This window comes from Staphylococcus arlettae, from assembly GCF_025560845.1.
Taxonomy (GTDB): domain Bacteria; phylum Bacillota; class Bacilli; order Staphylococcales; family Staphylococcaceae; genus Staphylococcus; species Staphylococcus arlettae.
This window is the reverse complement of the sequence record NZ_CP094803.1, coordinates 230687-288357: the sequence shown is the minus strand read 5'-3', so window position 1 is coordinate 288357 and position 57671 is coordinate 230687. Positions and strand designations below refer to the sequence as shown.

The following is a 57671-nucleotide window of genomic DNA, read 5'->3' as shown; positions in this document are numbered from 1 at the left end:
TTCCAATTGATGTTGAAGCAGTTGTTGCATTTGCTGTAGCTGCTTCAGGTGCGACTACTGCCGTACCTAGTTGTTGATTAGCAGTTAAATAGCCACTTAACCATACTTGTTGTTCTGGTGTTAATGTACTCAATAATTGATTTATTTGTGTTGCCTGTTCTTCACTAAATGGACTGTTCGTTACACTTAATTGCAAGGGATGTCACCTCATATTTTTATTTTTATTAAACTAATCAGAATAGTCAGGTATATAGTTATAACAAACCACTAAACTACATTCACAACGAGGTGTAATACTCGTGCGTCACTTTGTGGTAAGCAACTATATTGTACCTAACCTATAATTCCAATTAGAATACTATGAATTAGTTGTAAAAAAATAGGCTATCTTTAATAGCGTATAGTTAATTTTTAGGATCTACCGTGTGTAGTCCACATTCTGTCTTACCAAATCCTGACCAACGACCTGCTCTAGAATCTCCATCTGCTGCTACTCTTGAAGTACAAGGTATACAGCCGATACTCGGATATTGAAAATCGTGCAACTCATTGTAAGTTAAATCATGTGTTTCAATATATTCCCACACATCATCCCACGTCCAATGTATTAATGGGCAAACCTTAACCGATTTGAAGCGCTCATCTTTATTAATAAAATTAGTGTGTTGACGACTTGGTGATTGTTCTCGTCTCAAACCAGAAACCCACGCCGTAGCACCTGCAAGCACCTCTTCTAAAGGTTTAATCTTTCTAATATAACAACATTGGTTTGGGTCTTTTTTCCATAATGCTGTGCCATACTGTTCAGATTGTTCATCCAATGTTAAGTCTGGCTTCTTCAGTTCAATTTGCAACTTAGGATAGCGTTCTTTGACACGGTCTATTAAATCGTACGTTTCTTGAAAATGTAAGTCTGTGTCTAAAAAGACAATCTTGGCATCGGCTTTCACTTGTGATATCAAATCTATCAAAATCATTCCTTCTGCACCAAAACTGCATGAATAGACAATTTCATCACCATAGCTGTCATAAGCCCACTTCAAAATATCATAGGCTCCTTTAGTACTATTTGTGATATCTAAATCTTGAAACAGATTGTTCGTAAACGTATCGTAGGTAACCTTTGCTTCTGTCATATATTATATAGGCCCCCTTTTCTTTTTTCTATTTCCTAACAAATTAAAATATTTCTTAATTTAGAATTTTTAGAAAATAATAATTATGCTAATTACCATACCCGATGTATATTTACATGTCAATGCAATATTTAAACCGAAAAACATGTAGAAAACGTTTACTCCTTGTAGAAACGTCATTTTTTAGCATTAATTTTTTTAAAAAATTTATTTTTATTACATGGGAGTGGAACAGAAATATAATGTTACTCAAATTTTTTTCACACTTTGGCAAGGATGACTAGAGTTAAAAAAAGAAAGTTTTGAAGCGCATTTTCAATTCAGTCAGTTATTGTCAATTTTAAACAAAACAAGAACACATCAATGATGTCACACCCTCCGTAATGCAGAAAAATCTTACCTCTTGTCAATTATATTAAGAAATTAATAACCCAAATTACTAATTGTTTTTTTTTAGTCATCATTATATGACTGAAAATACTTAACTAAACTATTTTTTGTAGTCTTGATTATAGGTAAGATATCATTTTTCCCTTTATAACTAACACCTATTGTTCTTCGCGCATGGTAATTTCTTATTGGCAATTGTGTTAAATTTGGCAGCTGAATATTTTTCATATGCGGTAAAATAGATACCCCTAGACCAGAACTAACAAAACTAGCTACAGTTAATGTTTCTTCACCTTCAAAGTTAATCTCTACATCTAAATTAAAATTGTTTAAAATCTCATTCACTTGTTCACGAAGTACAAATCCTTTTTTTAATAATATAAATTTTTCATTACTTATACTAGTAATATCGACCGTCGATTGTTGCGCAAGGGCATGGTTACTATTAACTGTTAAATATAATTCCTCTTCTAATAATGGCACGAAGTTGGTACTTGTTGTTTTATTGGAAATCGTCGTAATAGCAATATCAATATCACCGTTATCTAACATCTTAAATAAATTATATGCATGATTTTGTACGAGTTTCACTTGAATTTCTGGATATTGCTGTCTAAACTGCTTTAAAAACTCAGATAAATACGTCGGACCGACTGAATGTAAAAAGCCAATTATAATTTCACCTGATAATGCATCAGTCGCTTGCTTGACTTTACTCTTAAAAATCTCCATTTCCTGTGTAATATTTTGTGTCGTTTCCAAAAAAGCATTACCGTATTTATTCAATTTGATGCTACGACCAATGCGATTAAATAACGGCACCGTCAACTGCTTTTCTAATTGTTGGATTGCTCTACTCAATGCTGATTGGCTAATATTCATCGCTTTAGCCGTTGCTGTAATATTTTCCGACTTTGCTAAGTGTTTAAAATATTCTAAATGATGCCATTCCATTAGTAACATCCTCTCTTATGTAAATAACGCATAGTTTACATGAAAATAATGCAATATTTAAATTATATAATTCATGCTACCATAAAATTATTAATAAGAAGAGGTGTTTACACATGCAGCCAGTAACGAATAACTATGTAGGAAAAGGATCAAAAGCATATACAAAAATTATAATAGCCTTATTCATTGCAGGTTTTACGATATTTTCTATTTTATATAGCGTGCAGCCACTCATCCCACATTTTACAAACATCTTTCATGTAAACAAGACTGCTGCCAGTCTGCCTTTATCTACAACTACGTTGACTTTAGCACTTGCAATGCTATTTTTCGGCGCGATTTCCGAAGTGATTGGTCGTCGTTCTGTTATGTACTTTTCCGTCATTTCAGTAACACTATTAGCTTTAGTACAGCCCTTCATTACTGATTTTAATATGTTTTTAATTATACGATTAATACAAGGTATCTGTTTAGCAGGCTTACCTTCTATTGCTATGGCATATATAGGGGAAGAAATCTCTGCCAAAAGTCTCCCTGAAGCTATGGGGATTTATATTAGCGGTAATGCTTTCGGTGGCGCATTTGGTCGTATATTCACGGGGTATATTACTAGTCTATATGGTTATCAAACGGGGTTACTTGCTATTGCCTTATTAAGTGTCGTTGCAGCGATACTATTTATTTGGTTATTACCGCCATCTAAACATTTCACGCAGCAAACTTTCTCTATTAAATCCTTACTCAAGAGCTATATTCAACATTTAAAAAATATTCGATTGCTCAAACCCTTTATATTAGGATTTTTATTGCTTGGTAGTAACATTGCTGCCTTTAATTATATTAGCTTTGAATTAAGTGATCCTAAATATCATTTGCCTCATAGCTTTATTAGTTTTATTTATGTACTTTTCTTACTCGGAATGGTGTCCTCAATGTTAAATGCGAAATTACGTGCCAAATTAGGGACACTTCCTGCATTAAAACTGAGTCTTTTAACCTTAGCACTTGGGATAACGATTACCCTACTCCCTGCATTAGCTTTTAAAATTATTGGCTTAGCGCTAAGTGTAGTCGCATTTTTTAGTGGGCATGCCATTGCCAGTGCTGTCGTAGCAAGCAGAGCGCAACACCATCAAGCACAAGCTTCTAGCTTATATTTACTTTTCTATTATATGGGGTCTTCTATTGCAGGCACACTTGCTGGTTATTTTTACAGTGTTATGCAATGGTCAGGAGTAGTATTAATGATTGTCTGCTTTATGGTTGTCGCCTTGTTCATTACGTTAACAATTAAAACGAAATAAAGAAACGGAAAGTAAAATCTGTCTTTTGATATGATTTCACTTTCCGTTTTGCGCTATTATTCCGTTTAAAGTTAGCTATTAATTGTAGTATGAATACTTAAAATATTACTTTTCCCGTTGTCCTAGGCCTTTACGCCCAACTAATAATAATACGCTTCCTAGTATCGCAAGGAATGACGCAAAAATTGTTACTGTTGTTCCTTCATTAATTCCAGTTTTGGGCAAAGTGTGTTGCACGCTGTTCTCATTCCACATTTTCTTTTTCATTGTAGGCTTATGCTGTGCTGGTTCACTCGTTGTAGAAGAAGGTTTGTCCATCTTCCACATTACTGTATCCTTTTCAGGCATATCTGCCATCCATTTTGTTGTTGTTGCACTGTTGGATTGTGTTGTTGACTGACTCTGCTTTGCCATGACTTCTTTATATTGGGGTGACATTGATTGTTGTCCAGCTTTCATATTACTTTGTTTAGATTGTTTATTTCCTCCACCCATTGCTTGCGGCATCGGTTGACTTGGCTTCATCATATTATCTGGACTCATTGGCTTCATTGGTACTGGGGCAGTTTGCTTTTCTTTTACATTGGACTGCTTATTTCCTTCATCCATTACTTGGGGCATCGGTTGACTTGGTTCCATCATATCCCCTGGGTTCATTGGCTTCATTGGTACTGGGTCAGTTTGCTTTTCTTTTACATTGGACTGTTCATTTCCTTCATCCATTGCTTGGGGCATCGGTTGACTTGGTTCCATCATATCCCCTGGACTCATTGGCTTCATTGGTACTGGGGCAGTTTGCTTTTCTTTTACATTGGACTGCTTATTTCCTTCATCCATTACTTGGGGCATCGGTTGACTTGGTTCCATCATATCCCCTGGGTTCATTGGCTTCATTGGTACTGGGGCAGTTTGCTTTTCTTTTACATTGGACTGTTCATTTCCTTCAACCATTGCTTGGGGCATCGGTTGACTTGGTTCCATCATATCCCCTGGGTTCATTGGCTTCATTGGTACTGGGTCAGTTTGCTTTTCTTTTACATTGGACTGTTCATTTCCTTCATCCATTACTTGGGGCATCGGTTGACTTGGTTCCATCATATCCCCTGGACTCATTGGCTTCATTGGTACTGGGGCAGTTTGCTTTTCTTTTACATTGGACTGCTTATTTCCTTCATCCATTACTTGGGGCATCGGTTGACTTGGTTCCATCATATCCCCTGGATTCATTGGCTTCATTGGTACTGGGTCAGCTTTCATATTACTTTGATTGGACTGTTGATTGCCTCCATCCATCATTTGCGGCATCGGCTGACTTGGCTTCGGCATAACCTTTGTATCCATTTGTTGCGATGTCAGTGAATTTGGCTTCATCTCAGGTGATTGTTGAGGTGGCGCTTGTGTTGATGGTTTTACTTGTGGTTTTGCTACAGTTGGGTCAATAACTGTTACTTGCGCTGTATTGGAGATTTTGCCAGCTTTATTTTTAGCTAAAAATTGTATGGTGTCTCCTGCCGTTAATCGTTTGCCGAAAGGTACAATGACAGTAAAGCGTCCAGTCCCATCCTCTTGAACATGTACAGTATAGCCATCTGAGAAAACTACCTTAACTTCTGTATTTTTATCTGTTGTCCCTGTAATTTCTCTCGATTTAGTCGTAATCGTATCGACTTTTGGTTGCTGCGGCTCAATGTTAACATTCATATCGATAGGTTGAACGGCTTTTTTCATTTTATATTTTAAAATAACATTTTGGTTCTCTCTCGTATAAGTGATTATATTATTTTTTACCGGTCCCTCAGCCATTACAAATTCATAATTATCGTCTGACACGTCTTTTTGCAAATGATTGATCGAAATGATATCACCAGCTTTACCGGCTAGATAATTAGGTCTTGCTATGTTTTCTCCAGTGTCCACATCTTTATACTGCACATAAACAGTCGATGTTGGTACGTATGTGAATGAGCCAAATTTAAATTGTTGTTTATTTGATCCATTGGGACCTGTAGATGCAAATATAGTTAAATTAAACTTAGTTGTCTTACTTAACCGTAGCCAATCAGCAATATTACGTTCCCAAGTTTGCCCCTCATACAGTACTTTTAACATTTCAGTCTTAGGATTAAATTCGAACGAAAACGGATAAAAAAGATTATTATCAGGCTTTCCTCTAAGTAATTTAGGTCCTTCTATACCATTCTTAGAATTATACGTTATCGCTTTGTGCTGATAATCCTGTGTCGTATGAATAAAAGCACCAAAGGCACCTAACTGATTCAAATAACTAGGATCTGCTTTAGCAAAAGTACTCTCTTGTCCATCAAATTTGGTATCCAATTTAAAACCAAAGGCGTTTTTCAAGCCCCCTATACCGACTGCTGGTCCTGCTTTACCTATTTCACCCGGACTGTTCGGTGACAAGATAAAGCTCACACCATTACCGCTATTTTGAGCCATACTTCTGTGACCTAAATTCACCTTGCCAGTCAAATGAAAACCTTGTGAAATATCTAATTTCGAAGTTAAATATGCAGCACTAACTAAGTTATTTGTATCATCAGTTAAACTAATAATTCCTGTATTCGGATTATACCAACTAGTATTACCAATCACTCTAAAATGATCAGCAAAGTTTGCTTTCGTCACCTGCTCTTGACCCTTGACAGCTGTATCTATGTTTTCATTTATAGTTGTTGCAGGAGAATGCACTACATCTCTAGCAGTCGAAGCCATTTGAGCTGTTGTGTAGTTTTCTTGTTGTGGTGACTCACGATACATTTTTTTAGGGGCTAACCACTTATCTGCTGATGCTTGAGATTGTTCAACAGATTTTACTGGCTGTTTTGGAAATGTTGTTTGTGTAGTGTTTGAAGGTGTTGATATTACATTGTTAGCAGGGTTATCTAAAGTATTATCTGGTCGAGACACTTCAGGTTTATTATCGTTATACGTTGGGGTGTTATGGTGCTCATGCGCTACTGATAAATGTTTATCTGTGTTTACAACGTCATTATTCATTATTTTTTTGTCTATAGACTGTGCATCTCGTTGTACATCAGTATCCCATTTGTGTAGCGAAACTTGGGATTGAACTACATACTGTTCTAATGTTTGCGCTTGTTTGTTATGTTCAGCTGCTTGCGCTTGTTGGTGCTGTCCAAATATTAAAAATGTACCAAGCAATATCGATGCAGTCCCGACAGAATATTTGCGAATGGCGTAATAATTACTACGATGTTCATTATGATAAGTTATGTTGTTCATAGATGTTCTTTGCTCCTTAAATAGTAAATTACTTTGTAAAAATATTTTATCTAAGGATATTATAAATAAGTTTAATGGCTTCTTTGTATTGATTCTAAACTTTGTAAAAAAATACATGATAATTAGTAAAAGTCTAGTTATCATGTGTTTCTTATACTTTATTCTCAATTGCGCTATCAAACCAAATAAACGTCTTGTTACTATTTTTCAATATATGTTAAAACATTAAACCTTGAAGGGACGGAAATGCTTGTTTTTTATTCTTATAATATTTTTCTATTCGTTGAACTTTGGCTGTCACATTAGATTGTACATTATTTATCCCTTCTTAATTTAGTACTTTATAGCTTTTCATAGTGCTGAACAAACCAATAATAAGTACTAATGTCGCAAAAGCTAATGCAATATTATAATTATTCGAAGCTCCAATTAATACACCAGAAATCGCAGGGGCAACCATCTGTCCAACACTGTAGATCACCGTTAAGGAGGCAACTAAATTTGACTTTCCTCCCGATTGATACATTAACTTTTGACCTGTAGACATAAAAAGTGTCGTTAAACCTAAAAATGTACTACCAAACAAAATAGAACTTATCATCAAAATCAATGTGTGATTAGATAATATTGGTAAACTCACACCGATGATTTGAAGCACAAACGCACAATAAGTCGCTTTATCATAACCGATTTTCTCTGCAATGACTGACCACATTACAGTTGAAGGTATAGCTCCTAAACCTACAAACATCCAACTTAATGCCGCATAATCTGCCAATTCAGGAATAGATTTAACTATAGCTACTAAAAATGTACCCGTAATAATATAACCTGCACCTTCACAAAAATAAGCAATTGAAAAATAGCGTATAAATTTAGCATTTAATGGTTGCCTGTCCTCTATCTTAGCGTGTTGTGTTTGGTCTATCTTTATAGTTGGATTATCACGCATACCAAAGATGACGAACATCCCACCTAATAATGAAACAACCCCCAACACAATCCATGTCAATTGCCAACTATCATTATGAGTTTCAAAAAATATATAAATACTGCTAGTAAAAATACCTAGTCCTACGCCACTATATAACAAACCAGAAATATTCGATTTTTGTGCTTGTCGTAATGCTTCTAACACAATATTAGATGCTAACACAAATACGGTACCACTCGTTATTCCAGATACTAAACGCAGCATGGACCATAAACTGTATGACTCTGTCACTCCCATCAAAATGGTTGCCATAATATTGATGATCAAATATATTTTCAAATCTATAGCTTTGCTTTTAAAAATAAAGTACATCGGAATAATTGCACCAATTAAGTAACCCAGATAATTAATTGTGGCTAAAAAACCTGCTTGAGCACTATCCATATGTTCAGATACTTGCATAAAGGGCAAAATAGGTGTATAAGCAAAACGTCCTATCGCCATTACTATAAATAAAGCTAGCATACCTAGCCATAATTGTCGTATTGCATGTCGCATCATCAAATTGCACCTCTTTCTATATTTATCTTTCATTATACTTAACTATAATGCGTAATAGAAATAAAGATTTTTCTTCAAATTATCCTTGCTGTTGATTATTGCTCCAGGACTCACTGAAAACCTTTGCACCAAAATCATATATAAATTGATTTATTTTTTAAATTCAATCAGTTGAATTTAAATTAATATGAGTGTAATATTCGATTGGTCTTAATTTATATTAGTATTTACTAAATATGAATATAAAAGATTAATTAAGGAGTGTTTATATGTTCAATCAACCAAAACAATATATTAATGGTGCATGGGTAGATAGCCATAGCCAAGAAACAATTGCTGTTATTAATCCAGCAACTGAAGCTGCTTTTGGCACAATTGCTAAAGGTAATGCACAAGATGTAGAAGACGCTGTTCAAGCTGCTAACAATGTTTATTTAGAATTTCGCCATTCATCTATCGACTATCGTAAGCAATTATTAGATGCGATTGTAACAGAATATGAAAATCGTAAAGCTGATTTAATTGAAGCAATGACTTTAGAGTTAGGTACTCCGGTCACTGCAGCTGAAAATGTTCATTATGAAATGGGCTTGGCACATTTCAAAGCTGCGCGTGATGCGTTAGATGATTTCCAATTCCAAGAACGTCGTGGTAATAATGTCGTAATGAAAGAAGCGATTGGTGTCGCTGGTTTGATCACACCATGGAATTTCCCAACAAACCAAACAGCTATTAAATTAGCAGGTGCGTTAGCAGCAGGTAGTACAGTCGTACTTAAACCTTCTGAAGAAACACCATTTGCTGCAATCATTTTAGCCGAAATCTTTGATAAAGTTGGCGTTCCTCAAGGTGTATTCAACTTAGTTAATGGTGACGGTATGGGTGTTGGTAATCCATTATCAGAACATCCATTAGTTAGAATGGTTTCTTTCACTGGTTCAGGTAATACTGGCAGTAAAATCATGGAAAAAGCGAGTGTAGATTTCAAAAAAGTATCGCTTGAATTAGGTGGTAAATCACCATTCGTTATACTTGATGATGCTGATTTAGAAGCTGCAGCAGACGCAGCAGTGCATAAAGTAGTCGATAATTCCGGTCAAGTATGTATCGCAGGTTCACGTACATTAGTACCAGAATCTCAAAAAGATGCCTTTATTGAACAAGTTAAAGCTAAAATCCAAACAATTCATGTTGGTGATCCACAAGATAGTTCAGTAAATATGGGTCCTGTGATTAATGAAAAACAATTCAACCAAGTACAAGAATTTATAAAAATTGGTCAAGCAGAAGGTGCAACGCTTGAATTTGGTGGCGAAGGTAAACCAGAAGGCTTAGAAACAGGATACTATATCAAACCTACTGTATTTTCTAATGTAGACAACACTATGACAATTGCACAAGAAGAAATTTTTGGACCTGTTATGTCAATTTTGACTTATTCTGATTTAGATGAAGCCATTAAAATTGCCAATGATACAAAATATGGCTTAGCTGGTTATGTATACGGTAAAGATATGGAAACATTACAATATGTTGCAACATCATTAGAAGCTGGTGTTATTGAAATCAATGAAGCACCAAGAAGTTGGGACCTACCATTTGGTGGTTACAAACAATCCGGAATCGGCCGCGAATGGGGCGACTTCGGTATCGAAGAATTTTTAGAAGTAAAATCAATTTCAGGTTTCTTCAACTAAAAACTGGAAATGGCCTAGAAATATAATTATATTAAAAATATTTCCTAGTTCTACTCCAGCAATGTCACATATAAAAGCACATTACAAGTCATCACCTATTTAAGGTAGTAGCTTGTAATGTGCTTTTATTTTTATAATTAACTTGGATCAAATTGTGCTTCTAAATCAGTTTCTAATTTAAATACTATGATTCTTTCTCCTGTGCGAGAGCTCAAGTCTGTATGTAAACTTACGACATGTGCTCCAGTAATATTTAATATTATTTCTTTTAAGTGTTCTGCACCAGATTCAAGCAATTTAGATCGCGTTCGTTTAATTGATAGCAAGCCTTCTTGTGTTTCACACACAGTATATTCTGCTGGCGTCAAAATACCTTGCAAATCAATAATAATCATATTTCTTAAAATATCTGTTTTTACAGATAATGAGCCTCTACCGAGATATTCTTTTTCCCATTGTGTCACTGCTTTACTAATTTCAGATTCACAAGAGCCTTTCGTTACAGTCATTAAACGATATACCTCCTATTACTTCTAGCTAGCATTTGTTCATTCCTATGATAATGGTATCTTGCTATATTATATCAAAAATAATAACACTGTCACTTTTCATTACCAGATATGCCATTGTCCATCCGGAGTAATATTCGCTAAATGTAACCAATTATTGTCTACCTTTTGTTTAAAGTTTGGACTTTCTTGTAACAAGCGATCAATATGATCATCAGGCGCTTGAATTACAATTAGCAATCTTAGAGGTGCATGATATGCTTCATAATCAGATTTCATAACTGATTGCCATGGTAAACCAGTCAATAAATCACTCGCATTTCCTTGCATAACACCCAGTCCACCAGTCACTGTATGGGTAGTCTTACTACCACTACCGTAATAATGTGGTGCTACGGTAGAAGCGTAATATTGTAAGTTAATCCATTGAGCCACAGTAGCAGGCCCCGCGATAATATTTGCTAGAATAGAACCTGTTGGATCTTGGCGCCAATCATAATTTTGTAAGAAAGCTCTACCTTCTAAATTCGTCTGTTGTGTTAATGTTCTTTGGCCGATAATAAATGACGCATTTCTTGCTAATCCCCACTCTGGTCTAATTTCGCTCCAGTCATGTGCTAAACGTTGCGCTTCATGTTTTGCATTTTTAACTGATTGTGACAATCGAGGTAAAGTTAACATGCGCTCTGCATTAGCATTAAGACTTACTTGTGGCATTGCTGCTTTAATTTGTGTTAGTGCAGTTTGTGCAGCTGTAGATAAGTTAGGCACATAAATCCAATCCAACTCATCAAGAGCAGTATTATGTTGCGCTGCTACAAATACTGTTTCTTGTGGAATTGTGATTCCTACATTTATCAATGCTTCACGGACTTCTTCTAAATTACACAACATAGCTAACACCTTTGCATTAAATCCACTGGCAGCACCACCACATGCCCCACAATCTAAAGAAGAAGCATATGGATTATTCGCACTTTGACTACCGTGACCACATAAAACAACTAATGGTGAAAAATCATGTGTTAATCCCATTAACTCCAATCCTTGTTTTACATATGTCACTTTTTCTTCTTTTGTGAAGCCTACTGGTAAACCGTCTTCTTCTCCATACATTTCATGCGTTAAAGTCAGCGAGCTCTTTGGTTTATTGAACCAGTTTTTATAAAATTTTTGGATTAAGTTTCCAACAGGTCTAGGTACAAAACTACGCGAAAACATTTGGACACTGAGCCATGAGCCACTTAATTCAGGTAATAATAAACTTGGCAGCACATTTTGTTTCATTTTCTTAAACGTATAAATTAATGAACTCACTGAATATTTGCGTTGTAAATGCATCTGTAAATCTTGCGGACGCGCCACTTCTTTTACTTTATGTAGTGGCTCATTCATAACTGGTAAAGATGCATGACTGTGATGACTACCCAATTGACAACTTTCTATAGGTATGCCGAAAAACCCTGCTATACCAATTGTCTCAAAAGGTCCTGCTGCTTCTAGCTGGCGTCTAAATTGTTCTGATCGTACATCTATACAAAAGGCTAGTTGTGCTTGCGTACTGTCATTCTTTTTTTCTGCTTTTGAAACGTTCGTGAGTTGATGGCGCAATTGCTGGGCATAACTATCTTCCCACGCTTCTAACCACAATGTTCTACACGTTTTGTCATCCAATCGTTGCGCTAATTTCAAGTAGTCATGCTGTTTAGGCATCGACAATTGGTTCCAATGGCTTGTTGTTAACCCTCCCCAATGTATCCAATTATTTATCAACGTCACTACAGATGGACGTGCCACAGGGTTTGATGCATTAAAAGGGGCAAATGGTTGAATAAATACCCACTCCAATGCTAGACGAATCGCTAAGTATTCCGTTATCAATGGTACTTTATGACCCACTTTTTCATTTTGCCATAATAACATACCTGCCCAACCCGGTAGTGCTAATAAATGATTTTCTAAGTAACCTTGAATTTCATCATGTGGAATTGCTAAATGTTCTAACATTTGTGCTATAACTTCCAGTGGTTCAGAAGGTACTTGTTTTAATGCTTGTCGTTGTACTTTTGATAATGCTGGATCATGTGTTACTAATCGTTGCCAAGCATAAAAGAATCCTTCTTCACGTCCTGGCATTGTCCAACTTGATTGGTTTTCATCCAAGTACAACTTACACCATTTAATGACATGGTAATCAAGCAACTGTAGATATGATTCTTTCGGCTTATGTTTAATAAACTTACTTCTGGGTGGCATAGAGCGTTGTAACCAGCGTTGAAAGACATCATCATCAGGTAGTTCAGTTGTCGCCGCTAAGTCATAACTTTCAGATTCTATTGTTAACGGTTGATCATCTAATTTCAGGGCATTGCTCCCATATTGTTTTGCAACTTCAAAAGGTACATTTAACTGTTGTTGTTCTATCCATTGTTCCAAACGCTCAACTAAATAGCTATCCTCAATTTCACCTTTTTGATAAGCATCTTTAATAATTTTTTTGCCTGGAAATATATCTACATCTCTTGAATTATCTAACCATCTGCCGATAGTTTCGAATTGTTTATCTTCAAGGTTGACCCAAGGATGTCGTGCTGCAAATATAGAAATTGGTGATAATGGAACAATTACTTTTGTCGCACGTGTAATAACCGCTTCTATACTATCATTGTGCAATTGTTTGTGTGCTGTAGACTGCGCTGTAACCATGGTCATTCCTCCTTTAAGATAAAAATTTCTTGAGATAGTTAGGGTGCCGTTCTATTGCTTTTGTTTTCGCATCGCCTAAACGCACTAACCATAAATATATAATAGCGAAAACTTTTGATGATTGATGTTTCGCAACCCACGTACTTATAATGCTACCGAGCACTAAAATAACAGCTACCAATATTATAATAAATAGTGATGGGTGACTATTGCTAATAGCAATATTTTGTAACCACGCATTGAAATAATGATGGATAACAAAATAAACCACGCCCACTATAACGAGTGCGATGAGACCAATAATCCGCCCCATTTTGCCTTCACCAAATGCTACTAATTGAGTCCATGCCATTGACAATGACCATGCTAGAATAAGTGCACTGATTATTCGGTATCCCTCGCTCGGTTCTGCTAACCAGAAGATTATAGCTAATACAGCTGCTAAAATACGCCCACTAATAATCCAAAAGTACGACATTCTTTCATTAGCTCTAACTGGGACTTCAAAGTGTTGGAGTGCAGAGCCCGATCTTAAAAACAACGTTGCTTTGAATAAACCATGTAAAATAAGATGAATGATTGCAGCAACATAGGCGCCTAATGCACACTGTATTAACATAAAGCCCATTTGCCCCATAGTAGACCCAACCAGTTGTCGTTTATAATCTACATGAACCAAGCTAATGCCAGAACCTATTAATACAGAAATACATGCAATAATGATTAAAATCAATGATGCAAAATCACTATGAAACAACGGTGAAAAACGTGTCAACATAATACCACCTGCATTCACAATACCGGCATGCATAATTGCAGATACTGGCGTAGGTGCAGCAACAGATTCTATCAACCATCGTTGGAATGGCCATTGAGCTGCCGGAACAATCACAGCAATAATAAGCAGCAATGATAAACCAAAGTATTGCCATCCAGTAACCATACTAAGATGCGCTTCTGTTAAAGCTGCCGAAAACGTCCATTCTCCTGTAATAACAAATAACCATAAGACTGAACATGCTAAAGCTATCCAACTTAGTAAAAAATAACGACTTGTAACTTTTGCTGCCGCTTTAGTTACTTTCCATTTTCGATTCAGGCGCATCAGCAATGATAAACAAATTAAAGTCAGACCCCAAAATGCCGTCATTAAGCGTAAATCATCACTTAACCATGCAATCGCTGCAAAACTTGTCACTAATTGAAATAACACAAAATATTTACGATAATTAAAATCGCCTTTTAAATACTGCATCGAAAAGCGTTGGATAATTAATCCAATGACTAACACAAAGAATGCCATTAACCATGCGAGAATATCAAAATGAAAAGGTCCTAATTTCTCACTATTATCTATGTTAATTAAGGCAATTAATGCGATTAAAGGTGGTAATGCACTTATCCCTATATGTATTTTTATATAAGACAGTGGTACACGTTTATTAATAAAAATAACACCACTTATCCCAGCAATGATTAACGTGCTGACAAACACAATCATGAATGTTAAAAGTCCTGATGTAGCATCCATATACTAGGCCCCTTTCCAGTTAAAATAGTAAATGCTCAAAACTATATTTTACAAAATAAAAAAGCCAACAATTTGAAAGATACACTAAGTGTGTTTCATTACAAATGTTGACTTCATTACAACCTACTCCCGTAAAGGAATATTTTGCGCTGCTGTCGCTATGTTATCAATAATTTTTCGTTATACCGTTAACTATAGAAAGCAACTGCACCTAAGATACTTTTTCATTCAACCAATATTATTATATTAATCGTCTGCTAAAGTGGGAATTCACCTTTCAATAAGTAACGGTATATTAATTCAGAATAGTAACAATTTATAACTTTTTCAGCTATCTGTCAAGTTCTAAGCTATTGCTACACCAATATTACAACCATTAAAAATGGGAGTGGGACAGAAATCTGATTTAAAAAAATGATTTCGTCGTCCCACCCCGGCAAGGATGACTAGCTTTGAAAAAAGCTTGGTTTGAAGCGCATTTTCAATGCAGTCAGCTACTGCCCCCATATGAAAAGAGGTTTAGAATAAAATATGGAGTGGGACAGAAATCTGATTTAAAAAAATGATTTCGCCGTCCCACCCCGGCAAGGATGACTAGCTTTGAAAAAAGCTTGGTTTGAAGCGCATTTTCAATGCAGTCAGCTACTGCCCATATGAAAAGAGACTTTGTTGGCAGTTTTTGTGCACGCTTTCTGCCGGCACTGCCATGAATCTTGAAAAAATTATATAAATAAAACAGACAAACCCTTTGTCTTAATTTGCGAAGGGTCTGTCTACGTTCTGCTCTTCATTTCATATTACACTCGGCAAGTTACATACAACTCACCTTAAAACAACCCAGTAGGTTTTGTATCATAGCTAACTAAAAGGTTTTTAGTTTGTTGGTAGTGGTCTAACATCATTAAGTGGTTCTCTCTACCAATACCGGATTGTTTGTAACCACCAAATGCAGCGTGTGCTGGATATGTGTGGTAATTATTGACCCATACACGTCCTGCTTGTATACCTCTACCAATACGATAAGCAGTATTTTGACTACGCGTCCATATACCCGCGCCAAGACCATACATTGTATCGTTAGCCATTTCTAAGGCTTCTTCATTATCTTTAAATGTTGCTACAGACAGTACAGGACCAAAGATTTCTTCTTGGAAAATACGCATGTCTTGAGTTCCTTTGAAGATCGTAGGCTCAATATAAAAGCCATGTGCTAAATTATCATCTTCCGTACGGACGTTACCTCCGACTAGCACTTCTGCACCTTCATTTTTTCCAATATCTAAATATTTTTGAATTTTTTCTTGCTGTTCATTAGAAGTTTGTGCACCTACCATTGTTGTATCATCAAGTGGATTACCTAATTTAATTTTGTTCACTTTATCAATACATAATTTAATAAAATCTTCGTAAATATCTTCATGCACTAAGGCACGTGAAGGACATGTACATACTTCCCCTTGGTTAAGTGCAAACATGACTAACCCTTCTACAGCTTTATCTAAAAAGTCATCATCTTCATCCATAATATCTTTAAAGAAGACGTTAGGTGATTTACCACCTAACTCCAAAGTCACAGGAATAATATTATCACTAGCGTTTTTCATAATGATTTTTCCTGTTGTTGTTTCACCTGTAAAGGCAACTTTATTAATACCTGTATGTGTGGCTAATGCCTCACCCGCTTCAGCACCAAAACCATTAACGATATTTAATAATCCGGCAGGCAATAAATCTTCAATTAATTCAACAAAATGTAATACAGATACAGGTGTTTGTTCTGCCGGTTTTAATACAACAGCATTACCTGTAACTAAAGCTGGCGCAATTTTCCAAGTGGCCATAAGTATAGGGAAGTTCCATGGAATAATTTGACCTACAACACCAAGTGGCTCTTTGTAATGATATGCGACTGTATCATTATCAATTTGTGAAATGCCACCTTCTTCGGCACGTATCACTCCAGCAAAATATCTAAAATGATCTACCACTAATGGTAAATCTGCCGTTAATGTTTCACGTACAGGTTTTCCATTATCGAAGGTTTCAATCACTGCTAAGTATTCTAAATTTTGTTCGACACGATCAGCTATATCTAATAACAATTGAGAGCGTTCAGCGGGAGATTTTTTGCCCCACTCAACTTGCGCTTGTTGTGCAGCTTGAACCGCTAAATCTACATCTTCTTTAGTGGATTGTGGTACTTGTGAATAAACTTCACCTGTTATGGGAGAGAGATTATCAAAATAATTTCCTTGTTGCGGTGCTTGCCATTGGCCGTTAATAAAATTTTCGTATTGCGTTTTTACCTTGTATTGTGCATTTGGTTCAGTTGGATTAGTATAAATCATTTAATTACCTCCTTTTAGTAGTTCCTTACCCGCAACTACTTACTTGTAAGCGCTTAAATTATAATCCCAAAAACTGTATGAATTGCTAAAACAGACTATATTCTAACATCATACAAAGTTTACCTAAACTTTAAAATAGTTTAATCATGTTAAACCATGCTACATTGCCGTGTGTTGATGCGGAAGATCCAGCATTGGTATAACCATATTGTTCATACAAGGTAACCAACTCTTTTTTACATGTCAAGGTCACACCTTGACGTTGTGTTGACCTGGCTAACTGCTCAAAATGTTGCAACAACATACCAGCTAAACCTTGATGTTGATATTCTTGTGCTACAACTATGCCTAATATGCTGAGATACCCACCTGTTTCTGAATTAGGTTTAATACTATCAAATAAATCATCCGTTATATATTTTTGGTCGATAACGGGACCATTTATATAACCTGCAATAGTATTCGTTGTATCATCCACAGCAACTATAAAGCTATCTGTAATCAAAAAAGCACGTTCGCGTAATGCCTGTTCAGTCGCTGCTTCTTCTGGGGTAAACCCCGCTTGTTCTAATGGAATGATTTGCTCTAAATCTGTTTGCTGTACTTGTCTAAATTGTAACACTGCCATCCCTCACTATTATGCTCGTATTTAAATAGAGTGTAGGCAAATATTAGATAGCTGTCAAAATTCAAACTAATAAATATGCTATACCACTAACAATGATTGAGGTAATCAGCATAGCCATTAGCGGTTTAAAGGCACGCTGTCTTAAATCTGCCAAATTAACATTCAATCCTAATCCTACCATCGCTGCCGTTAATAACCATGTTGTCAGTGTAGACACACTGTTCATTACATTTGATGCTACTGGAATCATCGGACCTAGTACATAACTACCTATAATACTCATAATAATAAAACCTATTAAAAACCAAGGGAATGGTATTTTAGTAGTATCATTTTCAGTTGAACTCTGTTTGCGTTTCATTAAATACATAAAAATAAATGCTACGGGTACTAATAGAAACACTCGTCCCAATTTAGTAAGTAATCCTAAGGCCATCGCTTCATTACCTGCCGGTGCAGCAGCTACAGCTACATGTGCTAATTCATGTAAACTCATCCCACTCCACGTACCATATTGTACAGGTGTTAATGATAATACCGGCGCTAACATCGTATAACCGATTGCAAACACAGTACCGACTAGTGCGATCATACCTACACCAATCGCTGTATCCTCTTCTTTCGCTTTCACAATAGGTGCAATCGCTGCAATCGCCGCTGCACCACAAATACCAGTACCCACACCAACTAACAACGAAATCATTTTATCTGCTTTGAACAATTTAGCTAAGCTAAGCATAACTATTATTGCTAGTGCCACAATACAAGCATCTCGTAATAATAAACCTAGTCCTTCATTAAAAATAATCGTAATATTTAATTTTAGTCCGTACAATACAATTGCCACACGTAATAATACAAATGACGAAAACTTAATGCCTCGTTGAATCGCTCGAGGATAGCCAAATAATTGTCGAAATACCACTGCTATAATAATGGCACAAGCCATTTGACCAACACGATCAAACCCCGGCAGTAAAGCTAATACGTAGCCTATACCTGCAATAGCGAACGTAAACACTACACCTAACAACCAACTCAGCACTTTGTATTGTTTAAGTTGAAGTCCAAACATAAGTATTCCATCTCCTTTTCGTTTAGCATATAGCGCTCGCTTTTATAAGTAAAATTAATTATTATAATAATTACTATAAGTAATTTGATATGAATAATTGGAGGTATACAATATGGATCGCTATTTAAATGTCTTTATCAGTGTTGCAGAGCAACAAAGTTTCTCAAAGGCAGCAAAATTACATCACATGACACAGCCTGCAGTCAGCCAATACATACGTACATTAGAAGAGCGCATGAACACCAAATTATTAGATCGAAATAATAAACGTGTCCATCTCAATAAAGCTGGCGAAATTGTTTATCATTACAGTAAGGAAATTATGGGTATGTATGAACGCATGCATTATTTAGTTGATGATTTAAATCACACTGCTAATGGACCATTAAAAATTGGAGCAAGTTATACTTTCGGGGAATATATATTGCCCCATATCATTGCCAAAACTAAAGAACACTGTCCAGAAGTCCAACCTATCGTCACAATTGGCAACACTGAAGAAATAGCTGCACTAGTAGAAAATCATCAATTAGATATCGGAATTGTCGAAGGTCATTTTAAAAATCGCACGTTAATACCACATAAATTTGCCGAAGATGAAATGATTATCGTCGCTACACCAACGCATCCTTTGTTGCAAAAATCACACATCACGCATCATTTACTAGAAACACAAACTTGGATTGTAAGAGAGGAAGGATCTGGTACTAGAGAAGCATTGAATAACGTCTTCAAATTATTTGCTATTAGCCCTAATAATCTCATACACTTCAGCAGTACACAACCTATTAAAGCATCGGTGGAATCTGGGTTAGGTATTAGCTTTTTATCAAAATGGGCAGTCAAAAAAGAATTAGCTAGAGGGGAGCTTGTTGCTGTTGATATGAATTTCCTTCCTTACAAACGGACCTTTGCATACTTAACCCATTCACCGTTTCAAACGAAATCATTAGAGGTATTTATAGATATCCTGTGTCACCATCAGTTAGATTAAGCGTACGTAAGTCCATTCTAACTAAGATAAAACATATTATTGGTAAAAATAATATACTTGATATAAAATTTATACTAAATTGACTGTAGGAGGAATTTTATGACTGTTACTGGACATCACCACATTTCAATGTATACCAAAAATGCCAAAGCAAACAAAGACTTTTACACTAACGTACTAGGTTTAAGATTGGTAGAAAAATCTGTCAATCAAGATAACCCTAAAATGTATCATTTATTTTTCGGAGACGAAGTAGGTTCAGCTGGAACTTTATTAAGTTTTTTTGAAATACCTAATCTGGGTAAAAATCGTCCGGGTACTAATTCTATTCATCGCATAACTTTACTCGTACCAGACAGTACAGCCCTTACTTATTTTCAAAATCGTTTGGAAGCGCGCGGTGTTACTACTCAACCTCTTACTTATTTGAATCAAGATGCACTAGTGTTTCATGATGTAGATGGCTTAGAGCTTGTTTTAATGGTTAACAACCAGCATGCCTTACCAACGTTTTGGCGTCACAACCCTTATAGCGATATCCCGAAAAAATATCAAATATTAGGCATGGGACCAGTAGAATTACGCGTTAAAAAAACGCAGCCGACTATGGAATTTTTAACTCAAACATTAGGATACTATCGACGAGATGATACTACAGAACTTGTCTACACACTTGATGATTCGGGCTACTATACAGATATCGTAGTCGTTTCACAACAAGGTGCTTCTGCAAGACCAGGGCAAGGATATGTGCATCACTTGGCTTGAAACACACCGACAGATGACGATTTAACAGCTATGCACAATAGTATCAACCAGCTACCTGGCAATAATTCAGGCATCGTTGATCGCTATTTCTTTAAATCGTTATATTACCGTCAAAATAAAATTTTATATGAATTTGCAACTGCTGAACCTGGTTTCACTGTAGATACTAGTGTTGAAAACTTGGGTAAAGAACTTAACTTACCAGATTTTTTAGAAGCGCAACGTGCAGATATAGAAGCTTCATTACACAAACTATAAATAAAGGAGACTAACACTGTGGCAGAATTAAAAATGAACCAACATTCACCATTAGAATTCGGTTTATACTCATTAGGTGATCATTTGCTCAACCCACATAACGGAGAGAAAGTCAGTTACGAGCAACGCATTAACGAACTTATAGAAGCAAGTAAACTTGCTGATCAAGCAGGCATTGATGTCTTTGCAGTAGGCGAAAGTCACCAAGAACATTTCACTACTCAAGCACATTCTGTAGTATTAGGAGCTATTGCCCAAGCTACTGACAATATTAAAATTTCTAGTTCCTCAACAATTATTAGTGCGACAGATCCTGTACGTGTATTTGAAGATTTTGCTACATTAGATTTAATTTCGCATGGCCGTGCAGAAATAGTTGCTGGTCGTGCTTCACGAACAGGTATTTTTGAATTATTTGGGTATGATTTAAATGACTATGACGCTTTATACGAAGAAAAATTAAATCTCTTATTAGAACTTAATAAACACGACCGAATTACTTGGTCAGGACAATATCGACCTGACTTAAACAATGCGCGTATATATCCACGTCCAATAGACAATACTATACCTATTTGGCGAGCAGTCGGTGGTCAACCAGCTAGTGCAATTAAAGCAGGTCGCCAAGGTATTCCTATGATGATTACGACACTTGGAGGTCCAGCAATGACCTTCAAAGATTCTATAGACGAATATCGAAATGCTGCACAAGCTAATGGTTTTGATACCGATGCATCATGTTTACCAGTTTCTACTGCTAGCTTATTTTATACGGCACCGACAACACAAGATGCTTTGAAAGAATATTATCCACATCTAAATACAGGTATGGCATTTATTAGAGGAGCCGGATATCCTAAGGCACAGTTTGCCAATGCGCCTGATTATCGAGATGCGTTAATGGTAGGTAGCCCACAAGAAATTATCGAAAAGATCCTCTATCAACACGAACTATATAATCATCAACGTTTTATGGCACAAATTGATTTTGGTGGCGTCCCATTTGATAAAATCATGCAAAATATTGAATTAATTGGTAACGAAATTATTCCAGGCGTCAAAAAACATTTAAACAAGTAGGTGATAAAGGTGAATATAGTTTTACTTTCTGGCTCTAGTGTAGGATCAAAAACACGTACTGCCATGAATTATTTACAGCAACAATTAACAATGCTAACAGATGATAATATTGAGCTTATTGATTTACGTGATAAATCCATCGAGTTTAGTGATGGTAGAAATTATTTAGACTATAAAGACGACACATTAGCAGTCACAACTGCTTTAATGCAAGCAGATATTATTTTTATAGGCTTCCCTATTTTCCAAGCTTCGATTCCTGGAGCATTGAAAAATATTTTTGATTTATTACCTGTTAATGCTTTTAAAGATAAAGTAGTAGGTCTGTTAGCCACTGCTGGTTCATCAAAGCACTACCTTATCCCTGAATTACAATTAAAACCAATACTCGATTATATGAAAGCACATACGATGCAAACTTATGTTTTTATTGAAGAACGTGATTTCCAGCAGCAAACCATTGTCAATGATGACATTGTTTTCCGCTTAAATGCTTTAGCACAATCTACGTTACGCATGGCTAAAACGTATCAGCAAATTTTGCAAGATGAAGAATCACAATATGACTTTTAATACTGTAGATAAAAAGTAGGCTGAAACCTACTGACAATATGACAAAGAGGCCGGACGCAACAATAATGTCCAGCCTCTTTTGGTTGTATTATTTTAATATTGCTTCAAGCGTCGATTCACCTTAACAATAAGCAAAATACTAACTAACAATAGCAAACCACCTACTATATACTGAGTGACATTGGTATGTTGTCCTGTTTGTGGTAACGCGGTTTGCTTATCTATATTCTGGTACCCATTGTTATTACTTTTGCCAAACATCGATTGATGCTTACCGTCATCCAAAGTTGACTTAATTGGTGACATGGGTAATGACGGTCTCATACTTGATTCTGGCACTACTGTTGCAGGTTGGGATACAACTGGTCTTTGGTCGCTTTCTTTGTCGATCTGCTGTGATTGTGTATGCCTCGTATCAATTGCTTGTTGGCCTTGTTCTATTGGCATCGACTTCTCCATTATCGAGCTATGTACTTTATGTTTTTGCACATTTGTTGATTGATGAACTTCTTGAGGTTTTCCATTGGCGTCCATCCGTTCTGTTGATTGTTGAGGTACTTTAGATGCTTCTTTGTCAGATTCAACTGATTGTTGGTTGTTCATTTTAAGTTGTTTCGTTTTTGCGGATGTTCCTTCTTTGGTCATTGATTCTGTAACTAGTTGTGGTGTTTTTGATACATGCTTTCCTTGTTCAACTGCTGATTGCTGTACTTTACTTGATTGAGTAGGTTGTGAATTGTGCAAACTTTCGTCTGTCTGTACAGCTTCTGAAGTCTTTATCACAAAACGAATATCACGAAATTGCGATTTTTCATTTTTATCATCAATAATTCCAATAGAATTACCATATTCATCAATGGCGCTAACATGAGAGAATTTATAAGCTGCGGCTGTGCTATCAAGCGGAATTGTAAGTGCTATTGGCACAATCCAATGACCGTCTGGTTGCTGAGTCACTTTAGTCACATCAGCGAATTTACTTATACCTGCTGCTCCAATATCCGGATCATTGACAAAGCCTAACGATACTTCCGTCAACTTACTGACATCTTTAATCGTCACAGACGCTTGAATCGTATCACCAGGTTGATACACAGCCTTATCTGTAGTAATCGCCAAAATATTAGGAGCTTCTTTGTCTAGTGTAGATTGAGTAGCAGTGTCTACTACATTTTGGACTTTAAATGCTAAACCAGAAACATCTATATTTGTTGGATTTAATTGTGGTGCTATAGTGTCACCGTTACCTTCAGAATCATCCACAACGAGTGCTGAAAATTCAAATGAAGTATCCCCTATTTTATCTGGAATTGCTATTTCAATTTCAGCAGTCCATATATCATTAGCTTGTTGAGTAATATGCGTGGCACTTTCAGCTAATGAAGTCACACCTACGCGCGTTGTATTATTAAAAGCCACTGTTACATCTGTTAATGCATGTACCGATTTGATTTGTACACGTACTTTCACTTTTTCTCCAGGAGCATAACTACGCTTATCTATACTCACAGACTGTACTTTTGGTCCTTCTGCTTGTGTCTGTATATCTATTGCTCGTGTCACTGCTTCTGGATAAGTGGTCTCTTGACTATGCGCTGGGGCATAAGTTGAAGTGGAAATAAGACTAGATGTAACGATGCCCAGCAGCGTCACACTTATTTTAGGTAATAATTTTCTTTGTTGTTGTATCATGATGTCCTCCAAAATTGTATTTCTTACTTACTTTTTTATAGTATATCGAAATTCAGAAGTAGTCAATTTAATATTTATTTTATACAATAAGACCCACCAAGTACCAACTTGGCGGGTCTTATTAATTTATTTTTCATTTAATTCTAATGCTTGTGCAGTTGCTTTACGTGTTTCGTGTAATAGTTTTGTATCTTCAATTAATGATTGACCATAAGATGGAATCATTTCTTTAAGTTTTGGCTCCCATGCTTGTTTAAATTGTGGGAAGTTCTTTTCAATGACTTCTAAAGCCACTGATACTGAAGTAGATGCTCCTGGTGATTCGCCTAGTAAAGCGATAACTGTATGATCTTCTGAATTCACTACCTCTGTTCCGAATTGGATAAAGCCACGACCGTGTTCTTTTGTATCTTTAATCACTTGAACACGTTTACCTGCAATGTGTAAATCCCAATCTTCGTCTTTAGCATCTGGAATAAAGCGACGCAATTCTTTCATACGGTCTTCTTTACCCATTAAGACTTGTTGTACAGAATATTTTACTAATGGGAAGTTTTTCGTTGCTGCAGATAACATCGTTACCACGTTGCTAGGGTTGATTGATTTAAATAAATCTAAATTAGAACCATTTTTTAAGAACTTAGGTCCAATAGCTGCAAATGGTCCGAATAATAAACTTTTCTTACCATCAATATAACGTCTATCTAGATGTGGTACAGTCATAGGTGGAGTGCCAGGTGGCTCTTTCCCATAAACTTTGGCGTCATGTTCATTAACAATGTTTGGATTACTACATACTAGGAATGCACCACTGATTGGGAATCCTCCTAAATGCTTACTTTCAGGAATATTTGTTTTTTGTAACATTGGTATGGCATTACCACCAGCACCGATAAAGATATAGTCTGCAACATGAACATCGACCTGATTATTTTGTAAGTTACGTACTTTCACTTCCCATTTTTTATCATCACGTTGTTTAAAATCAACGACTTCATGACGATAATATACATCAGCGTTGTCATGTCCTTCTATATTCTTAGCCATTTTACGTGTTAACTCACCAAAATTCACATCTGTACCTTCATTAATTTTACTAGCTGCAAATGGTGTATTGCTTGAACGACCTTCCATCATTAATGGGATCCATTGTTTTAATACTTCTTTATCCTCAGAGTATTCGATATCTTCGAACATTGGCAATTTAGCTAATTTTTCATAACGACGTTTTAAGAAGTTTACATTTTTAGTTCCTAATACGAAACTTATATGTGGTAATGGACGAATGAAATCTTTCGGATTTTGGATAGCGTTACTTTTAATTAAGTATGACCAAAATTGCTTTGAAACTTCAAACTGTTCATTAATTTCTTTCGCTTTTTCAACATCGATTGAGCCATCTTTTTGTTCCACTGTATAATTCAATTCGCATAATGCCGCGTGTCCTGTTCCTGCATTGTTCGTCTCATTTGAACTCTCAATTGCGGGTTGATCTAAACGTTCAAATAGCTTTATGTTCCAATTTGGTTCGACATCTTTCAAAAATGAACCAAATGTTGTGCTTAATACTCCTGCGCCAATTAATATGACACTTTTATTTTCAGTATTATCCATTAGGAACCACCTTTCCCATATTAGTTAATTTATAGTGTGTGCATCAGTCTTGCTCACTATCATTAGAATTATCTACCCTATAGTCCACACTGACAAAAGAGCATTTTGTACAAATATTATTTGTAAGCGATGTCAATTGTGATTTTAAACTAGGATTGTGAAAAAGTAAATTTCGTAGTTATTTAACTTATGTGCTTAAACAACTTAATAGCATATGTTTAAACATCAATTTTTAACTAAACTACTATCTACAGTTAATTACTTTTACACACATCTGATGACTTGATGTATTTTTATTATATCTCATTTTAACGCTAATTTTCAATACAATTTCTAACATTTAGAAATTTTAACTCAATTCTAACGTTATTTAACTTTTACACTACATAACATTATGTTATATTTCATGTAAGGGCTTACATTTGAAGGGGGTATGTCTTCTAATGAATACAAGTGATGCTGTTGTATGAAAGTAATACCATTAAATGAATTACACACAATAATTAAAAATGATGATGTCATCGCACTCGCTGCCTTGTCGGTTGCCAATCTACCAGCGGAATTATTAAAACACATGACGAAACAACATGATGATACGGGAAAATTAACTGGTCTTACATTTATGTTAGCTAATGATATTAGTAATTATGCGGATGGGATAGATTTAGACGCTTTGGTAGAGCGAGGAATGATTAAAAGACTCATCATGAGTATTATCACTGCATCACCTGCAACTGTTAATGCTATTAAGCACGATGCGCTTGAAGCGTATTTTATACCTCAAGGTGTAATGACTACGCACTATCGTAGTGCAACATCTGCTTCACCCGGTATGATTACGAAGATTGGCTTAAACACTACTGCCGATCCACGTTATCAAGGTGGTAAAGCAAATGACCGTACTACTGAAGATTTGGTAGACTTGATAGAAATTAACAAAGAGCAATATTTACACTATAAATTTCCAAATATTGATGTAGCCCTACTACGAGGAACGTATGCAGATGAAAAAGGCAATATTTATATGCACCACGAAACACATTTAGGAGAAGGTTTCAGTGTGGCAGCAGCTGCACACAATAACAACGGTACTGTCATTGTACAAGTAAAGGCTATCGTCGCAAACGGTAGTTTTAATCCAAATGAAGTGTTTATTCCAAGTGAATTAGTAGATTACGTTGTTGTCAACAAAGACCCTAAATATCATAAACAAGTTATGCAAAAGTATTATGACCCTGCTTTAGCTGGCCATTATCGTATCGCTTCAATGACTCAACCACAACTAGACCTCACAGATAAAAAATTAATTTTAAGACGCGCAGCACAATTTTTAACTCAGGACGACGTAGTTAGCGTTGGTTTTGGTATTAATAATGATTTGTCACAATTACTTATAGAAGAAAAAGTGACGGAAGCTGTGCAACTAAATATCGATACTGGTACTTATGGTGGTTTACTAGGCAGTGGTATGCAATACGGTATGAATTATAATTTAGATGCCAAAATGAGACATGATATGACTTGGGATTTCATTTATAACGGAGGTATTGATATAGCCTTTTTAAGTTTTGGCGAAGTCGATGCTGATGGTAATGTAAATGTTTCACTTCTTGGTGATAAGATGAATGGTTGTGGTGGCTTCATTGATATTAGCCAAACCGTTAAAACCATTATATTTTCAGGTAAATTAGTTGTTGGGGGTCAACTAAATATTCAAGACGACCATATCACTATCGCACAAGAAGGTACACCTTCTAAATTCGTTGATACCGTTCAACATATCGACTTTAATGCAAATTATGCACGCAGCTTAGGACAAACCGTTTACTACGTGACAGAACGTGCTGTCTTTCAATTAGTTGAAGATGGTATTGAATTAATTGAAATTGCTCCAGGCGTCGATTTGCAACACGACGTTTTAGATAAATTATCATTCCAACCATTGATTGCTGACAAACTACACACTATTGATTCAAACATCTATCGTCAACATTGGGGAATGCTGTATAAGTCACTTTAGCACTGGGAGTTATTTACACTTAGGGGGTATTTAAAATGAATTATGATTGGATAAAAACAAGATCAGATTTTGATGAAGAGAAACCCGCAATTATAGACCCAGCAAAAGGCACACAATGGACATACCAACAGCTAAATATTCGCGCTGATAATTTAGCACATCACCTACGTGAACAAGGTATTAAGCAAGGTGATGTAGTTGGTATCTTCGCACCCAATGATGTCGCAATATTAGATGTATTATTTGCTTCATTCAAACTAGGAGCCATTTATTACCCTATCAACTGGCGTTTAAGTCCAGAAGAAATTGAAACTGTGGTTAATGATTCAGGCGTTAAGTTAATTTTTTATTCAACAAAACACCTATCTAGTTTAACTCAAATACCAGAGGACTTAATCTATTTAGATATTGATACACCCGCCTATGATGAGATTGTAAATCCAGAAGTACATCACCCATTCACTGCAGTGTCAGTAGAACATGATGACATAGCATCCTTGTTGTATACAAGTGGTACTACAGGTACTCCTAAAGGGGTCATGTTCACATATGAATCTTTTGTCAACAATGGTATTAATTTAAATTTAACTTACAACACGGTGCCTGATGATGTCGCTATTGTTTCACTACCAATGTTCCATGTATTTGGTTTTAATGATTTAACAATTCCTATGTTAATGAATGGTTCCACAATAGTGTTACAACGTTACTTTAATGGCGAAGGATTGAACGACCTTATGGCAAAATTCAAACCTAATTATGTGATGTTGATTCCAACTATGTACTATGGCATGTTAATAGCTGACAATTTCAATCCAGCAAACTTTGAAAACGCACGCTATTTAATTCAAGGTGGCTCTGCCCCACTACCCGCTGTTCAAAAGAAATTCGCCAGTATGAATCTCTTTTTAATCAATGGATATGGATTAACTGAAGCGCCACTAACTACTGTCAACACACCAGATAACGCTATCAATAAGCCAATGAGTATCGGTAAACCAGTGATGTTTACAGAAGTTCGTGTGTTAGATGACACATATCAAGATGTAACACCTGGAGAAATTGGTGAATTGGCTATTCGTAGTAAAAATGTAACACCTGGTTATTGGAATAAACCTGAAGAAACTGCTAAGTCATTTCATAAAGATTTCTTCTTAACGGGAGATTTAGCTCGTTTAGATGAAGACGGTGATATTTATATTGTCGATCGTAAAAAAGAAATGATTATTACAGGTGGCGAAAATGTGTTACCTTCAGAGGTCGAACGCGTACTATCTGAGCACCCTATCATTGAACAATGTGTTGTCGTCGGTTATGACAGCCCGAAATTTGGAGAGTCTGTTGCCGCTGCAATAATTTTAAAAGAAGACACAGCGAATTATGAACAAGAATTAGATAGCTATGCACGCGAACACTTAGCTGGTTATAAAATCCCTAGAATGTATCTTAAAATTACTCATATGCCTTTAAATGCAACATCTAAACCAGACAAACTATCACTACAAAAATTAATGAATGACAGAGCACAACAAGAAGATGAACTTGCGTAAACTAGTTTCAAAATTAAACTGCTTATTATTTTTTTAACAATAAATGTAAGCGTTACCAAAAACGATGGAGGTTGATTTTATGTCAACAAAAAATGAAACTTTAAAAGCATTATATCCTGAAGATGTGTTAAGTATTGCCAAAGATTTAACTGATGGTGAAGTAACGTTGTTAAAACAATTAGATGATTTATTAGAAAGCAAATACCGTGACTCTATTAACGACCATTGGGTTAACGCTACAATACCCGAAGACTTCTTTGATGATTTAGGCAAACTAAATTATTTTAACAATCCTTTACTATTCGAAGGACGAGAAGGCGCTAAAACACCGAGTCAACTATTCCAGTTTTTCATGTCTTATACTATAGCTCGATTTGACGTGTCTTTAGTCACATTACTTGGTGTTCATCAAGGATTAGGGCATAATTCATTCTTATTTGGTGGTAGCAAAGAACAAGTCGCCTATTATATTCCTAAATTACAATCACACGAACTCCGAACTTGTTTTGCTTTAACTGAACCAAATCATGGGTCAGACGTTGCAGGTGGACTTGAAACAACAGCTGTTCGTGATGGTGATAAATGGATATTAAACGGCGAAAAAAGATGGATTGGTGGTGCACACTTAGCTGATGTTATTCCAGTCTATGCTGTAGACCCTGAAACAGGTAAACCAAAAGGTTTTATCATTCGACCTGATCAAGAAGGTGTCGAAATTGATATTATTCAAAATAAAATTGCTTTAAAAATTGTACCCAACGCCAATATCAAACTAAATAACGTAGTTGTAGAAGAAAGTGAAAGATTACAAAATATTAATAGCTTTAAAGATATTGCAAAAGTTCTATATTCTACACGTGCTGGCGTTGCATATATGGCTACAGGAGCGATTGCAGGTGCATTACGTGCCACACTGAACTATGTAACTCAACGTAAACAGTTCGGTAAAAAGTTAAGTCAATTCCAATTAATCCAAGAAAAACTCGCTATGATGGAAGGTAATTTGGCACATGCTATGTCAATGTGTGCACAGCTTGCACGTATGCAAGCAAATGGCGAATACGATGAAGTAGCCACTTCTACTGCTAAAATGATGAACGCTTTACGTCTAAGAGATTCGGTAGCAATGGGTCGTGGGATTACAGGCGGTAATGGTATCTTAGCTGATTATGATATTGCCCGCTTCTTCTCAGATGCTGAAGCAATTTACACTTATGAAGGTACACATGAAGTCAACGCATTAGTTATTGGTAGAGCACTAACAGGAGATTCAGCCTTTCTATAAAAATGATTTAATTACATGGAGGTAATGTTATGACTATAAGAAAAGCCACTGTATTAGGTGCAGGAACAATGGGTAGCCAACTTGCTGCCTTACTTGTAAATGCGGGATTAAAAGTAAAATTATTAGATATTGTGATAGATGAACAAGAACCAAATAAAATTGCTCAAAAGGCTTATAACATCATTACAGATAAGAAGAAACCTATGTTATTTGATTTGCAATATGCTTCTAATTTATCAATTGGTAACTTTCAAGATGATTTAGTCCAAGGTGATGATAGTGATATTTATATTGAGGCAGTCAAAGAAGATATCGACATCAAACACCAAGTATGGAACCAAGTACAACAAATAGCGAAGGACAGTGCTATTTTTGCTACTAATACATCAGGTATCCCTATAGAGGGTATTGCCAAAGCGTTTGATCAGCAAGCGCGTTCTCGATTTTTAGGACTACACTTCTTTAATCCACCACGGATTATGAAGTTAGCTGAAATCATTCCGAATCAAGAAACGAGTTCTGAAATTATTACACAAGTCCAACGTTTTGCTGAGGATGTATTAGGTAAAGGCGTTGTAATTGCTAACGATGTACCAGGATTTGTTGCCAACCGTGTCGGTACACAAACGATGAATGACGTTATGTATCGTGCTGAACAACAAGGATTATCCATTACTGACGTTGATGCTCTAACTGGTCAAGCTATCGGACGACCAAAAACTGGGACATATGGTTTAACTGACTTAGTAGGTTTAGATATTGCTGTAGCTGTAATGCAAGGTTTACGTCAAGACCCTGCAGAACAACCATATTTTAAAGAAGTAAAATTATCACAACAACTATATGAAGCTGGCGCATTAGGTCGCAAAACAAAACAAGGCTTCTATAAAAAAGAAGGTAAACAACGGTTAGTCTTTGATGCATCAGTTAACGATTACGTTGCCCAATCAACACCGAACTTACCTATCTTGGCACAATTCAATAAAGATTTATCTCATAATCTAGATGTTATCTTCAATGCAACAGATGAGGCCGGAACATTTTTATGGGAAACGCTACGTAATAATTTTTATTACGCTGCTATCAATGTCCCGAAAGCTGCTCCTGATTTTAAAGACATTGATCGTGCGCTTGTTTGGGGCTTCAATTGGAAAAAAGGACCATTTCAATTATGGGACTTAATGGGCTTTGACCGTGTCAAATCAAGAATGCGTGATGAATTAGGCACATTGCCCGACTGGATCGAATCATTAAATGGATCGTTTTATCAACCTCAAGAATCTATTGAGCGTGTCACAGCTATTACTGACCAAATCGAACAAGAATTATGGGATAAAGAAGATTCCAAATTAGCAGTCGTTAACACAGACCAATTACTACTTAAATTACAAAGTAAAAATAATATCATTTCAGACGGCTTTGCCGATGATTTAGTAGAAGCTATTGATGTCTTAGAAAATAATGACTATAGTAGCATGGTCATTTATGCAGATGGTCATAACTTTAGTGTTGGTGCTAACCTCTACATGATGAAAAAAGCACACGAAGATGGCTTAGTTGATACTTTAGTTGGTGACGCTGTGGATAAATTACATTATAGTTTCAGTCGCTTAAAACATTCATTAAAACCAGTAGTCACTACTACACAAGGTAAAGTACTGGGTGGTGGTTGTGAGTTAGTAATGCACTCCCCATTTGTCGTTGCATCAAGTGAAACGTATATCGGTTTAGTAGAAACAGGTGTAGGACTGTTACCAAGTGGTGGTGGTTTAGCTGAATTAGCAACACGTATCTTGAGCACTGACCATAAAGCTAACGACAAACAAGAAAGTGTATCAAAAGTATTGATGAATGTTGGTTTAGCCAAAGTAGCTACTAATGCTCATGAAGCTGTACGTTATGGTTATTTAAAACCAACTGATACGATCATCTTGAACACTGACCAACGTGTTGAAGTAGCATTGAAACGCGCAGCTTATGAAGCACAAACGAACTATATACCAACACCAAAACCAAACTTCATCGCTTTAGGTAAAGACTTTAAAGCATTAGCACAAGGTCAATTAGACGCACAACGTCTCGGTCATTTTATCAGTGACTACGACTACGAAATTGCCTTAAAAGTAGCCGATATTTTGGCTGGTGGCGATTTACCACGTAACACATATGTCAATCAACGCTATTTACAAAAACTAGAAAAACAAGGATTCTTAGAACTACTAAATAATGAAAAAACGTATGATCGTATATCACACATGCTAAAAACAGGAAAACCGTTACGTAACTAATCATTGAAATTGAGTAGAGAGAGGATGAAGTTAAATGCAAGATGCATATATTGTTGCTTATGGACGTTCTGCCGCAAGTAAAGCTAAAGGTGGCGCATTATTTCATGAAAGACCTGATGAAGTAGCTGCTCAAGTATTAAAGGGAGTATTAGATAGAGTTGATGGCAATTTCACTCCAGACATGGTAGAAGATGTCATTGTCGGTAACTCTTTCCCTGAAGGTTTACAAGGACAAAACATCGCACGTTCTATTGCCTTACTCGCAGATATGCCTGACAGTGTTCCTGGACAAACTGTCAATCGTTACTGTTCATCTGGACTACAAACGATTGCGTTAGCAGCCAATCAAATTAAAGCTGGCCAAGGTGATATCTTAGTAGCGGGTGGAATAGAACTAATGAGTGCTGTTCCAATGGGTGGTAATGAACCTACCAACAGCCCATTACTACAAGATGAAGATCGTGGCGTATCGTATCCTATGGGATTAACAGCTGAAATGGTAGCTGATACGTATCAAGTATCGAGAGCAGATCAAGATGCCTATGCTGTCCAAAGTCATCAACGTGCTTATGAAGCTCAACAAGCTGGGAAATTTGAAGATGAAATTATCCCTATCGAAGTGAACGATGTGTCATATGACCACAATGGTCCTGTAGTCACTAAAAAACAATTCAAAACAGACGAGATGATAAGACCTGATACAAATGCCGAAGCACTGGCACAGTTACGCACTGTCTTTAAGGCTGACGGCACTGTGACGGCAGGTACATCTGCACCATTAACTGACGGCTCAGGCTTTGTAGTAGTTATGTCAGGTGACAAAGTTAAAGAATTAGGTGTTACGCCAATTGCTCGTTTTGTCGGCTTTAAAGCTGTTGGTGTAGATCCAAAATTAATGGGTATTGGACCGGCTTATGCTATACCTGAAGTACTGTCAGCCAATGGCTTAACAATTGATGATATTGACATTACCGAATTAAACGAAGCATTTGCATCTCAAACGCTCGCATCCATTCGCGAAACTGGTTTAAACATAGATAAAACCAATGTCAACGGTGGCGCAATTGCCTTAGGACATCCTTTAGGTGCTACAGGAGCAATGCTAACTGGACGTTTATTATCAGAAATGAAAAAACAACCACACACACGTTACGGCATGGTCACTATGTGTATCGGTGTAGGTATGGGTGCTGCCGGTATATTCGAATATATTCGCAATTAATACCTGTTCAATTCTCAAAATAATCTAGTCACAAAACACTTCAAATAAAGATTATTTAAATATAAAGACTACCATCAAATCACTTACGGTTGATGGTAGTCTTTTTTGTTATTCGCACTGTTAAAAAAGTAAATAAAATATACATATTTTTTTATTTGAATTATTTTTGTTAAACTAAATATTAGTTTAACTTAGGAGGTTTTTTTGTGGGAAAAATTTTATTTATCAATCCAGGGTCAGAAGGTCACATCAATCCAACGATTGAAGTATGTAAGTCGTTGGTAGACCAAGGAGAAGAAGTCGTTTATTATTTAAGCGATATATACGAATCTAAACTAGCTAATACTGGAGTCGAGATACGTTCGTTACCTATCGATTCAGTGGTCGAATCCTTTACAGCATATGGTAATAATAATGTGTTAGACGTCATCAATGGCGTGTTGAATACTGCCCATGTCATGTTACCACGCATTTTAAATGATATTAAACATGAACATTTTGATTATGTAATCTATGATTCTATGTTTGGGTGTGGCTATTTAATTGCTCAAAAATTAAATATTCCTGCTATTTCATCCGTTACCACTTTTGCTAAAACGAAGCCATTGTTCGACAATTTTATCACTTCAATTGAAAATCAACTTGATGATTCGGAAGTTGCACGTTCTAACCAAATATTCCAAAGTTTAAAAACCGATATTGAAACAACATATCAAGTTCAAATACCGTCACGTCATGAAATTATGAATAATCCTGGTGATTTAAATATTTCTTATATTATGCAAGGATTTCAACACGATGTTGAGCAGTTTAATGCTCAAGAGTTTGTGTTTGCTGGACCGTCAGTACGCACACCACAACCTACTGAGTTTATGAATAAGATTAATACTTCACGCCCTGTTATTTATATTTCTCTAGGTACAGTGTTTAACGAAAACATCAGCTTCTTTAATAGATGCTTTGCAGCTTTAAAAGATTTAAATGTTACAGTCGTAGTATCAATTGGCACTACAAATAATCTTGCTAATTTTGATGATATACCTAGCAACTTTATTGTCGAATCATACGTTCCACAAATTGAGTTATTACAACATACAGACTTATTTATCACACATGCTGGGATGAATAGTACGAACGAAGCTATGATGATGGATGTACCTTTACTGGCTTTTCCACAAAGCGCTGACCAACCAGTCGTCTCACATCAAATTGAACAATTAGGGATCGGCAAAAAACTTGATTCCGCCACTGTAACAACTACTGAACTAAAAACAACGGTAACAGAAATGTTAACTAACTTAGACTATTACAAAGCGAATATTGCCAAAATCAAGCAATTACAATCTACTACGAAACCTGGATATCAAGTAGCTGTAGAAGCAATACTTAATTTCAAAAAACAGTATGTACACTAGCTTTGGGACGTATCATATTGCAACAAAATATAATTTTGGCAACGGTTCCTGCGAGAAGCGCACTCGCTGAAGACTACAGGCTGTGGCAGTGCCCGCGGAAAGCGTGCATAAAAAAACTGTCGACAAAGTCAGAAACTTTGTCGACAGTCCGAAAGAAGCGATTTCTCGCTTCTTTTTTATAACTAACGGTAGCTTAGTTACCGTATAATTCAGTTTTAATTTGAGTCGTTGAAATACCTTCTGTACGATTCACATAAATCACTTCACATTGTGATTTCAACTCGTCAAATTCACCTTCCCAGTCGTGACCCATAATAAATAAATCAACATCATATTTATCTACATCTTTAGTTTTTTGTCCCCAACCATCTTCAGGAATTACTAAATCTACATAACGAATTGATTCTAACATCATCTTACGTTGCTCATAGTTATAATATGATTTTTTGTTTTTAATTTTATTAAACTCATCTGTAGATAACGCAACGATTAAATAATCACCGTGCTCTCTAGCTCTTCTCAATAATTCAATATGGCCATAATGTAATAAATCATATGTGCCGTAAGTTATTACTCTTTTCATCGTTTGTTTGCCTCCAGCTATTGTTAGACCATAACTATGTCTAATGTAGTTCGTTTATTTAATTAATATTTAATGACATCTGAAATAATTTTAGAACCTTTTCCTTGTTCTAACGAACAGAATTTATCATAAAACGCATCAATTTGTGGTTTGTAATCTTCTGCTATTTGATCTAAGTTCTTCAAATCATTTGCTAATTCATAAGGATCTTGATAAATCGGACCTGGTAAATCTTTGTGATAGTCTAAATAGAAACCACGTAAATCTTGTCCATATTTATCTAAATCATAAGCAAAGAAAATTTGTGGTTTTTTCAGTACACCATAGTCAAACATAACTGATGAATAATCTGTAATTAAACAATCAGTAACTAAGTATAATTCTGAAATATCACTGTAGTTTGATACATCAATCGCAAACTCTTCAAAACCACGTAAGTCTAGAGCATTGGAAATAAGATAGTGCATTCTTAATAACACTACGTACTCATCCCCTAGTTGACGTTGTAAGTTTTCTAAATCTATTTTTAAATCAAATAGATATTTACCTTTTTTCACAAACTCATCATCTCTCCATGTTGGAGCATACATTATGACTTTTTTATCATGTGGTAAATTTAAATTTTCTTTGATGTCATTAATATACTGTTCGTCATCCGCTCTGTTCACTAAGACATCGTTACGAGGGTAACCAATTTCTAAAATTCTATCACTATCCATCCAAAAGGCACTTTCAAAAATTTCAGAAGAATACCTATTTGGTGATACTAAATAGTCCCATCTACTAGTTTCTTCTCTGAAGTTACGTTTATAATTCTCAGTTGTCGTTCCTGGCATACGAATAACTTTCATGTCATTAGCTAAACGTTTTAATGGTGTACCATGCCAAGTTTGTATATACACTTGATTGGGCTTTTTATTTAAATATAATGGCAAGCGTGCATTGGCAACCCAATATTTAGCTTTACTATATGCTTCGTAATACGCTTGTGAACCTTTTTTCACTTTCTTCGCTGGACCAGGTATAAATACATTCTTCGGTCGGTTTAATACCCAAATGTATTCAAATTCTGGGAAATGATTCATCATATATTCATAAATATATTTAGGGCTATCGCTGTAGCCTTTGCCACCGAAAGATTCAAACACAATGACATTTGGACGAACGTTTTCTGGACTATCCGTTAACTGATACAACGAACGATTTTTGTTTTTGCGCTTTAAGATAACATTTTTAGCCAAACGTGCATTTTTTCTAATTAGGTTAATTTTGTAAGCTTTATTCTTTTGATTTAATGCTAGTAATAATGATTCTAAAATAAATAATGGTTTTTCGTTTTTAATGATATTAGGTAATAATTTGCGTATTACACCAGGAAGTAAAGAGCTATAATTTGCATAACGTTCTTTTGTCTTTCTTGAAGATGGTTCAAATGATTGCATCACTAAGCTCTTCATTTTATTCGTAATAAATTCTTTATTGTCTTTATATGGTGCGCGTTTTATAGCATCGTTAAAACTATAAATATAGTCGTTAAAAACAACACCAAACTCTTGTTTAGACAACGCTGGTTTTAAGAATGGATCATAGATTTCACCTTTGATATAAAATGGGAATCGTGACACTCGTACAAACCAATTTGAATATTTCATATACTCAAGTAAAAATGACCAATCAATATAAACATCTAAGTCTTCGTTAAAACGTACGTTATGCCCTTTCATGATAGCCGTTTTAAACACTATATTACATGCTGAATTTTTACGTAAAAATTGATTGGAATGTGTTTTAGTTTTTAAATATTTTACTTCTACTAAGTTTTGATCAACGTATTGTGGAATATCCAATGTAAACGAATGGATTGGCGCAATTAAGGCATCACATTTATTTAACACTTTCAAATAATAAGTTAAAGCATATGATGCTAAATAATCATCGGAATCGACAAAAATGAAATACGGTGAAGTTACTTCTTTTAATGCTATATTTCGTGCGTGCGCATGACCTTTGTTTGTATCTAAATCAATCTCATGACAATTAATATCCCATCCATCTAACATAGATGCCACTAGCTCTTTTGACTGATCCGTTGAGCCATCGTTCACTAAAATCAATTCAAAATCTTGCATTCTTTGCTTTTTCAAACTACTTAAACATTTAGCAATGTAGTCCTCCGAGTTATAGTAAGTGACTATAACAGATATTTTATTCATTAATATTACCTCTTTACTTTTATATATATTTACATTAAGTGTTAAGAATATTTCTTTAGCACTTGGAGTTTATCTGAAAACAATAACATTTAGTATAACAAAAACAAATGAATTTTTTTACAAAAACAAAACATTTTTAATATACATTTAATATAATAGTAACAATTTTAGATTTAATAGCAAATAGCGTTGTAACTATCGATACTACTGTGTTTTACAGTATTTTATTTCGTTAATTTTAAGTAAAACGCCATCTTGCAGTCAACGATTCAGTCATATATCGCTACTGTTGCGCTCACATGTGCATTCCCATATCGTAATTTAGCTATTGACTGCACAATAAAAATGTACAAGATTAGTTTAAGTTTAATTCGTTATGTTGGGGTTCCACGTCATTTTGAGTTACACTAAAAAAATAATAGTTTTAGTCTGCCTGTTAAAAGTGAAGACAAAAGGTTTGGCTACTATGACTGACTTTAACTTGATAACTATTTTGTTACACTCAAAATAGTTAGAATTTTCACACAATAGTAAATTCACTAAAGTGTTAGTAATTTTAGGGGGTATTTTTATGAACAGGGAGAGTAACAATCAGCAAGATTTAAGAATTAAAAGTAAAGTAATCAGTGAAGGTGTCAGTCGTACACCGAACCGTTCTTATTTACGTGCGTTAGGTTTTGAAGATGATGACTTTAACAATCCAATGATTGGAGTTGCCAGTACTTGGAGTGAAGTTACACCATGTAACGTACATATTGATGGCCTCGCACGTGCTGCCAAACGTGGCGTGAGCGAAGCTGGTGCAAATCCACTGATTTTTAATACCATTACTGTATCTGATGGCATTTCTATGGGTACTGACGGTATGCGATTCTCATTACCTAGTCGTGAATTGATCGCCGACTCTATTGAATCTGTAGTCAGTGCAGAAAATTTAGACGGCGTAGTTGCAATTGGCGGCTGTGATAAAAATATGCCGGGTTGTATGATTGGTATTGCACGTTTAAATTTACCAGCCGTATTTGTTTACGGAGGTACTGTATTACCAGGGAAATTAGACGGAAAAGACTTAGATGCTGTGTCTGCCTTTGAAGGTGTAGGACAATATAACAATGGAGAAATTGATAAAGCAGCGTTACACAAAGTAGAGTGTAATGCTTGTCCAGGCGCTGGTGCTTGTGGTGGTATGTTTACCGCAAATACTATGTCGTCAGCAATTGAAGCTATGGGTATGAGTTTACCTGGCAGTGCATCACACCCATCAGTATCTTCCGATAAAGCTAAAGATAGCCGTGCAGCAGGCAAGGCTGTTTATCATTTATTAGAACAAGGCATTTATCCAAAAGACATTATGACTAAAGAAGCTTTCGAAAATGCAATTACTGTTGCTATGGCTTTAGGTGGCTCAACAAATGCAATTTTACATTTACTTGCCATCGCACATACTATGGAAATTGATTTAACATTAGATGATTTTGAAGAAGTACGTAAACGTGTACCTCATATAGCTGATTTACGTCCGAGTGGTAAGTACGTCATGTCACACCTTAACGATGTCGGAGGTATTCCAGCAGTAATGAAGCTACTTCACAAACATGGATTAATTCATGGAGAGTGCTTAACAGTTACTGGTAAAACAGTAGCAGAAAATCTAGCTGATGCACCCGATTTATCTGATAACAAAGAAATCATTAATTTTGAACAGCCGAAACACCCAACAGGTCCACTAGTAATCCTAAAAGGAAACTTAGCCCCTGAAGGTGCGGTAGCCAAAATTTCAGGATTAAGTGTTACGTACATTCAAGGTCCAGCTAAAGTCTTTGACACTGAAAATGACGCAACACATGCGATTTTAAATGATCAAATTAAACCTGGCGATATAGTCGTTATTCGGTACGCCGGACCTAAAGGTGGACCAGGTATGCCTGAAATGCTATCCGCTTCTTCAATTTTAGTTGGTAAAGGGTTAGGTGAATCTGTAGGCTTGTTAACAGACGGCCGTTTTTCTGGAGGCTCTCATGGTTTAGTTATTGGCCACGCTGCACCAGAAGCTCAAGTTGGTGGACCTATGGCACTATTAGAAGAAAATGACATTATTACCATTGATGCCGAAAAACGTGAAATTAGCTTCGATGTTTCTGATAGCGAGTTAGCTGAGCGTAAAGCAAAATGGCAAGCACCAAAATTGAAAGCAACACATGGTACGTTATACAAATATGCAAAATTAGTATCTTCCGCATCTAAAGGTGCGATAACAGATTAATGATTTACAACAGCGTATCTCGCCTCAAAGTCCACACTTTGAGGCGAGATGCTTTTTTATATTACAATATTCGATGCCTCATAATGATAGCGCGCTTGCATTTGGCTATTTTTATACTGATTCCAGTAGCTATTTAATTGAAATTTTTATAGCAACTAAGCGCCTAGCCCACATTGAAAATCAGAACTATACAACTTTCCTAGTAACAATTTAGCTTCACACAACTACTTTAAAACATAGTATACTAATAACATTGTTGATAAAAGACTGTGTAAGGAGTGCATCACTATGTATGCTAAATTACTGAAACAATTACCGACTCCCATATGTGGTTTAGCATTGGGTTTAGCAGCATTAAGTAATCTTTTGTTCACCATCAACTTGACCTATCTACCTTTTTTATTATTATATATATCTCTTATTATCATAGTTATATTTTTACAAAAATTGCTACTTTTTCCCCATACAGTTGCCAATGAATTAAAAAATGCTAATACTTGTGCCACCTTTCCTGCCTTGCCAATGGCACTATTATCATTATTATATATATTACATCATTACTTACATGTCATTGGATGGTTTATTACTATAATGTGGTGGCTCATGGTACTCATCCATTTTAGTATATTACTTGGATTCATCATTTATCATATATGGTTATTTCCATCGACTGATTCCAAACCGAATACTAGTTGGTTTGTGGCATTTGTAGGTATCGGGGTTATTGCTGAAACGTCTGAAGGTTTTAGTACACAACTAGGCGCAGGCGTGGTTTATTTAGGATCGATATTTTTCATCATATTACTACTGTTTGTATTATGCCGTAAAGCTTGGCAAAGGTATAACAATCAACAGTTTCCAATGGCCGTAATTATTTCTGCACCTGCAGCACTTTGCTTAAATGGTTATCTGTTAACGCGGACAGATTATTCAATGCTATATATAGGAAGTTTTTTTGTATTATCACAAGCTTTATTTATCATGTCGCTCTTTTTCATTCCAAGAATTAAAACAATTGGGTTCCAACCTGCCTATGCAGCTCTTACTTTTCCCTGGGTGACAACTGCTGCTTCGGTAGTCTCACTATGTCAACTGGTAAATTTACCACCGTTGTGGAATGTTCTATTGAATATCGTAATGATTACTGAACTTATTTTCGCCACATTAGTAGTCGTTTATGTCATTTTGACTTATATTAAATACATTATCAATCATTTACGCTACACATAGCTTGGTCCAAAGTATTTATTTACTACAGTAAAAAGAACATAAAATTAGAAAATAAAGGCGTTATTATCACATGATTTAATGTGCAATAACGCCTCTTTACTTAAAATTTGATACTGAAAGAAAATTTCAATTTAACTTACTTGCTGTCAATGTTCCTATATAACAATCATATATTGCTGTCACTCCAAAACACATACTTATTATTAATAGTAGTTATCATTACCTACACTTTATTACAAATAACGAAACATAATATAGATTTTGCCAAAAAACATAACGTTATGTTGCAAAAAAATTACATACAATGAAATAATGTATTTTTACACTATAGTACAATCTTAATATTCGCCTATAAATATAAGACTTTTTTAATTTTCTAAATATTTACATGCATCTCATAATAATTACTTTTGTATTAAAACAAACATTACTATATTCTCTTTTAGAAAGTTATCTGCTATTGTTATTCTAGGAAAAATTTTGGGAGGATTTATTTTTATTATGAAAAAATTAATGACAGCAACGATTGCTACGCTATCTTTAGGTGCAGTCGGTATCGCGCAACAAAGTGAAGCTGAAGCTTCAGAAACAACTATTTCAAGTCAAGAGCAAAGTCAATTTTCTGGTATCTTTGCCGAAGGTTATATGGATAAAGATGCAAGTGGAAATTATCATCATACATCAGATGGCAATTGGGAGCAATCTATGTTCGATGATGAGCAATATTATTTCTACCTTATTGATGATAAAGGTAATTATCATTACTTCTACTTCCCTGTTGCAGGAGAAGGACAAGGCGCTACTAATGATAATACAAACGCTACAACTACACCTGTTCAACAAGATGGGAATGTGAACAGTCCAAATAAAAGCCATGAAGAAGTTCAAAAATCAGGTTATCACTTAGACGGTACTGATGACAGTGCTCAACAAGATAAAAATAACTATGACAATAACTATACACGCAATGATAATAATGGACAGCATAACGTTCAACAAGGCGCTACTTCAAATCAATCAGCTAATGAATCAGCACAAGCAACTGACAACGAAGACAGTACAAATGCTGCAAGCTCTAATAACGAGACTGCTCAAACTGCAGCATCAGCTAATGAATCAACACAAGTAACTGAACAACAAAATAATACAAATGTTGCAAGCTCTAATAATGAGACTGCTCAAACTGCAGCATCTGTAAATGAATCAGCACAAGCAACTGACAACGAAGACAATACAAATGCTGCAAACTCTAATAATGAGACTGCTCAAACTGCTGCACCTGTAAATGAATCAGCACAAGCAACTGAACAACAAAATAATACAAATGCTACAAGCTCAAATTATGAGACTACTCAAACTGCTGCACCTGTAAACGAGTCAGCACAGTCAAGTGAAGAAGCAAACACTACGCAATCAACTACAGACAGTAATAATGAAACAAGTTCATCTAATTGGTTAACTCAAAACCGTCAACTACAACCTTATGGTCAATATTATGGTGGCGGCGCTCACTATGGCGTTGACTATGCAATGGATGAAAATACACCAGTATATTCATTAACTGATGGAACAGATACGCAAAGTGGTTGGAGTAATTATGGTGGCGGTAACCAAGTTACTATCCAAGAAGAAAATAGTGATAATTACCAATGGTATATGCACATGAATGAACTAAATGTATCAGAAGGTGACACAGTTTCAGAAGGTGACCAAATTGGTTTATCAGGTAATACTGGTAATTCAACAGCACCTCATTTACACTTCCAACGTATGGACGGTGGCGTAGGTAATAACTATTCAGTTGATCCAACATCATATGTAAATTCAAAAGCATAATAATTATAATGACCCTAGCACAATCTACTGTGCTAGGTTTTTTTCATATATTAATATGTATAAATCACATTTTACTCATCATCACATTGAAGCATTAGCTAGAAAAGCCCACTTTTAGACTTTCTTTTATTAATAGACCCTTATCAACATTAAAATATCTATTATATAAATTAACATTATAAATTCCTTTGAGTTAACTCCCGATAAAATATATATCATTATAATTAACTATATTTAAAAAAGTAATTATACTTTCTAATTTAATTTTATAAAATTTACACAAAAATAATGGGCGTTTACACTTTTTAAAAAAATTATCAAATTCATGATTAATTATTATATTTTTTATGTTATTATGTTTACAAAGAATTGAAATTTGAGGGGGGCAATCTTATGTCAAAAACAGTGAAAATTATCATTGCAGCTATCATTGGACTCTTGTTAGTTGTGGGAATTATTGGGGCAGCAACATATTATTTTGTTTCAAATTCACCTAAAAACACTTATTTAAAAAGTGAACAAGAAACTGCAAAACAATATCAAGAATATGCCAAAACACGATTCAAGGATGGATTTGAGTTCCAAGACAAGATGAAAGACGAATCATATTTAATTAATATGGATGCGAGTGCTGATGTACCTGCAAAGCTATTAAAAGACGCAGATATTCCTAAATCGGTGGTAGACGGTTCTAAAATCGGATTAAAGGTAGGACATGACCCTGATAAAGACAAGTCAGTGCTAGCATTATCTCCAACAATCGCAGATAATAGTATCGGAGACTTCCAGTGGGCTGCAGACAAAAATAACCAATATTATGAAGCACCTATTTTAGATGATGTTTACAAAGCCAAAAACGATGAGCTAGTAGATGTGTATAACAAGTTAACTGGAAGCAGCAGTTATTCTTCAACAAGTTCACAAGATAATGCTATCACAAATGATTCATTGAATTTAAATACTATTTTATCAAGCACACAGATTTCTGAAGATAAATTAGAAGACATTAGTGAACGTTACAGTGATCTAATCATCGATGAATTAGATGACGATAATTTCGACAAAGAAGATGACACTATTTCAGTTGATGGTGAAGACACAGACGTACAAAAAGTTACTATGACTTTAAGCAAAAAAGAAACAAAAGCTCTTATTCAAACTGTATTAGAAGAAGCAAAAGATGATGACGACATTAAAGAAATTGCAGAAGATAAAATGCAAGCAGATTCTTATAGCGATTCAATTGACGATGCATTAGAAGAAGTTAAAGATACAGATGCTTCAGATTTCCCTAGCGTTAAATCTGTAATTTGGGAAGAAGATAAACATATTCTAAAAAGAGATTTAACTCTAAAAGCAGAAAATGGTGAAGAAGTAACACTTGAAGGTACAAGTAATATCGATGATGATAACTTAGCTGTCGATTATAAAATCAAAGCCGACAATACAACTTTAGGCATCAAAGGTAAATCTACTAAAAAAGATGACACGTACAATGATAAATACACTTTAACTGCTGACGAGTCATATAAAAAATCTAACATTAAAATTTCTAACAAAGAAAAACAAGATGGAGACAAACGTACAGACAAAGGTAACATTACCTTCGGCTCTGAATACGATGAAACAACAATAGATTATAATAATGTATTAAATACAGATACTAAAAATAATCAACAAAAACAAAAACTTGATGTCACTATGGATGTCGAAGGTGAACCAGTAACAGTTACTTTAGAAGGTGACGTAAAACTGAAGGAAGATATTAACTTCGACAAAGGTAATGCTAAAGATTTAAATACACTAAGTGACAGCGACTTCAGAAAATTACAACGTGAAATATCTGATAATACAGAAGATATTGTTAAAGATGTCGCAAAAGATTTAAAATAATAACTAATTAACTATAAAGGAGTGATAAAATGAAAACATTTCAATTGTTTCGCATTTATCACTCCTTTTTATTAAAAAAATGGTATTTATTGCTTTATATATTTGTCATAATTATCGCTGCTTTTGGAACATTACTTATTATTCAACAGTCACAGCAAGATAATACTACCTTCGACATTGGAGTTGTCGATGAAGACGACACTAAAGAAACACGATTAATTTTAAAATCTTTAGGTAATGGTAATAACTTAGGAAAAGATATACGTATCACCCCTTACACACAACGGCAAGCGCATAAAAAATTGCAACAACACCAACTCGATGGATATTATGTATTCAAAGATGGTATGACGAAAAAATTTTATCGTAATGGCAGTTTACCTATTACAGTTTATACATATGATAAACAGTCAACACAAAGTATTACACTTAACCAATTAACTGATTCAGTCTACGACAGACTTATGGGTGCTATGGGCGGTGGCCTCACTTACAATTCACTTGCACCTGATGCAACAAAAAATGACAATCTAAAGTTATTGACCGACTTATTATTTACAGGACTTAATCGTACAGGCACCTTTGACTATCATCCAATGACTATTTATCATACTGGCAGTTATTATGTAGTAACTGGTTATTTAGCATCTATCTTTATTGTCTGTTTATCACTGTTTTCAATTTTAAAAATGAATCAAGAAAAAGCTTTAAAAGACCGTTTGACCCTATTTCATTTTGCTGTAGAAAAGCTTATACTTATCCGCAGTTTGTTTACTTTTATCTATACTTTAGTATGGGCGATTTTAGGCTTACTTTGGATGTTGTTAACCTTACCTAATGCCTTTGAAATGTACAACTGGCCAACTTTAGCACTTCACATTTTATACTATGTCATCATGATAACTCTAGTGCTAACAATTATTGAATTACAGTTACAAGGCTTAAAACAGTTATTTGCTAAAATTCTTTTTACACTAGTTATACTTGTATTATCAGGAATCACACTCCCTACTATTTACTTCAGTCATTTATTGGGAGGACTATTCGCTCATCAACCGTTCAGTCTAGTTACGAATCAATTGTTAGAACTCGTACTTAACAACTATATTTTAGACATCAGCCCTCTATTTTATAGCAGTTTGATCGTCCTGTCCTGTTGGCTTATCGGGCTATTAGTTTGGAGGTATCGCACATGAAGCCATTTTTATACTTAGTCATTTATAAACAATGGAAGCAGTACCTTCTTTTATTTGGCATTTTATTAAGTAGTTTAGGTTTGATATGGGTACTACAAAAAACGATTAATCAAACATTTCACATTCCTATTGCTATACAAGATTTAGATCAATCTGCTAACTCTAAAACGTTAATTAAGCAACTTAAACAAGAACCTATTTTAGAAGTATCAACTTTACCTTTAGATGATGATTACATCGAGGAAGCTGTAACTAAAAAAGAAGCTGTAATTAGTCTGCAAATACCTAAAAATTACAGCTCACAACTAGAACAAAATGATTTACATGAAGCTATCTTACTTTATGGAAGAGATGATTTTATTGGCAATATTTCTTTGGAAATAGTAAGCCAATCGCTGTATAACCAACAAATACCTTATCTTGTGCATACACATGTACAAGAGGCCGATACTAACGTCAGTATCAATCAAGTTAAATCTAAATTAACGGATAAAACACCTACCTCTAACGTAGATTTTCGTTCGTTACATACCTCATCAAACCGCTCGCTATCTATGAGCATAATTTTCGGCTTACTGTTGTGTATTAGTAGTGTCCAAATACTACTACATCACAACTTAAAACAAAACGCGCCTTTGCAACGTTTGTATTTAGCACCTTTTAGTAAATTAAAGTTGTATGGGCTATATATTGCGGCACACACTATAGTGTTGCTTATTATACTATGGTTGAGCGCGCTATTAATGCACCAACAACTTAGCATAACTTTTTATTTAGCTACATTGTTCGTTATTATTATTTATGAATTAGGTATCTCATGGTTATTATTCACTATTAACACTTTAAGTCATAGACTTTTCATGGCACTTATCTATGCACTAGCTATTACTTTAATTTATATCTATTTACAATTTTAGGAGTGACAATATGATAGAACTTATTAATATTCATAAGCATTATCAACGCAAAACAATATTTAATAAGCTCAATATGACATTCGCAGATCGACAAGTTACCGTACTACTTGGTGAAAATGGTGCCGGTAAATCAACGTTGTTAAATTTAATTTCATCTTTGGAGCAACCAAATAGTGGAACAATTAAATACTTTGATAAAACTTTAACAACAAAAGCAATTCGTCAACTTATTGGTTATATTCCTCAAGATATTGCTTTGTTTGAACATATGACGGTCGATGAAAATATCGCATGTTTCAAAGCATTGTGTCGTACACCATTATCAGATCAACAAATTACTAATTACGCAGAAACACTTAACTTACAAGATCGTCAGCAAACTGTCGCCAAACTGTCTGGAGGAACAAAACGTAAAGTCAATCTATTAATTGGTCTACTCGGTCAACCACAAATATTATTACTCGATGAACCCACTGTCGGTATCGATTTAAAATCTCGTTATGATATCCACCGTTTATTAGTTACTTTAAAGGAACAATGCTTAATTATTTTAACAACACATCATTTAGATGAAGTTGAAGCGCTTGCAGATAATATCAAAGTCATCGGCAGCGATCCGTTCTATACTAAAGTGTTAACTGATAAACAGTGGCCTTTTGAATCATATGCTAATAATTAACAACTAATATAATAAACATAACACACCGCTTTTCATAATTAGTGGTGTGTTACTTTTTATAAAAATAACAACGTTGTTATTTTCTCGAAAATCTTTTATAATAGAGTAATGTGAATACGCTTACATGACTTGTTATTAAATTAGGAGGACGTTTACATGTCATTATTGAGTGAACATTTGCCGCTAATATCTTTGATTATTGGTGTAGCATTCCTACTCTTTATCAATATTAAACTTAAAATAAATAGTATATTAGCTCTTATATTTTCTGCTATTATCGTTGGTCTAATTAACGGAATGAAACCAATGACTATATTAGATACTGTTAAAGATGGATTAGGATCAACATTAGGAAGTTTAGCATTAATCATTGGGTTTGGTGCTGTCTTAGGTAAAATTATGGTTGATTCTGGCGCAGCACAACGTATTGCTTCAACTTTAATCTCTAAATTTGGGGTAAAAAATGTACAGTGGGCATTAATCATTATTGGTGCTGTATTTGGTATTTCAGTCTTTTATGAAGTTGCATTTATGATTTTAGCACCTTTAGTAATTAGTATTGCTGTAGAAGCCAAAACACCTTTCATGAAATTAGGAATCACTATGGTTGCAGCTACAACATTGTCCCATAGTCTCTTTCCACCACAGGGGGGACCAACAGCGTTAGTTGATGCTTATAACGCCGATATGGGGATGGTTTATTTATTAGGTATTCTTGTCTTTATTCCCGGAGTTTTAGTCGCAGGAATACTCTTCCCAAAATTGTTAAAAAAATTAGATTATCCAGTACCACCATTATTGCAAAAAAATAAAGTTTTTACGGAAGCAGAGATGCCTAGCTTTCGTTTAAGTTTAATTGTACCTTTAATTCCAGCAATTTTAATTTCTATTTCTACGATTTTAAGTATGTTTGTTACAGAGGATACTGCCATACATGAAATAATCACCTTTTTCGGAAGTGCTGAAATTAGTTTAATAATTTCAATTATGATCGCAGTTATCGTCTTTGGTCTACGTAAAGGAAAAAATATGGAAACTATGATGTCGTCATTTGAAAGCGGTTTAAAAGGCGTTGCTACCATTATTTTCATTGTAGGTGCTGGTGGTGCTTTTAAAGAAATCATATTAAAAGCCCATGTTGGTGAATATATTGCCAATCTGATGACTGACACTAATATTTCACCTCTTATTATGGCGTGGCTCATTACTGCATTGATCCGTATTGCAACTGGTCAAGGCGTAGTATCAGCGATTACAGCCGCAGGAATTGTCGGTCCTTTAATTCCTACTTTCAATGTCAATCCAGTTTTAATGGTCTTAGCCACAGCTGCGGGAAGTAATACAATTACGCATGTGAATGACGCTTCATTTTGGTTATTCAAAGAGTATTTCAATATTTCTATTAAAGATACCTTTAAAACTTGGGGGCTAACACTTCTTTTAACATCCATTACTGGACTTATTGTAGTGCTAATTTTAGATATCTTTATTTAACACAAATTTTAATAGAGACAACAAAAACACCACTCCTACACATTTACTTGTATACGGAGTGGTGTTTTACTGTTATTTAAAATAACATATGTGAAAAATAAATAGTTATTGCTACTGTTAGCGCACTAAAGAGTGTTGATAAAAATACTAATTGTGCTGCCATTTCTGGATAGTTATCATATTCTTGAGCGATAACTGAACTATTTACAGAAGTTGGCATCGCAGACGTGATGAAGAGTGCTTGACCTACAATACCGTCTATACCCATTAATTTAATAATAACCAAAGCAATCAATGGACCAGCAACGAGACGAATTAGTATAAAAATATAAGCTGAAGACCATTTTAAACTGAAGTTTATTTTGGCAATTTGTCCGCCTAATAAAATTAAGGCAATCGCAATCATTGCATCTGCTACATAGTTAGCAGGCGTCCACACAAATTTAGGAATAGGAATATCATTATAATTAAAAATTAATGCTAACACTAACGCATAAAGCACAGGCATTTTAAAATAACCTAGCATTGCTTTCAATTTACCTATTTGTAATGATTGAATTGAAAAGATTCCATAAGAGAACGTAAAAATATTTTGTAACGATAACATAATGACTTGTACAGACATTGCTAGTGCATCCCCTTTAAAAACTAAGTCATTAACAGGCACGCCGTAATTACCGCAATTAAAAAAGAAAGTGCTATTTTTAAGCGTCGTAGCTTTACCTCTCTCCATTTTGCCAAGTCTTGTTAACACTTCTGCAATAATATAGAGAATAAATATGTATATAATAAAAAAGATGACGATGTACAATAACAGTTTCAATGCAAAATCAGTCTGATAAAATTTTACAAAAATAAAACCTGGCACAAATACATAAATATTTAATTTAGCCAACGTGTTTAAATCTAAGGTGAATTTTTTTTGTAAAACAAAACCAAGCAATACCATAATAAATATTGGTAGCAAGATGTTTTGTAAAATATAATACATTTCAATCATATATGTATCCCCTTTTTCATATGATGGTCATTGTAAATAAAATCCGTTATCCTTTATCATACACTTCTTATTTCATAAAAACTATGCCATAGCTTATTCATTTTTCCTATTTACCTTTAAAAATGCAATAAAAAAACACGACCCTCACCATGAACTGACCCCAATTAGTGGGAATAAAATAAAAACACTTTCGTTGAATTCATTTAAAATGAATCATACGGAGGTGTTTTTTCTATGAAAATAATGTCTTATTCAATAGAAACAAAATATAAAACGATTGAAATGAAAGAAGCTGGATATACTGTAAAAGAAATTATGGAAGCATTAAATATCAAAAATAGCACACAGGTAAAAACTTGGTGGCGATGGTATCGAAATGGTGAAACTTATAGATTTTATCAACAAAGAGGCAAGCAATATACTTACGGCAAAGGCGTGAAAGAATTATCAGAAGTAGAACAATTAAAGTTAGATAATAAGAAAAAAGATATTGAAATAGATATTTTAAAAAAGTACAAGGAGTTAGAAAGGAAGTGGTATCCAAAGTAATTGTAGAATTAGTTGATCAATTCAAGCATAAGTATTCAATCAAAATGATACTCGATGTTTTAGAAATACCTCAATCGACATACTATAGATGGAAACATAAGGACAAGGAAAAAGATAAAGTGACTCAAAAGGTTATTGAATTATGTGAAGAAAATAAATTCACCTACGGTTATCGCAAAATTACAGCATTGATTAATCAATTGTATTCAGCGTCAATTAATCATAAAAGAGTTCAGAGAATCATGCGAGAGTATAATCTGAACTGCCGAGTTAGACCTAAAAAATCTAAAAAAATTGGTGAACCTTATTATAAAACAGATAATTTATTACAAAGACAGTTTAAAGCTAACCAACCAATGGAAGTATTAACAACTGATATTACTTATTTACCTTTCGGTAACTCTATGTTGTATTTATCTTCAATTATGGATGTTTATAACGGAGAAATTGTGGCGTATAAAATAGATAACAAACAGGGTCAAAGCTTAGTAAATGATACATTGAATCAAATAGATATACCTGAGAATTGCATACTACATAGTGACCAAGGCAGTGTTTATACATCCTATGCTTACTATCAATTATGCGAAGAAAAAGGCATTATCAGAAGTATGTCCCGAAAGGGAACACCAGCTGATAACGCCCCGATAGAAAGTTTCCATTCCTCGCTAAAGTGTGAAACTTTCTACATAAACAATGAGCTCAATAGCTCTAACCAAATTGTAATAGATATTGTCGAAAATTACATTAAAAACTATAATAATAATCGAATTCAACAAAAACTAGGCTACTTATCCCCTAGAAAATATAGGGAATTAGCAGCCTAGAACATAGTGTTTTTATTAAGTTCTCATTCTAAGGGTTCAGCGCCCCAACTGGGTCGTGTTTCTGTTATATGGTAGTATGCCTCTAACATACATATTATTTAATGCTCATCTTTATCGTCGTCTTGCAGCTCTGCTTTTTCTTGTTGTTCTTGTTTTTCAGCATCTTGTTTTCTATGCTTTTTCTCTTCTAATACAGACATTACGATAAAACCGATAACTAACAGAGGCATTAAAATACCAATATACATCATAATTCTTCACCTCAATCAACACTTTGAAATGATACGACTCTATTAACGTAACAGTTCATTGTTAATAGATATGGATCCTTAAGTTAAATTTACATGTTCTCTGCTGAAATAACAATAAAAATACTACATTTCCTTATGGTAACTGCTTAATTGTCTAAATTTAGTAACAATCAAACTAGAATGTACTATTATCAATTCTAACAAAAAATACTTACTTCTTTATGCAAATGCCATTCAATAACTATTATACATTATTGATTGTTGCTATTGTTCAACATCTCTTTCTCGTGCTTGCACTTGCTGTTTTTTATAACCAAATGGAACATGTTTCACATGAGTATTTTCTGGTATGTCCCAATATAAATTAAAATACTTTTGATATTTACGACTTTTCGGTGTTGAATGTTGCATATAGTTTTCGAAAGGCAGCCTTTCCATAACATAGGAATGCTTTTTAGGGTGTGCTTTAATGTCATGTTTCAACTGAGCAACACGTTCACTATTATAATAATGAATATATCCAAAAACACTTATAAATACGACACTTAAAATAACGGCCACTGCCATAACTAACGACCGAATAATATGCATTTTAATATGCAATTGCTTCACTAGTAATAATAGTATAACGACATAAATTCCATAAATTGTAAAAAAGTTCCTCGGACCTAAAGGTGACACAATTACTAATGGTAAAGATACTAAAGCCAGCGTCAGCATTAAAACATAAATAGTAAATTTCGTTTCTTGTGAGCTAATAGAATAGTGTATTGTGAGTCCTAATGAAACAACAAATATAAGACAAATCAATAAATTAACAATATTGACAATGTGTATCGTTTGGTAATTAAATAATTCAAATTGACGATAAATACAAAAATAGTAAAGTGGCAATATGGCTAACCCTATATAAAGTGACCACTGCTTAACAGTCTTTAACGATTGAAAAACTGCACTTTTATTTAATAATAAATACGCTAAGACAATTATAATAAGTATTATCACAATTTGATTAAAGAACATCCATTGGGTAAATACAGATGTCACTGTTTTATATATTGTTTCGACAAAACTTATTTCTTGGGGAATATTTTGGTAGTCGCTACCTTCAAAAAATATTTTGCGATAATTGGCATTGGAAAACATGATCAGCGTACCTATGCTTGACAATGCTAAACCAACTAACAATTTCACATTGAGCTTGTGATATAAAATAATATAAGTAACAACTGCTAAAGCTAAAAAAAGCATATGAAAAACTGTAATATTTTCCATGAATAATTGTCCAACCACACAACATGCATAAAATAACACATGATGTATTGGCGAGATTCGTTGCGACGAGAATAATAATGTTGTTACATACCAAATAATAAATAAGGCACATACCGTTGATGGGACATAATTATAAAATCCTGCAAACCAACCATACGTTTGTTTATAAATCGCACTTGGAATAATTAACATTAAAATAAAAGCTACTACATAATAAATCGAGGAAACTTGATGTCCAACAAAGCGTACCATGACCATCAAGAGACTTAAGCATATGATGACATATGTACTCCAGCGTACGATGTTATAACGCACCGCTATAATTTCAGTGATGTTGCCTAGATACCGACCATTTAAATTAGCAAATCTTTCTTCTAACATTTGCATACCATATTTGCTATACCATTCCCAATCATCATGAGTTAAAGGTAAAAAGAACGCCATAAGAATATAAAATATGGTAATCAGCGTTAATGTTATAACAGTACTATTATTCCTTAACACTTTCATTTTTCGCTACCTCGGCTTTTAATAAATTGGTTGTATTCACGATATATAGAGGCCTATGCTTGACCTCATAATAAATTCTACCAATATACTCTCCAATTATGCCAATAGAAACCAGTTGAATACTTCCTAAAAAAGTAATCGCAAAAATTGTCGTAAAATAACCGGGCGTCTGTATACCATACAAGACAGCATTCACTAAACTTACAATAATATATATAAAACTGAATATTAAAATCAATGCTCCTATATAAATCAACGAACGTAATGGTTTATTATTAAATGATAATAATCCATCTATAGCATAATTGAACAATTGCTTAAATGACCATTTAGATACACCGTTAACTCTAATTTTGTTTTGATAATGTATAACTTTAGGTGCAAAACCAATCCATGCAAAAATACCTTTAGAAAAACGATTATATTCGCTTAATGATAGCACTGCGTGAACAGCTTTTTGACTTAGTAGTCTAAAATCACCCACACCATCCATTAAAGAAACATCTATAAGTCTATTAATTGTTCCATAATATAACTTAGTCAGTCTTTTTCTCCATTGCTGTTCCCCAGTTCTGTCACGACAAGCAACAACTTGATGATACCCTTGTGTATATGCATTTATCATTTGAGGTATAAGCTCAGGTGGATGCTGTAAATCACTATCAATGATCACCAACGCATCTACAACGTTACTCTCTTTAAGTCCTGCATACATAGCCGCTTCCTTACCAAAGTTACGTGAAAATGAAATATATTTAACTTTTCTATTTACGTGTGCAAACTGTCTAATAATCGTTAATGTATCATCTGTACTCCCATCATCTACAAACAAAATATCATACTGATACTGTTGTAATTGACTATCAACTGACAAAATGTCACTTAACTGCTCATACATATGATGCAATACTTGTGCTTCATTAAAACAAGGTATTAATATTCTAATAAACAAATGTTACACCTCTTTACGCTTTCTCTATCGTCATAATTATATAGAATCATGTACTAAAGGTATTTAGTAACAAGACATGAAGTAAAAAATAACGATAGATATGTAAAAAGATTACTGATGTTGTCACACCAGTAATCTTTATTACATCAACATTCATTTAGTTGAAGGTTAAATTCAAAATGTATGTTATTTTCAGTTATACGATAACGTTCTGCTAATTCTGGTCCACAGCTATTAGAGCCAATACCACTGTGGTATTTATCTATGTGCACGTACGTAATTGCTTCTTGCTCTAATTGATCATTATGAGTAGCATGTGTCAATTGTGCTACAGCATAATGTGAAGCATTAAAACTTAGTGGTTCTATACTTGTAAAAACAAAGCAATTCCTATTATCTGACACTTGGATATAAGTAGTATTGTTATGACTACTGTTTTCTTGTGGCACAATGTGTGGTTCAAAGTTATTAGTAATCGTAGTATCAAAATAAGATAAATACGTTGCTACACCTTTGTCTTGATAAGACCCATAAGGACCATTGCCATAATATTTTAAGTCTTCGAAGGTATCTTGTAATTTAAATACCAATCCAAAGCGTGGTAAAAATGGCATTCTCTGGTTTTTTGTCACTTCAAATTTCACATTTATACTGCCGTTACTACGAATCGTCCAACTTACTTCACCTGTCATAATACGTGCTTTCGCATTACTCACTACTGCTATATCAAACAGTAACTCTACATCGTTATTATTGAGGTAATGCGCATTGTAGTAATTAACAGCAGTCGAAACATCATGATAACCAGCATTTTCCCATAATTTTCTCACTTGGACATCATTATCTATCGGAGCTCGCCATAAACATAACTCACTTTCACCAACTAATATACTTCTGTGTGCTTTTACTACTTGTGATAACATGCCTGTATTTTTATTAAAGCTATAAACATTATCTTTTTGTTTAACGACTAATTCATATGCATCGTCCAAAATAATATAAGGCTGGTTTGAATTATCGTCTGTAACATTTTGTACATCTTGTCTTTGATATATAACTTGGTCGTGTCCTAATTTAGTTTGCGCATTTAATAATAATGAGTCATTACTTAAATAATATTCCAGACGTACGTCACTAATATTATTTACAGTAGTCAATTCTGACACATCAACTGAATACTCTGTATGCGGCGCGAAATCTTTAATATCAAGTTGAATAACTGTTTGCGTGTTATCTCTATACGTAATAACACATGCTACGTCTATATAATTAGCCACATTAAGAAAATCTAATTGATTTCTTAATTTAAGTTGATAGCCGTCATTAGAAATTAATTTTATAGGGCGATGTACATGTTGAAACTCATAGTAACTTTCATGCACTTCTCTATTTGGAAATACGATACCATCTACACAAAAATTGCCATCATGTAAAGTTTCTCCAAAGTCACCACCATATCTAAAAATTGCTTGACCATCCTTCATACCGACGTGTATACCGTGGTCATTCCACTCCCATACAAAACCACCGCTAAAACTATCATATTTATCTATTAAATCATGATATTCTTTTAAATCTCCGGGTGAATTACCCATAGCATGTGCATATTCACATAACACAAAAGGTTTATCTAACTGGTCATTAGTTAAATATTTCTTTTCAATTTCACTTGGTGATGCATACATTCGACTAATCATATCGATATTAGATAAATCATTGTCCCTATTGTCCTCTTTATATAATGCACCTTCATAATGGATTGGACGTGTACTATCTAATGCTTTAACTTCACTCGCAGCTTTTTCAATATTAATGCCGAATCCAGATTCATTCCCTAATGACCATGCAATGATACAACTATAATTTTGTAATGGCATTACAGAAGCAACTACCCGCTCAATGATTGGGGTTTCATATAATCCATCATTTGCTATTAAATTATAATCATCATTATTTTCGTCACCATACAATCTCACAACCCCGTGAGTTTCTAAATCCGCTTCACTCATAACATAAAAGCCATAATAATCAGCCAATTTATAAAATAAAGGAGATTTAGGATAATGCGCTGTTCTAATAGCATTAAAATTTGCTGCTTTCATTAATTGGAAATCTTGTATAAATTGTTGTTCATCCATGACATATCCAGTTTTAGGATGACTATCATGATAGTTAACACCACGTAATTTTATAGATTGATGATTAAC

38 protein-coding genes and 3 pseudogenes (2 of these 41 running past the window's edge) are annotated in these 57671 nt (G+C 34.7%); 21 read left to right on the top strand and 20 right to left on the bottom strand.

Going from position 1 to position 57671, the window contains the following annotated elements:
- The 3 genes and pseudogenes from MUA37_RS01295 to MUA37_RS01285 form a co-directional block, all read right to left on the bottom strand.
- A pseudogene (locus tag MUA37_RS01295) lies at window positions 1-196 on the bottom strand (assimilatory sulfite reductase (NADPH) flavoprotein subunit) (its annotated part extends 1490 nt beyond the left edge of the window); the annotation flags it as partial.
- 208 nt (window positions 197-404) lie between these two features.
- Window positions 405-1136 carry a phosphoadenylyl-sulfate reductase gene (locus MUA37_RS01290; protein ID WP_002509058.1) on the bottom strand — a complete coding sequence of 244 codons (732 nt, stop codon included), beginning with the start codon at window positions 1134-1136 and terminating at the stop codon, window positions 405-407.
- Window positions 1137-1589: 453 nt separating this feature from the next.
- The gene (locus tag MUA37_RS01285) at window positions 1590-2480 is read right to left on the bottom strand and encodes a LysR family transcriptional regulator (RefSeq protein ID WP_262624756.1); all 891 of its coding nucleotides are present in this window, start codon (window positions 2478-2480) and stop codon (window positions 1590-1592) included.
- A gap of 113 nt (window positions 2481-2593) precedes the next feature.
- Here MUA37_RS01285 and MUA37_RS01280 point away from each other — a divergent pair, with 113 nt between their 5' ends.
- A complete protein-coding gene (locus MUA37_RS01280; protein ID WP_002509060.1) occupies window positions 2594-3784 on the top strand; it encodes an MFS transporter in 1191 nt (396 codons plus the stop codon).
- A gap of 105 nt (window positions 3785-3889) precedes the next feature.
- On the opposite strand, the gene MUA37_RS01275 is transcribed toward MUA37_RS01280, so the two are convergent.
- Together MUA37_RS01275 and MUA37_RS01270 are read right to left on the bottom strand one after the other, a co-directional pair.
- Window positions 3890-7048, bottom strand: a complete 3159-nt coding sequence (locus MUA37_RS01275) for a lectin-like domain-containing protein (RefSeq protein ID WP_262624755.1) — start codon at window positions 7046-7048, stop codon at window positions 3890-3892.
- Window positions 7049-7376: 328 nt separating this feature from the next.
- Window positions 7377-8543, bottom strand: a complete 1167-nt coding sequence (locus MUA37_RS01270; RefSeq protein ID WP_002509062.1) for a YbfB/YjiJ family MFS transporter — start codon at window positions 8541-8543, stop codon at window positions 7377-7379.
- Between the two features lie 269 nt (window positions 8544-8812).
- Between MUA37_RS01270 and MUA37_RS01265 the strand changes: the two genes are divergently transcribed.
- Window positions 8813-10240 (top strand): aldehyde dehydrogenase family protein, encoded by a 1428-nt coding sequence (locus MUA37_RS01265; RefSeq protein ID WP_002509063.1) that lies wholly within the window; start codon window positions 8813-8815, stop codon window positions 10238-10240.
- 137 nt (window positions 10241-10377) lie between these two features.
- Here MUA37_RS01265 and MUA37_RS01260 read toward each other — a convergent pair whose 3' ends face one another.
- The 6 genes from MUA37_RS01260 to MUA37_RS01235 all read right to left on the bottom strand — a co-directional run bounded on the left by MUA37_RS01260 (window position 10378) and on the right by MUA37_RS01235 (window position 19037).
- Window positions 10378-10749, bottom strand: a complete 372-nt coding sequence (locus MUA37_RS01260; protein WP_103388248.1) for a Na-translocating system protein MpsC family protein — start codon at window positions 10747-10749, stop codon at window positions 10378-10380.
- 102 nt (window positions 10750-10851) lie between these two features.
- Window positions 10852-13455 carry a DUF2309 domain-containing protein gene (locus MUA37_RS01255; RefSeq protein WP_142019286.1) on the bottom strand — a complete coding sequence of 868 codons (2604 nt, stop codon included), beginning with the start codon at window positions 13453-13455 and terminating at the stop codon, window positions 10852-10854.
- A 13-nt stretch (window positions 13456-13468) separates the two neighbouring features.
- Window positions 13469-14986, bottom strand: a complete 1518-nt coding sequence (locus tag MUA37_RS01250; protein ID WP_002509066.1) for an NADH dehydrogenase subunit 5 — start codon at window positions 14984-14986, stop codon at window positions 13469-13471.
- An 827-nt stretch (window positions 14987-15813) separates the two neighbouring features.
- On the bottom strand, window positions 15814-17334 hold the full coding sequence (gene exaC, locus MUA37_RS01245; RefSeq protein WP_002509581.1) for an acetaldehyde dehydrogenase ExaC: 1521 nt from the start codon (window positions 17332-17334) through the stop codon (window positions 15814-15816).
- 130 nt (window positions 17335-17464) lie between these two features.
- A complete protein-coding gene (locus MUA37_RS01240) occupies window positions 17465-17962 on the bottom strand; it encodes a GNAT family N-acetyltransferase (RefSeq protein WP_002509580.1) in 498 nt (165 codons plus the stop codon).
- A gap of 61 nt (window positions 17963-18023) precedes the next feature.
- Window positions 18024-19037 (bottom strand): YeiH family protein, encoded by a 1014-nt coding sequence (locus tag MUA37_RS01235; protein WP_002509579.1) that lies wholly within the window; start codon window positions 19035-19037, stop codon window positions 18024-18026.
- 112 nt (window positions 19038-19149) lie between these two features.
- On the opposite strand from MUA37_RS01235, the gene MUA37_RS01230 reads away from it, so the two are divergent.
- The 4 genes and pseudogenes from MUA37_RS01230 to MUA37_RS01215 all read left to right on the top strand — a co-directional run bounded on the left by MUA37_RS01230 (window position 19150) and on the right by MUA37_RS01215 (window position 22710).
- A complete protein-coding gene (locus tag MUA37_RS01230) occupies window positions 19150-20031 on the top strand; it encodes a LysR family transcriptional regulator (RefSeq protein ID WP_262624754.1) in 882 nt (293 codons plus the stop codon).
- A 99-nt stretch (window positions 20032-20130) separates the two neighbouring features.
- Window positions 20131-21057, top strand: a pseudogene (locus MUA37_RS01225) (VOC family protein).
- Window positions 21058-21075: 18 nt separating this feature from the next.
- Window positions 21076-22137, top strand: a complete 1062-nt coding sequence (locus MUA37_RS01220; protein ID WP_002509576.1) for an LLM class flavin-dependent oxidoreductase — start codon at window positions 21076-21078, stop codon at window positions 22135-22137.
- Window positions 22138-22146: 9 nt separating this feature from the next.
- The gene (locus tag MUA37_RS01215; protein ID WP_142019282.1) at window positions 22147-22710 is read left to right on the top strand and encodes an NADPH-dependent FMN reductase; all 564 of its coding nucleotides are present in this window, start codon (window positions 22147-22149) and stop codon (window positions 22708-22710) included.
- Between the two features lie 93 nt (window positions 22711-22803).
- On the opposite strand, the gene MUA37_RS01210 is transcribed toward MUA37_RS01215, so the two are convergent.
- Together MUA37_RS01210 and mqo are read right to left on the bottom strand one after the other, a co-directional pair.
- The gene (locus MUA37_RS01210) at window positions 22804-24402 is read right to left on the bottom strand and encodes an LPXTG cell wall anchor domain-containing protein (RefSeq protein WP_262624753.1); all 1599 of its coding nucleotides are present in this window, start codon (window positions 24400-24402) and stop codon (window positions 22804-22806) included.
- A 126-nt stretch (window positions 24403-24528) separates the two neighbouring features.
- Window positions 24529-26016, bottom strand: a complete 1488-nt coding sequence (mqo, locus tag MUA37_RS01205; RefSeq protein WP_002509890.1) for a malate dehydrogenase (quinone) — start codon at window positions 26014-26016, stop codon at window positions 24529-24531.
- A gap of 466 nt (window positions 26017-26482) precedes the next feature.
- On the opposite strand from mqo, the gene fadX reads away from it, so the two are divergent.
- From fadX to MUA37_RS01175, 6 genes are all read left to right on the top strand, one after another.
- Complete coding sequence (fadX, locus tag MUA37_RS01200; RefSeq protein WP_002509891.1) at window positions 26483-28036, top strand: fatty acid degradation protein FadX; 1554 nt, start codon at window positions 26483-26485, stop codon at window positions 28034-28036.
- Window positions 28037-28071: 35 nt separating this feature from the next.
- Window positions 28072-29586: a long-chain-fatty-acid--CoA ligase FadD gene (gene fadD, locus MUA37_RS01195; protein ID WP_142019280.1), complete on the top strand. Its 1515-nt coding sequence runs from the start codon at window positions 28072-28074 to the stop codon at window positions 29584-29586.
- A gap of 79 nt (window positions 29587-29665) precedes the next feature.
- Window positions 29666-30871 (top strand): acyl-CoA dehydrogenase FadE, encoded by a 1206-nt coding sequence (gene fadE, locus MUA37_RS01190; protein ID WP_002509893.1) that lies wholly within the window; start codon window positions 29666-29668, stop codon window positions 30869-30871.
- A 29-nt stretch (window positions 30872-30900) separates the two neighbouring features.
- On the top strand, window positions 30901-33159 hold the full coding sequence (fadB, locus tag MUA37_RS01185; RefSeq protein ID WP_002509894.1) for a 3-hydroxyacyl-CoA dehydrogenase/crotonase FadB: 2259 nt from the start codon (window positions 30901-30903) through the stop codon (window positions 33157-33159).
- 34 nt (window positions 33160-33193) lie between these two features.
- On the top strand, window positions 33194-34381 hold the full coding sequence (locus MUA37_RS01180; RefSeq protein ID WP_232190857.1) for a thiolase family protein: 1188 nt from the start codon (window positions 33194-33196) through the stop codon (window positions 34379-34381).
- 206 nt (window positions 34382-34587) lie between these two features.
- Window positions 34588-35796, top strand: coding sequence for a macrolide family glycosyltransferase (locus MUA37_RS01175; RefSeq protein WP_204172173.1), 1209 nt, complete (start codon window positions 34588-34590; stop codon window positions 35794-35796).
- A 193-nt stretch (window positions 35797-35989) separates the two neighbouring features.
- Here the strand turns inward: MUA37_RS01175 and tagD are convergent, their stop codons facing one another.
- Window positions 35990-36379 carry a glycerol-3-phosphate cytidylyltransferase gene (gene tagD / locus MUA37_RS01170; protein ID WP_002509897.1) on the bottom strand — a complete coding sequence of 130 codons (390 nt, stop codon included), beginning with the start codon at window positions 36377-36379 and terminating at the stop codon, window positions 35990-35992.
- A gap of 62 nt (window positions 36380-36441) precedes the next feature.
- On the bottom strand, window positions 36442-38592 hold the full coding sequence (locus tag MUA37_RS01165; RefSeq protein WP_142019277.1) for a bifunctional glycosyltransferase/CDP-glycerol:glycerophosphate glycerophosphotransferase: 2151 nt from the start codon (window positions 38590-38592) through the stop codon (window positions 36442-36444).
- Between the two features lie 571 nt (window positions 38593-39163).
- Here MUA37_RS01165 and ilvD point away from each other — a divergent pair.
- The 8 genes and pseudogenes from ilvD to MUA37_RS01125 all read left to right on the top strand — a co-directional run bounded on the left by ilvD (window position 39164) and on the right by MUA37_RS01125 (window position 50100).
- The gene (gene ilvD, locus MUA37_RS01160; RefSeq protein WP_262624752.1) at window positions 39164-40855 is read left to right on the top strand and encodes a dihydroxy-acid dehydratase; all 1692 of its coding nucleotides are present in this window, start codon (window positions 39164-39166) and stop codon (window positions 40853-40855) included.
- A gap of 288 nt (window positions 40856-41143) precedes the next feature.
- A complete protein-coding gene (locus tag MUA37_RS01155) occupies window positions 41144-42085 on the top strand; it encodes an SLAC1 family transporter (protein WP_262624751.1) in 942 nt (313 codons plus the stop codon).
- Window positions 42086-43534: 1449 nt separating this feature from the next.
- Window positions 43535-43921 (top strand): annotated as a pseudogene (locus MUA37_RS13350) (M23 family metallopeptidase); the annotation flags it as partial.
- 393 nt (window positions 43922-44314) lie between these two features.
- Window positions 44315-45814 (top strand): DUF6583 family protein, encoded by a 1500-nt coding sequence (locus tag MUA37_RS01145; RefSeq protein WP_021459458.1) that lies wholly within the window; start codon window positions 44315-44317, stop codon window positions 45812-45814.
- Between the two features lie 29 nt (window positions 45815-45843).
- A complete protein-coding gene (locus MUA37_RS01140) occupies window positions 45844-47010 on the top strand; it encodes an ABC transporter permease (protein ID WP_262624749.1) in 1167 nt (388 codons plus the stop codon).
- Window positions 47007-47927 (top strand): ABC transporter permease, encoded by a 921-nt coding sequence (locus MUA37_RS01135; RefSeq protein WP_002509904.1) that lies wholly within the window; start codon window positions 47007-47009, stop codon window positions 47925-47927. Before MUA37_RS01140 ends, MUA37_RS01135 begins: the two co-directional genes overlap by 4 nt.
- 10 nt (window positions 47928-47937) lie before the next feature.
- Window positions 47938-48606, top strand: coding sequence for an ABC transporter ATP-binding protein (locus tag MUA37_RS01130; RefSeq protein WP_107373719.1), 669 nt, complete (start codon window positions 47938-47940; stop codon window positions 48604-48606).
- A gap of 156 nt (window positions 48607-48762) precedes the next feature.
- Complete coding sequence (locus tag MUA37_RS01125; protein WP_142019272.1) at window positions 48763-50100, top strand: gluconate:H+ symporter; 1338 nt, start codon at window positions 48763-48765, stop codon at window positions 50098-50100.
- A 76-nt stretch (window positions 50101-50176) separates the two neighbouring features.
- Here the strand turns inward: MUA37_RS01125 and MUA37_RS01120 are convergent, their stop codons facing one another.
- Complete coding sequence (locus tag MUA37_RS01120) at window positions 50177-51100, bottom strand: AEC family transporter (RefSeq protein ID WP_002509907.1); 924 nt, start codon at window positions 51098-51100, stop codon at window positions 50177-50179.
- Window positions 51101-51334: 234 nt separating this feature from the next.
- On the opposite strand from MUA37_RS01120, the gene MUA37_RS01115 reads away from it, so the two are divergent.
- A protein-coding gene (locus tag MUA37_RS01115) for an IS3 family transposase (protein WP_107382652.1) occupies window positions 51335-52476 on the top strand; the annotation gives its coding sequence in 2 pieces (ribosomal slippage) (window positions 51335-51605 and window positions 51605-52476; 1143 coding nt in all).
- Between the two features lie 98 nt (window positions 52477-52574).
- Here the strand turns inward: MUA37_RS01115 and MUA37_RS01110 are convergent.
- From MUA37_RS01110 to MUA37_RS01095, 4 genes are all read right to left on the bottom strand, one after another.
- The gene (locus MUA37_RS01110; RefSeq protein ID WP_262624748.1) at window positions 52575-52727 is read right to left on the bottom strand and encodes a hypothetical protein; all 153 of its coding nucleotides are present in this window, start codon (window positions 52725-52727) and stop codon (window positions 52575-52577) included.
- A gap of 264 nt (window positions 52728-52991) precedes the next feature.
- On the bottom strand, window positions 52992-54512 hold the full coding sequence (locus MUA37_RS01105; protein WP_107382286.1) for a hypothetical protein: 1521 nt from the start codon (window positions 54510-54512) through the stop codon (window positions 52992-52994).
- Entirely contained in the window at window positions 54493-55464 is a 972-nt protein-coding gene (locus tag MUA37_RS01100) for a glycosyltransferase family 2 protein (protein WP_262624747.1), read from the bottom strand. The genes MUA37_RS01105 and MUA37_RS01100 overlap by 20 nt, the downstream gene beginning before the upstream one ends.
- Window positions 55465-55610: 146 nt before the next feature.
- Window positions 55611-57671: the 3' portion of a glycoside hydrolase family 2 TIM barrel-domain containing protein gene (locus tag MUA37_RS01095; protein WP_262624746.1), read on the bottom strand. It continues 936 nt past the right edge of the window; the window shows 2061 of its 2997 coding nt (coding positions 937-2997); its start codon lies off the right edge, out of view — the gene reads right to left on this strand; its stop codon occupies window positions 55611-55613.

Excerpts from the sequence above, each read along its gene's own strand:
- MUA37_RS01290 (WP_002509058.1), bottom strand. The coding sequence starts at position 1,136 with ATGACAGAAGCAAAGGTTACCTACGATACGTTTACGAACAATCTGTTT.
- MUA37_RS01285 (WP_262624756.1), bottom strand. The coding sequence starts at position 2,480 with ATGGAATGGCATCATTTAGAATATTTTAAACACTTAGCAAAGTCGGAA.
- MUA37_RS01280 (WP_002509060.1), top strand. The coding sequence starts at position 2,594 with ATGCAGCCAGTAACGAATAACTATGTAGGAAAAGGATCAAAAGCATAT.
- MUA37_RS01275 (WP_262624755.1), bottom strand. The coding sequence starts at position 7,048 with ATGAACAACATAACTTATCATAATGAACATCGTAGTAATTATTACGCC.
- MUA37_RS01270 (WP_002509062.1), bottom strand. The coding sequence starts at position 8,543 with ATGATGCGACATGCAATACGACAATTATGGCTAGGTATGCTAGCTTTA.
- MUA37_RS01265 (WP_002509063.1), top strand. The coding sequence starts at position 8,813 with ATGTTCAATCAACCAAAACAATATATTAATGGTGCATGGGTAGATAGC.
- MUA37_RS01260 (WP_103388248.1), bottom strand. The coding sequence starts at position 10,749 with ATGACTGTAACGAAAGGCTCTTGTGAATCTGAAATTAGTAAAGCAGTG.
- MUA37_RS01255 (WP_142019286.1), bottom strand. The coding sequence starts at position 13,455 with ATGGTTACAGCGCAGTCTACAGCACACAAACAATTGCACAATGATAGT.
- MUA37_RS01250 (WP_002509066.1), bottom strand. The coding sequence starts at position 14,986 with ATGGATGCTACATCAGGACTTTTAACATTCATGATTGTGTTTGTCAGC.
- exaC (WP_002509581.1), bottom strand. The coding sequence starts at position 17,334 with ATGATTTATACTAATCCAACTGAACCAAATGCACAATACAAGGTAAAA.
- MUA37_RS01240 (WP_002509580.1), bottom strand. The coding sequence starts at position 17,962 with ATGGCAGTGTTACAATTTAGACAAGTACAGCAAACAGATTTAGAGCAA.
- MUA37_RS01235 (WP_002509579.1), bottom strand. The coding sequence starts at position 19,037 with ATGTTTGGACTTCAACTTAAACAATACAAAGTGCTGAGTTGGTTGTTA.
- MUA37_RS01230 (WP_262624754.1), top strand. The coding sequence starts at position 19,150 with ATGGATCGCTATTTAAATGTCTTTATCAGTGTTGCAGAGCAACAAAGT.
- MUA37_RS01210 (WP_262624753.1), bottom strand. The coding sequence starts at position 24,402 with ATGATACAACAACAAAGAAAATTATTACCTAAAATAAGTGTGACGCTG.
- mqo (WP_002509890.1), bottom strand. The coding sequence starts at position 26,016 with ATGGATAATACTGAAAATAAAAGTGTCATATTAATTGGCGCAGGAGTA.
- fadX (WP_002509891.1), top strand. The coding sequence starts at position 26,483 with ATGAAAGTAATACCATTAAATGAATTACACACAATAATTAAAAATGAT.
- fadD (WP_142019280.1), top strand. The coding sequence starts at position 28,072 with ATGAATTATGATTGGATAAAAACAAGATCAGATTTTGATGAAGAGAAA.
- fadE (WP_002509893.1), top strand. The coding sequence starts at position 29,666 with ATGTCAACAAAAAATGAAACTTTAAAAGCATTATATCCTGAAGATGTG.
- fadB (WP_002509894.1), top strand. The coding sequence starts at position 30,901 with ATGACTATAAGAAAAGCCACTGTATTAGGTGCAGGAACAATGGGTAGC.
- MUA37_RS01180 (WP_232190857.1), top strand. The coding sequence starts at position 33,194 with ATGCAAGATGCATATATTGTTGCTTATGGACGTTCTGCCGCAAGTAAA.
- tagD (WP_002509897.1), bottom strand. The coding sequence starts at position 36,379 with ATGAAAAGAGTAATAACTTACGGCACATATGATTTATTACATTATGGC.
- MUA37_RS01165 (WP_142019277.1), bottom strand. The coding sequence starts at position 38,592 with ATGAATAAAATATCTGTTATAGTCACTTACTATAACTCGGAGGACTAC.
- ilvD (WP_262624752.1), top strand. The coding sequence starts at position 39,164 with ATGAACAGGGAGAGTAACAATCAGCAAGATTTAAGAATTAAAAGTAAA.
- MUA37_RS01155 (WP_262624751.1), top strand. The coding sequence starts at position 41,144 with ATGTATGCTAAATTACTGAAACAATTACCGACTCCCATATGTGGTTTA.
- MUA37_RS01145 (WP_021459458.1), top strand. The coding sequence starts at position 44,315 with ATGTCAAAAACAGTGAAAATTATCATTGCAGCTATCATTGGACTCTTG.
- MUA37_RS01140 (WP_262624749.1), top strand. The coding sequence starts at position 45,844 with ATGAAAACATTTCAATTGTTTCGCATTTATCACTCCTTTTTATTAAAA.
- MUA37_RS01135 (WP_002509904.1), top strand. The coding sequence starts at position 47,007 with ATGAAGCCATTTTTATACTTAGTCATTTATAAACAATGGAAGCAGTAC.
- MUA37_RS01130 (WP_107373719.1), top strand. The coding sequence starts at position 47,938 with ATGATAGAACTTATTAATATTCATAAGCATTATCAACGCAAAACAATA.
- MUA37_RS01125 (WP_142019272.1), top strand. The coding sequence starts at position 48,763 with ATGTCATTATTGAGTGAACATTTGCCGCTAATATCTTTGATTATTGGT.
- MUA37_RS01120 (WP_002509907.1), bottom strand. The coding sequence starts at position 51,100 with ATGATTGAAATGTATTATATTTTACAAAACATCTTGCTACCAATATTT.
- MUA37_RS01110 (WP_262624748.1), bottom strand. The coding sequence starts at position 52,727 with ATGATGTATATTGGTATTTTAATGCCTCTGTTAGTTATCGGTTTTATC.
- MUA37_RS01105 (WP_107382286.1), bottom strand. The coding sequence starts at position 54,512 with ATGAAAGTGTTAAGGAATAATAGTACTGTTATAACATTAACGCTGATT.